Source organism: Gordonia alkanivorans NBRC 16433 (assembly GCF_000225505.1).
Lineage (GTDB): Bacteria > Actinomycetota > Actinomycetes > Mycobacteriales > Mycobacteriaceae > Gordonia > Gordonia alkanivorans.
Map to the genome: position 1 here is coordinate 1 of NZ_BACI01000002.1, position 56926 is coordinate 56926.

The window sequence follows — 56926 nt, forward strand, 5'->3', positions numbered from 1 at the left end:
TCGTCGGCGCTGTCTCCCAGAGCTTCGACGAGTTGGCGGGTGCAGCCAGGGGAGCTGCGGGCAATTACGAGATGACAGATGATGATCTGAAGTCCAAGATCGATGCCTCCTTCAAACCATGATCCCTTCGCGCGCCCGATTGACGGGTTGGAATTTCGGGCCCATCACGGCTGCTGCGGACACGGTGAGAACCAGGGGTGCCGCCATCGAGAAGGCCGGTCGCGACATCGAAAGCTCGTGCGAGGCGCTACCAGCCGTCCGCGCCTGGGACGGCCCGGGCCACGCCGCAGCGACAGCTGCGTTCGGGCGTGCACGAGGCCAAACGGGAGAGATCGGGAAGCTGGCTGACCGTCTCGTCGATTCCTTGACTCAGGGGTATTGGACGTTGACCTCTGCTGAGGACAAGCTCATGGGCAAGGTTGCCGAGGTCGAGGGCAGCAAACTTTTCCTGGTTCATGACCATTGGGCCATCACACTTCGTCCGATGCCGATGACTCGCGTACGTGCAAAGGAACTCTTCGCGGAAAGGGACAATCTGCAGGAGCAGTTGAACCCTCTGGTGACGGCGATGGGTCAGGCGGATGATTCGGTGTCCGAAAGTCTGCAGAGTGCCGCTCACAGTGCGGGTTTCGAGATGCGATCATCTTCGATACCTCAGGTGGCCCCCTGGCTCATGGAGCCTGAAGACGACGTTCCTGACCCGGCTACGCTACCCGGGAAGCTTTATCAGCGTTCCGTATCCGAAGCAGATGCATCGGTGACGGTGGCCGAGACAACCACGGGTGTGGATTCGGACGGCCAAGAATTCACGACGCTGATCATGCAAGACGGAAGCCGAGTGGTCAGGACCGAAATCGGTCAGTCCCGCGGGGTGCTTTGGACGGAGGAACGGTACGACCCGAGAGGAGAACTCGTGTGGAGTACCAGTGCGACGGATTGGCTCAATGGCCGGACCATGGTGTCGACAAGGTATGCCGACAAAACGTTGGTCTCGGTGCTCTACGGCGAAGACGGACGGGCCATCAGTGGTGAGGTCCTGGCGAACGGAGTATCCGAGGAAGCGCAACCGCTGGATAGTAGTTTCTTTTCACACCCGGCGTTGACAACAGTTGGCGGAGTCTTGGCAGGGGCCGACGAACATAGCGACAACGCGCTAAAGAAGGAGCTCCCTACTCTGTCGAAGAACCAGTTCCAGAACATCAAAGCGGGTGCGAAGTTCGGGGGCTATGGCTTAGGAGTCGGCCTCGCGCTCTATGACGTGGCGACTGTGGACGAACCAGATCAGAAGTGCCAGGCGGCGATCTCGGGGTTGGCTAGCGCCGTCGGTGGCACTGCGCTAGGAGCTGCGGGCGGCATGGTGCCCATCCCCGTCGTCGATGTAGCGGCGGCTGGACTCGGCACTGTCGCAGGGTCTTGGTTGTTCGGATTTCTTGGCTCGGAATTGGGAAGGGCTGTCTGTTATGACTGATGATCAGGCCGTGCCGGAATGGGACAGGATTCGCAGACAAACCCGATGGACATGCGTCGCCCTGATCATCTTTGGAGCTCTCGGACTTTTCTGGCTGTGGCACCTGACGAGATCGCTGGCTGACGGTCGCTATTCGGACGCAGCGTTCTATATTTGCGCGTCTGCTACTTGCGCAGCAGTGCTCTGTGCGTCAGGGCTCGTGCTGAAGAACCGTGCTCGGTCCACCGCAGCTCCAGGGGCGGCTGATTCGATACCGGGCGGGATCAGGTTCGCGACATCGCGTCGACTTCGGATGGCGTATCGAGGGTCTTTGACGCTGATCGCGGTTTCGTCCGGCCTGTTCGCTGTCGGTATGTGGCTGGGGCAGTTCGATTTTCCGATGAGCCCGGGGCAAGCGCTGATCTTCCCCTGGGTCACAGCCGCGATTGCCGCCTACTCCGTGATTGCCCTCGCCTGGTTCGCGATGGGACTGCTGCGATATCCGTGCATCGAGGTTTCGACTGCCGGTTTGGACGTCACTGGGTTTCGGTTGAAGCAAACGGTCAAGTGGGACGATGTTGCGGACATCGTTCCGCGTGCGGACGGCAAGAACCCGGAGATCGACATCTTCCTGAAGGATCGGGCACGGGCCGGCGTGGAGATCTTCTACCGGGGCCCTTTTTCTCCTGGGTATATGCAAGCTCAGCGATCCGTTCGAGTCACCGCAGATCTCTTCGCCGTCGGAGCCGTGCCAATCCTCGACTTCATCGACTACTACGCCTTCAACCCCGAGGCTCGCGCAGAGCTGGTCGATGGTCGGGCCCTGCGCCGGTTGGCGTCGATGGGCCAACCGGCAGTCGAGGGCTGAGACGGTCAGGAAATATTGCCTGCTGATCGGCCGTTGCATAGCGATACACTGACCACACAACTGCGCGTTTCCTTCAGTGAATCCTCACTGCGAAGTGACGGACGCCCGCAGGCCACAACCGCAGACCACCAGGAGTGATTTCATACGTGAGTGACGACAACCCCGACCCGAGCGGGCAATCCAGCCGAACGCAGCCGCGCCGGTCTGGGGTCACATCCACCGTCGAAGTCTCTCCCGGAGTGGTGTTCGGGCTGCTCGGCGCCAGTGACGTCAACCTTCGGACGCTCGAGCAGCTGCTTCCCGCCGACATCCACGTGCGCGGCAACCAGGTGACGTTGACCGGCGAGCCCGCCGATGTCGCCGCCTCCGAACGCGTCATCGCCGAACTCACCGACCTCGTCGGACGTGGCACCCCGCTGACCCCGGACCTCGTCCGGCACAGCGTGTCGATGCTCTCCGACGGCGGCCAGGAATCGCCCGCCGAGGTGCTGTCGCTGGACATCCTCTCGCGCCGCGGCAAGACGATCCGGCCCAAGACGCTGAACCAGAAACACTACGTCGACGCCATCGACGACAACACCATCGTGTTCGGGCTGGGTCCGGCCGGCACCGGCAAGACCTATCTCGCGATGGCCAAGGCCGTGCAGGCCCTGCAGTCGAAGTCGGTCAACCGCATCATCCTCACCCGCCCGGCCGTCGAGGCCGGCGAACGCCTGGGCTTCCTGCCGGGCACGCTGAGCGAGAAGATCGACCCGTATCTGCGTCCGTTGTACGACGCCCTGCACGACATGATGGACCCCGAGGCGATCCCGAAGCTGATGGCAGCCGGGGTCATCGAGGTGGCTCCGCTGGCCTACATGCGCGGCCGCACGCTCAACGACGCCTTCATCATCCTCGACGAGGCGCAGAACACGACGAGCGAGCAGATGAAGATGTTCCTGACGCGCCTGGGCTTCGGCTCCAAGGTGGTCGTCACCGGTGACGTGACCCAGGTCGACCTCCCGGGCGGTGCGAAGAGCGGCCTGATGGCGGCGACCGCGATCCTCGAGGGCATCGACGACATCCACTTCTCCCGGCTCACCAGCCAGGACGTCGTCCGGCACCGCCTGGTCGCCGACATCGTCGACGCCTACGGTCGCGCGGAGGAGAATCAGCGCACCGGTGCACGCATCGACGCCGCGATCGGCGGCAACCGCGCGGCGCGTCGTGCGGCTTCTCAGGGGCGTCGCTCATGAGCATCGAACTGGCCAACGAGTCCGGGGTCGAGGTCCCGGCCGAGCTGATCATCGACGCCGCGCGGTTCGCGGTGAACGCGATGGACGTGAACCCCGGCGCGCTGCTGTCGGTCCTCTGCGTCGACGAGGACACCATGGCCGACATGCACGTGCAGTGGATGGATCTTCCCGGACCCACCGATGTGATGAGCTTCCCGATGGACGAGCTCGTCCCGGGCGGCCGTCCCGACGCCACCGATCTCGGTCCGGCGATCCTCGGCGACATCGTGCTGTGTCCCGAGTTCGCCCGGAAGCAGGCTCGCGAAGCGCGGCGCTCCTTCGAGCACGAACTCGCGATGCTCACCATCCACGGCGTGCTCCATCTCCTCGGCTACGACCACGCCGAGCCCGAGGAAGAGCGCGAGATGTTCGGGCTGCAGAACGAGATCCTCGACGCCTTCTACGCCGACCGGCACCGGCGCGCGCAGGATCAGCGCCAGACCGACCGTGATTCGCGGCTGCTGTCCAACATCGGATTCACCGGAACCGAAGCGGGGTCCGGGGACGCGGGGACGACCGGACGGTCCGAGGAGGACTGAGCGTGCCCTCCGACTATTGGTTCATCGTGGCCGCAGTCGTACTGATCGGGCTCGGCGGTTTGTTCGCCGCAGTCGACACCGCGGTCTCGACTGTCTCCAACGCCCGCGTCGACGACATGGTCCGGGAAGGTCGGGCCGGCGCACGCCGCCTCGCGATCATCCTCGACTCCCGCGCCACCTACCTCGGGCTCGTGGTCCTGCTGCGAGTGGCCTGCGAGGCCGCGGCCGCCGCACTGATCGCCGTGGCGGCGACCCGATGGCTCGGCGTCGGTTGGGGTCTCGTCGTGGCGATCACCGCCATGACGGTCATCTCCTATGTCGCCATGGGCGTCGGGCCGCGCACCCTCGGCCGCCAGCACGCGTACACGATCGCGCTGTCGACGTCGTACCTGTTGTCGGCGCTGGGCATCCTGCTGAAGCCGGTGACCCGCCTGCTGATCCTCATCGGTAACGCCCTGACCCCGGGCCGCGGCTTCCGAAACGGCCCGTTCGCCACCGAGATCGAGCTGCGCGAGGTCGTCGACCTCGCCGAGGCGCGGGGTGTGGTGGCCGCCGACGAGCGCCGGATGATCCACTCGGTCTTCGATCTCGGCGACACCAGCGCACGCGAGGTCATGGTGCCGCGGCCGGAGATGGTCTGGATCGAGGCCGACAAGAACGTCCTGCAGGCCACCAATCTCGCGACACGGTCGGGGCATTCGCGTATCCCGGTCATCGGCGAGAACACCGACGACGTGCTGGGGATCGTCTACCTCAAGGACATGGTCCAGCGGACGGTCGCCACGCGGACCGACCCGACCACGCTGCGCGTCTCCGACATCATGCGCGACGCGGAGTTCATCCCGGATTCCAAGCCGCTCGACAAGGTTCTCGCCGACATGCAGCTCACGCGCAACCACATGGCGATCCTCGTCGACGAGTACGGCGGCATCGCCGGGCTGGTGACGATCGAGGACGTCCTCGAGGAGATCGTCGGCGAGATCACCGACGAATACGACACCGACGAACTCGCACCCGTCGAGGATCTCGGCGACGGATCGTACCGTGTGTCGGCGCGCCTTCCTGTCGAGGATCTCGGCGAGCTGTTCGACGTCGAGATCGAGGAGGAAGAGGTCGAGACGGTCGGCGGACTCGTCGCGCTCGAACTCGGCCGGGTCCCGCTGCCCGGGGCCCGGGTCAAGTCACACGGCCTGCAGCTCGTGGCCGAGGGCGGTCCCAATCGCAAGGGACGCCAACGCATCATCACGGTCCTCGTCACGCGCGTCCCCGGGTCCGGTGCCGACGGCCAGGATTCGCAGCGCCACGAATCCTCCGGTGGTCGAGGGCATTCCGGCCGGCAGGGTCGCCATGACCGCACCGCGGCCCGCGAACACGAGGACGAGGCCCACCGCAACAACCACGAGCAACCGACAGCAAGGATGAATCAGTGACCGAGACCCTCGCCGACGAGGATCAGAAGCTCGTGGTGCTCGCACGCGGAGCACTCGCGCGTGCCGAGGCGCGTTCCGGAGCAGCCGTTCGTGACGGCGACGGTCGCACCTATGCGGGCGCCGAGGTCCGCACCAAGACCCTCACGCTCAGCGGCCTGCAGGTCGCGGTCGCCTCGGCGATCTCGAGTGGGGCCACCGCCTTCGAAGCGGCGGTGCTCGTCAACGGCGACTCCGACGATCCCGGTCTCGCGACCCTGCACGAACTGAGCCCGCAGGCCTACACGTACGTCACCGATGCCGCCGGCCGGCCGCAGCAGCGACTCGGCGGCGCCGATGTCTGAGTCCGCCCCCGAGTTCCGTTCCGGCTTCGTCTGTTTCGTCGGCCGCCCCAACACCGGCAAGTCGACGCTCACCAACGCGTTGGTGGGGGAGAAGATCGCGATCACCTCCAACCGGCCGCAGACCACACGCCACACCATCCGCGGCATCGTCAACCGGCCCGACGCGCAGCTCATCCTCGTCGACACCCCGGGACTGCACCGGCCGCGCACCCTGCTCGGCAAGCGGCTCAACGAGCTGGTCCGCGACACGTACTCCGAGGTCGACGTGATCGGCGTCTGCATCCCGGCCGACGAGGCGATCGGCCCCGGCGACCGCTGGATCATCTCGCAGGTCCGCGAGATGGCTCCGCGCACCACGCTTCTCGGCGTCGTCACCAAGATCGACCGGGTCGGCCCCGAACAGGTCGCCAAACAGCTCATGGCGCTCTCCGAACTCCTCGGCCCCGACGCCGAGGTGGTGCCCGTGTCGGCCAAGTCGGGCAAGCAACTCGACGTCCTGAGCGACCTGCTCGTCAGCCTCATGGAAGAGGGCCCGGCGTTCTATCCCGACGGTGAGCTCACCGACGAACCCGAGCAGGTCCTCATGGCCGAGTTCATCCGCGAGGCCGCGCTCGAGGGCGTCCACGACGAGCTGCCGCATTCGCTCGCCGTGGTGATCGAGGAGGTCATCGACCGCGAGGACCGGCGACCGGACCAGCCGCCGATGGTCGACGTCCACGCGGTGCTCTTCGTCGAGCGGGACAGCCAGAAGGGCATCATCATCGGGCGCAAGGGAGCGCGCCTGAAAGAGGTCGGTACAGTTGCGCGCGCACAGATCGAGCGGTTGCTGGGGACCAAGGTCTACCTGGATCTGCACGTGAAGGTCGCGAAGGACTGGCAACGCGACCCCAAGCAGCTCCGCCGACTGGGCTTCTAGACGAGAAGATTGACGGCACCGTCCTCGCGGACAAGGGCCGCGGGGGAGGTACGTCGATGGGAACGCACGAGTCGCAGGAGACCTCCGACACAGGTCGCGGAGCGCACGAGGCGCCGGAGGTCGAGGAACCGACCGGACGGACCATCGCCGGGGTGCTCGGATCGCCCCGGTTCTGGCTCGCTCCGCTGATCCTCGTCGCGGTGCTGTTCTCGCTCATGGCCGCGCTGTACATGTCGGCCGTCGTCGACCCGCAGCGCCACCTCCACGACTTCCCGATCGCCCTCGTCAACGAGGACTCCGGCGGCGAGGTGACCGGCGCCGACGGCAAGGCCACCGAGCAGAACTTCGGCGATCAGGTCGCCGACGGCATCATCTCCTCGGCCGCCGACAACGGCATCGTCGTCCGGCGCACCGATCGGTCGACCGCTCTCGGCGAACTGAACAGCGGCAAGGTGTACGGCGTCGTCATCATCGGTTCGAACTTCACCAATCGTGCAGTCGCGCTGGGACGTTCGACGGTGCTCCCGGCGCAGCCGACGCGCCCCGCCATCGACATCTTCATCAACCGCGGGTCCGGCGCCTTCGCGTCGTCGATCACCACGACGTTCGCCGAGCAGGTGACCACGCGGGTCAACGCCGAGGTCGGGCAGCAGCTGACCGCGCAGGTGCGCGAGCAGCTCGACCGCAACGACGTCACGTTCACCGGTGCCGCTCAGCTCGCGCTGGCGAGTCCGGTCTCGGTCTCGGTGTCGGAGCCGACGCCGCTGCCGCAGGGCGCCGGAAACGGATTGTCGGCGTTCTACCTCACGCTGCTCCTGGTGCTGGCCGGCTTCACCGGCGCGATGATGGTGAGCATCGTCGTCGACGGCATGCTCGGTCAGACGCCCATCGAGTACGGCCCGTTCTACCAACTCCGCGAACGTCTCGCGATCAGCCGCTGGGCGACGCTCGCCGCCAAGTGGACCATCATGTTCCTCGTCTCGGTGGTGCTCTCGACCCTGTTCATCGCGGTGGGCTCGTGGGTGGGTACGTCACTGCCGAACGCCTTCGTGCTGTGGCTGATCTCGATCCTCGCGATCTTCGCGGTCGGGGTGAGCGCGAGCGCGATGATGGCCGTGTTCGGCAACGCCGGCCTGCTGTTCAACCTCGTGTTCTTCGTCGTGTTCGGCCTGCCGTCGTCGGGCGGAACACTGCCGCTCGAGGCGAGTCCGCGGTTCTTCGAGTGGATCGCGGCGATCGAGCCGATGCACGTCATCTACCTCGGCGTTCGGTCGGTCCTGTACTTCGACGCCGACCTGTCCGCCGGGCTCGCGCGGTCGGTCGTCCAGTGCTTCATCGGCCTGCTCCTCGGCGTGCTGCTGGGTCTGCTCGGCACCAAGTACTACGACCGCAAGGGTTGGCACCGCTACCCGGGTGGCATGACGCTCCCGCCGAAGCTCGACAAGATCGTCAACGCGGGCTGACCGGGTTCTACGCCCCGCCCCCTTGCGCGGAAACCTGGCACGGTGGATGCATGGGTACGTCGGTGGAGATGTCGATCGCGGAGATGTCGGCCGCTTTGCACGACCTGCGGGACGAGCTCGACCGTGCGGAGGAGCTCGCGGGGCCGCTGATCTCCGCGGTGGCCGAACAGCATCGGCAGAGCGCGCGCAACCTCGTGCACTACGTCACGGTGCGACGGCGGGATCTGCGTCCGCTGCAGTCGTCGATGGCCGCCCACGGGTTGTCGAGTCTCGGCCGGATGGAATCGATCGTCTACTCCTGGATCGAGACGGTCATCGAGACCGTCGACGCCCTCGCCGCAGGCAGACGTAGACACCCGATCTGGGGTGATCTCTCCGACGGGGTACGGGTTCTCGGCGCCAACCGCGACCAGTTGTTGGGCAGCGTGCACCCGGGTGGGGCCGACGACGTGACCGCCGACCGGCCCGGCGACGAGCACGGTAGACGAGCCAGCCGGGTGATGGTCACGATGCCGACCCAGGCCGCCGACGACCCGGATCTGGTGCGACGCATGGGCGAGGCCGGGATGGATGTGGCACGGGTGAACTGCGCCCACGACGGACCCGCCGGATGGGCGCGGATGATCGAGTCGGTGCGCGGACTCCCCGGGCGCGTGCGTGTCGCGATGGATCTGGCCGGGCCCAAACTCCGCACCGGACCGCTCGAGCCGGGACCGAAGGTCGTGAAGGTGAAACCCGTCCGAGCCGACGACGGGACCGTCGAACGCCGATCACGGGTGCGGATGAGTACGACCCCGCCCGATCCCGATCACGCCCTGCCCGACGGCATCGACGCGATCATCCCGGTCGACGACCTCGGCGCGGTGTGCCAGGGCGACCGACTCCGGCTTCGCGACGCACGCGGTCGCCGTCGACGCCTGGACGTCGTCGCGGTGTCCGAGGCCGGGATCGACGGCGAATGCGATCGCACCGTCTACTACCGGACCGGGGCGTCGATCACGGGAAAACGGCTCCGCGGAAAGGCTCTCGTCGTCGGGGATTTGCCGGAGAAGCGCCAGCATCTGCTGATCCGCACCGGCGACGAGATCCGACTCCAGCGTGACCTCGCGCCCTCACCCGCGACCAGAGTCGGACCACATCGGATCGGATGCGAACTCGGGAACGCCTTCGACGATGTCGAACCGGGGCACCGAGTGCTGTTCGACGACGGGAAGATCGCCGGACGCGTGCGCGAGAGGTTCGACGACGAGATCGTCGTCGACATCGAACGCGCCGGCCCGAAGGGCACCAAACTGCGAGCCGAGAAGGGCGTCAACCTCCCGGACACCACTCTCCACATCCCCGCGCTGACACCGGAGGACCGCGCAGCTCTCGAGTTCGTGGCGACGCACGCGGACATGGTCAACTTCTCGTTCGTCCGGTCGCCGGAGGATGTCGCCGACCTCATCGCCGAACTCGAGCGCCTCGACGCCCGGAACGTCGGGATCGTGCTCAAGGTCGAGACCCGCGCCGCGTTCGAATCGCTGCCGCAGATGCTCTTCGAGGCGATGCGATGGGATGCGGTCGGCGTGATGATCGCGCGAGGGGACCTCGCCGTGGAGGTCGGGTTCGGCCGGCTGGCCGAGGTGCAGGAGGAGATCCTGTGGCTCTGCGAGGCCGCGCACATTCCGGTCATCTGGGCCACGCAGGTTCTCGACGGCCTGGCGAAGAAGGGTGTTCCGTCTCGTGCTGAGGTCACCGACGCCGCGATGAGCCGCCGTGCCGAGGGGGTCATGTTGAACAAAGGTCCGTACATCGTCGAGGCCATCGAGGCGCTCACCTCGATCCTCGACCGGATGGGCGGCCACGTCGAGAAGAAACGGTCGCTGCTGCGTCCGCTCACCTCGTTCGACATCAGCCCGCGCTGACCCACTGCTGCTCGAGTAGACCCGAGCTTGCGAAGGGCGTATCGGAAGGGCATGTCGGGGTCGGCGGTGTCGGTGGACGGTGGGACAATCGGCGGGTGAGGTTCTACCGGGATGAGGCCGTCGTGCTCCGCCAGCACAAGCTGGGCGAAGCCGACCGCATCATCACCCTGCTGACCGCGGAGCACGGGCTCGTGCGCGCGGTCGCCAAGGGGGTGCGCCGGACACGGTCGAAGTTCGGCGCCCGTCTCGAACCCTTCGCCCACATCGACGTGCATCTGTACCCGGGTCGCAGCCTCGACGTCGTCACCCAGGTGCACAGCCTGCACGCCCTCACCGACGCGATCGTCGCCGATTACGGGCGCTACACGACGGCCTGCGCGGTCCTCGAGACCGCCGAGCGGCTGGCGGGTGAGGAACGCGCACCCACCCGCCAGCTGCACCGCCTCACGGTGGGTGCGTTGCAGGCGCTGGCCGAGGACCGTCGGCCGCGGGAACTGATCCTCGACGCCTACCTGCTGCGCGCCATGTACAGCGCCGGCTGGATGCCCGCGCTGGAGGAATGTGCGCGCTGCGCCAACCCCGGTCCGCACCGGGCCTTCCACGTCGCCGCCGGCGGGGCGGTGTGCCTGCACTGCCGGCCACCCGGCTCGGCCACCCCGTCGCCCGGCGTGCTCGACCTCATGGACGCGCTGTTCCGCGGTCAGTGGGAACACGTGGAGGAATCGTCGAACTCCCTGCGCCGCCAGGCCAGCGGCCTCACCGCCGCGCATCTGCAATGGCATCTCGAACGTCAGCTTCGAACCCTGCCGCTCATCGAACGCACGGCGCCTCATAGGCTGATGGAAACGGGTGTCGAACCAGTGGTGGACGACGGGGTGAGGAGAGTCGACGATGGCGTTGCGGCCGGGTAGTTCGTCGAAGGGACGCAAGCCGACGAGCCCACGTACGGAGGTTCGTGCCCCGGATCCCCATCCCAGCGGTGCTCGGCCCCCGGCCATTCCCGCCCAGTTCGTGCCCAAACACGTGGCTCTGGTGATGGACGGCAACGGGCGCTGGGCCACCGACCGCGGACTGCCGCGAACCGAAGGACACAAGCGCGGTGAGGCCGTCCTGATGGACACCGTCTGCGGCTGCATCGAATTGGGCGTCGGATGGCTGTCGGCCTACGCCTTCTCGACCGAGAACTGGTCGCGCAGCCCCGAAGAGGTGCGTTTTCTGATGGGCTTCAACCGCGACGTCATCCGCCGGCGCCGCGACGAGATGCACGAGATGGGCGTTCGTGTCCGCTGGGCGGGTCGCCGACCCCGACTGTGGCGCAGCGTCATCCGCGAACTCGAGATCGCCGAGGAACTGACCAAGGACAACACCGTGATGACGCTGACGATGTGCGTCAACTACGGTGGCCGCGCCGAGATCGCCGACGCCGCCCGTGAGATCGCCCGTCGCGCCGCACGTGGCGAGATCGATCCCGAGCGCATCACCGAGTCGACCTTCGCGCGTTACCTCGACGAGCCCGACATGCCCGACGTCGACCTGTTCCTGCGTCCGTCGGGTGAACAGCGCATCTCGAACTTCCTGCTGTGGCAGTCGGCCTACGCCGAGATGGTCTACCAGGAGAAGCTGTTCCCCGACTTCGACCGCCGCGACCTGTGGGACGCGTGCCTCGAGTACGCCTCCCGCGACCGTCGCTTCGGTGGGGTGAACCCGTCGTGACCGATGCCGCCGCACTGCTCGAACGTACCGCCGTCATCGTGGCCGAGCTCGGTCCCGTCGACCGACCCGACGCGGAATCGGTTGTGGTGCAGGTCGGTCCGACGCGTGCATCGATCCGGGTGCTGACGCTGTCGGACGGCCTCGACGTCCTCGCCGTGACCCAGATGGTGGCCATGGACCTGCCCAACACCCCGACCCTGCGCGACGACGTGGAGGCCTTCGGCGCTCAGTTGAGCTTCGGGAGTCTGCGTCGGTCCGATCCGGCCGGTGTCACGACAGACGTGTTGCAGTACTACACATTTCCAGCGGGCCGACTCGACGACCTGCCGCTGCTGACGGTCCTGCACATCGTACTCGCCGCCGGGGTCGACGCCGCCGAGCGACTGGTGGCGACGTAGCACTTCCGGACTGAGGTCGCTCCACGCTGCGTCAGTTGCGCTGGCACCCTTGGCAGTTCGCGCACAGGCCGAAGACCTCGACCGTGTGATTGATGTCGGTGAAGCCGTGTTCGGCGGCGATGGTCGCGGCCCACTTCTCGACCGGGTCGGCCTGCACCTCGACGGTGGTTCCGCAGTTGCGGCACACCAGGTGATGGTGGTGTCCCGACGAGCAGTGGCGGTACCGGGTTTCGCCGGACCCGTCCCACAGGACGTCGATCTGACCGGCCTGGCTCAGGGCCTGCAGGTTGCGATACACGGTGGTCAGGCCGATGGACTCGCCTCGGCCCTTGAGGATCTCGTGGAGTTCCTGGGCCGAGCAGAAGTCGTCGGTGCCGGCGAGGGCGTCGGCGATGGCCGCGCGCTGGCGCGTCGAACGGACTCCGGTGACCGGCTGCGGGCCGGATGCCTCGACGCCGGTCATTCGGACACCACCGACGGGCCGCGGTTGGTCTCGTTCGCGTGGACCAGTGCGTCGACGACGATGTGGGCGACGTGGTCGTCGAGCAGTTCGTAGGTGATCTCGCGACCGTTGCGATGGCCGCGGACGACGCCGGCGTCCTTGAGGACGCGAAGGTGCTGGCTGACGAGCGGCTGGCTCAGACCGAGGTGGCCGACGAGTTCGTGCACACACTGGACGCGCTCACGCAGAGAGAGCACGATCGCGACGCGGGTGGGGGAGGCGAGAGCCCGCAACAGATCGGCGGCGGCTTCCCGTGCGGCGGCGTCGGAGTCGTCGGCCGGTCCGGACGCGCCGAACTGCCCGGATCCCTTGATGGGTTCAGCCGACATGTCACTCCTCCCGGAACGCTCGCGTCACAGCACTGCCGCCATTCTAACGGAAATGGTTTTCAATCAGTGACGGCGGAGTCAGCCTTCGGTCCGTTGCCGCCGTTCGACCGACGGAACGCCGTCGGGACCGTTCGTCGCGAGCGCGTAGGCGGCCACCGCGTGGGCGACCGCGGCGGCGTTGACGGCCAGCAGATCGGTGTTGATGTTGTCGATCGTGTCGCGGGGGCTGTGATAGTTCGGATCGAAGGCCACCCCGGCCTCTCCGCCCCACATCTCGGCTTCCTTCTCGCTCTTCTTCCGCTCGGCCCCGGTTGCCACGCCGCCGGCCGGAATACCGACCGCGATGAACGGACCGTAGTCGGATCGACCGTCGAAATCGGCCGCGCCCAGCTGGATTCCCCGGTCGGCGTAGAACTTCGCGAAGACGCGTTCGATGCCGTCGGAACCGGCCGGACCCGCCGCGGCGCCCTTGCGTTCGGAGTCGTCGCCGTCGTAGGTGAAGTACCCGCCGTTGGGGGAGGCGAGCATGTCGAAGTTCAGATACAGCGCGAGGGCGCGTCGTCCGGCGGCGTCGAGACCGCCGACGTACTCGCGGGAGCCGACCAGACCGTCCTCCTCGCCGCCCCAGAACGCGAAGCGCATCCGGTGGGGGACCCGGGGTGACGACCCGAGGCGCAACGCCGTCTCGAGGACCGCCGAACTGCCGCTCGCGTTGTCGTTCATGCCTGGTCCTTCGACGACGCTGTCGAGGTGGGCGCCCGCCATCACGACGTCGTCGGGCGTCCCGGTGCGGGTCTCGGCGATGATGTTGCGGGTCGTGATCGGGGTGGTCTCCGCGTCGACCTCCAGCCGCAGTTGCTCGGCCTCGCGCACCTGGTCGGCGTCGTCGCGTGCCACTGCGAGAACGGGTATGTCCGGCACGTCTTCGGTGCCGAGGGTCAACCCGAACGGCGGCCCGTCCTCGTTGTTCACGATGACGACTCCGACCGCTCCCGCCGACTGAGCGTGGCGGGCCTTGTCCGTGAAGGTGCAGTCACCACGGGTGATCACCGCGAAGGCCCCGCGCACGTCGGCCGGGAAGTCGGCGGGTGCGCACCCCGCAGCGGCGACGGTCACCGGTTTCGCGGTGACCGGCTCGCGGGTCCCGACCGAGTACTCGAGCACGTGTCCCTTCACGTCGCGGCCGTCGGCGGAGAACTTCACCGACTCGAGGTCGTAGCGCTTGTAGCTGAACTCCGGCGTCGTGACCTCGAACCCGGCGCCGCGCAGTAGTCCGGCTACGTAGTCGACCGAGGCGTCGTAGCCGGGGGTACCCGACGCGCGGGTCCCGCCGTGGTTGTCCGCGATCTGCTGGAAGGCTCGGACGTGCCCCATGACGCGGTCGAGGGTGACCGCGTCGGCCAGACCGGCCGGGGTGACGTCGGTGACCGGTGGCCCGACGGACGGCGTCGAGACCGGGGCCGAGGACGCACTGCGCCTGGGACTCTCCGGTCCGGCGCCGCCGCAGCCGGCGATGGTGACGGCCACGACGATCACCGCCACCAGACGAAGCCCGGCGGACCGACCGGGCCGGTTCCGGTGTCGAGGCGGTGACTTGCTGTGCGCGCTGGGCGCGCACTGATCCGGCCGGGTCACCTTCTGAGCTTCACACCCGGGTTCTCAGGCGTCCCCGGCGCCCTGTCGCATGGCGGTCAGCGCGTCGCGGAGCCGTTTGACGTCTTTCGGAGTACTGCCGGTCATCCCGAAATCGACGCCGGTCAGGCCGCGCGTGGCAGCGGCTACGATCTTTCGGCCCTGGGGGGTGATCGTCACGCAGGTGGCACGACGGTCGGTGGGGTGGGGGCTGCGCTCGAGGAGCTTGCGAGCCTCCAGTCGGTCGGTCGCCAGCGTCGCGGTGGTTGCGTGCACCATGAGGTTGCGCGCCAGGCTGGAGATCAGACGGGTGCCGTGTTCGGATAGTTGCAGTGTCATCAGGAGCAGATAGTCGGTCATGTTGAGACCGTGCTTCTTCAGCTCGGTTTCGACCTCGTCGGCGACGATGCGCTGGTAACGCAGCAAGGAAGTCAGCGTCAGGAAGCGCTGCTCGTCCCCGTCGAGCTTCTGCTGTTCCCAATAGTGGCGTGCCCAATCCACCGGGTCGGTGATCGTGTCCGGCGTCTTCTGCGTGCTCGTCACTGCTCTGCCTCCTGTGGCCTGGTCTCCGCTGTCGGCCGAAAATGAAAGTCTACGCCTTGAGTATCGGAACAGCACAGTGGACGGGTCTGTGTGATCGCGGGAGACGCGACACTCTCGGAGACCCGACCTCCGCGAGGATCGTACGTCGCAGGACCGCGGAATGTCGGGGCCGGCCCGGTCTGCCGGTCACGCCTGGGTGCGATGATCACGATGGGACACGCTGCCGGGCGCCGAGTTCGGTGACGTCGGATGCTTCCCCGGCGGAGAGTCTGCGCATCGCCCGCTTGTCCAGCTTGCCCACCGCCGTGCGCGGCAGCGAGTCGGTGAGATACACCTTTCGCGGGATCTTGTAGCCGGCCAACCGGGTTCGGGCGTGGCGCTCGATCTCCGCCATGCTCAGGGGGTCGCTGGGATCGGCCGGGACGATAAGGGCTGCAAGACTTTCGCCCATCTCCTCATCGGGAACCCCGAAACATGCGACGTCGGCGACGGCCGGATGGTCGGCCAGTACCTGCTCGACTTCGGCAGGGTAGATGTTGACACCCCCGGACACCACCGTGTCCGAGAGTCGGTCGGTGATCCAGACGTAGCCGTCGGCGTCCATGTGCCCGGTCTCGCCGAGGGTGAAGCGCTCCCCGCTGCGCGTTCCGTCGGTGTAGTTGATGCCGTGACCGCTGGTGTCCAGAAACCACAGTGGCCCTTCGGTTCCCGGCGGTGCGGGCCGGCCGTCGGTGCCGGCGACGAACGCTTCGAACGGTGGAACCGCACGGCCCACGGACCCGGGACGTTCGAGCCACTCGGTAGCGCTGATCATGCAGGTGGTGCCGACTTCGCTGGCACCGTAACTCTCCCAGACGATGTCACCGAACCATTCGATAACGGCGCGCTTCACCGGGAGGGGGCACTTCGCGCCGACCTGCAGGACGTGTCGGAGCGAGGCGAGGTCCGCGGCGGCACGACGCTCATCCGGGAGGGCGAGTAGGCGCTGGAAGTGTGTCGGAACCATGATGGTCGAGCCGATCCGGTCGCGTTCGAGGGCGGTCAGTACCGACTCGGCCCGGAACTTGCCGGTGACGGTGACAGGTGTGCCACCCGCGAACAGGCGTGTGCCGGTCAGCGGGCCGGAGTGGTACAGCGGGCCGACCACGAGGTGTCTTCCGAATTGCACCATGTGGTTCCGGCCGAGTCCATCGAGGTGTTCGGCGATGTTGTCGCCGCCGACCCAGGACGTGAACGGCAGTTCGACGCCCTTCGGGCGACCGGTGGTTCCCGACGTGTAGACCAGCGTCCGTCTCGGTGGCATGTCGGTCGGCGGCTCGTCCATACCGTCGCACCAGTCGGACCACGGCCTCACCCCGGCCGGGTGGTCGGCGTCGCCGCCCCACGCGACCACCGTGCGGATCCCGGCGAGACGGGCCGCTTCGGCCGCAACGTGGACTGTCTGCTGGTCGCACAGGATCACTTCCGCCTGTGAATCCTCCAGTATGTGCGCCGTCTCCGTGGCCGTCAGGTGTGAATTCACCGCCACCGCAGACGCGCCACCGAGGATGCACGAGACGTGGGCCAGGAGGGTCTGTGCCGAGTTCGATGCGATGACCGCGACCCGACGCAGCGGACCCAGTTCCGCGCGCGCCAGTGCATTCACCGCCGGCCGCAGCCGCCGGTCGACCTCTGCCCAGGTCAGGGACTCGTCGTCGTCGCGTAGGGCGATCTCGGTGGGTCGTTTCCGGGCGAGCCGACCCGCGAAGGTCACGGCGTCACCGCGGGCGGTCCGGCCACCGATGGCTGGGTTCGGCTACGCGGCGTCATCGCGCTGCACGAACTCGATGGTGTTGCCATCGGGGTCGGTCACGAAGGCGATCCATGTGCCCGACTCGACCTCGAAGGGCTCCTTGAGGACCGACGCGATTCCCGACTCCCGGCAGTCGGCGAGCAGTTCGGCGAGATCGTCCACCGAGATGGTGAGGTAGCGAATCCCGGTGCTCGCGCCGATGCCGCCGACAGCCGCGGTCGAGGCGGGTGCGGTGTCGTACACCAGCATCTTGAGGAGGGCGTCGCCGAGTTGGAAACGGGTGATCGAGACGCCGCCCATGCGAATCCGATCGAGCTCGGGGAGGCCGAGTACGTCGCGGTAGAAGCAGGTCATCTCATCGATGTTCATGGTCACGATGCCGAGATCGACGACTGGTTTGGACAAGGCGGCGGCCATGAATTCCTCTGCTTCCATGAGGTCTGGACTGATCAGTCATACTCCAGTCTACAATAGTAGAGGTATAGAGTACTAGTGGATGCTCGGGAAGCCGTCGGCGGGAGCATCGACCCGCACCCCAAATCGCACGACGGTGTCGTCGAGTCCGTTGTGGCAAGGAGATGTTGATGATGAGAACACGCTTCACCGAGACCTTCGGGATCGATCATCCGATCGTGTGCGGCGGGATGACCGCCGTCGGAAGGGCGGGCCTCATTGCGGCCGTCGCCGATGCCGGTGCTCTCGGCTTCCTGACGGCGCTGACGCAGCCGACCCCCGAGGATCTCGCCATCGAGATCGGCCGGGTTCGCGAGTTGACCGACAAGCCCTTCGGCGTGAACCTCACCATCCTGCCCACGGTGAATCCGGTCCCGTACGACGAGTACCGCGACGCCATCATCGACGGCGGGGTCAAGATCGTGGAGACGGCCGGGGCCAATCCCGAACCGCACATGCCAGCCTTCAAGGCCGCCGGCGTCAAGGTGATCCACAAGGCTGTTGCCGTCCGGCATGCGCTGAAAGCCGAACGTCTCGGGGTCGATGCGATCAGCATCGACGGCTTCGAGTGCGCCGGACACCCCGGCGAGGACGATGTTCCGGGACTGATACTCATCAACGCGGCCGCACGGAAGCTCTCCATTCCGATCATCGCATCCGGCGGCTTCGCCGACGGTGCCGGCCTGGTCGCGGCGCTCGCGCTGGGTGCGGACGCCGTCAACATGGGCACGCGGTTCGTCGCAACCACCGAATCGCCGGTGCATGACAATGTCAAGCAGCAGATCGTCGCCAACGACGAGCGTTCAACCGTCGTCGTTTTCAGGGAGTTCCGCAACACTGCGCGGGTCGCGCGCAACGCGGTCTCGGAAGAGATCGCCGAGATCTCGGCGCGTCCGGGGGCGACGTTCGCCGACGTCGCGCACCTCGCGTCCGGTGAGCGTGGTCGCCGCGAGGTGCTCGACGCCGGGAACATGGATGGCGGGATGTGGTGGGCCGGACAGGCTCAGGGGCTCATCGACGAGGTGCTGTCCTGTCGTGAGGTCGTCGACTCGATCGTGTCGGAGGCCGAGTCGATCATCGGTGACCGTCTGCCGAAGCTGCTGGGATGACCCGGTGGGTCCCGAGGTGATCATGCTGGAGACTTGCTGATCGGCCGTCGGACCGCTCATCACATGACCGCCGCCGGAAGGCTCTTCGCCGGCGGCGGTCACCTGATGTCGTCAGGCTCTCACTTCACGCCTGCGAGGCCGCCGGTGAGCACCTCCTTGTCGTGGCGTCCTCGCATCCGGAAGCCGACAGAGCTCGCGTCGGGACGCCACAGGTCGACGGTGAGCGTGTCGCCGGGCCAGACCGGTCCGGCGAACCGTGCCGACATCGACGTCAGGGTTGCGTCGGGCCCGGCCACGTCCAGAACCGCGCGGCCGGCGAAGCCAAAGGTGCACAGGCCGTGCAAGATCGGCTGGTCCATGCCGGCGCGGGCCGCGAACGCCGGATCCGAGTGCAATGGGTTGTAGTCGCCGGAGAGTCGATAGATCAGCGCCTGATCAGGTCGCGTCTCGTAGGTGAGCGTGGTGATGAGGTCGGGATCGGTGGGGGCCTCGGTGGTCGCCGAGTTCGACCCGGCGAGACCGCGTTCGCCGCCCCAGCCTCCGACGTCGCGAATGAACAGACCGGCTGAGCTGCGCCACAGCGCACGGCCGTCGGTGCCGGTTCCGGTGGTCTGGGCGACAATGAGTGCCGCTTTGCCCTTGTCCCACATCTCGGTGATCTCGGTGACGGCCTGCGCTTCGCCTTCGACGGGGATCTCGTCGAGGATCTCCACTCGCTGTTCGGCGTGCAGCAGTTTCGTCCAGTCGAACCGACCGGCCTTCTTGAGCACGCTGAAGTCGACTCCGAGGGTCACCGGCATGGTCGGCACCATCTGCTGCTCGACACCCTTGGTGTTGTTGGTGGTGAACTGCAGGTCGTCGGTACCGGCGCCCACACCCAGCGCGTACAGCATGCAATCGCGCGAGGTCCACCGGACGGTTCTGGGCTCGCTCGTGGCTCCCAGCGCGTTCGGATCGAAGGGTTGCGACTGCGACATGGCGTCTCCTGATTCGCGGTTGTGGTCGAGATGGTCGTGTAGTAAATACTCTAGTACTATACAGTTTAGTCGGCCAGGTTTTCCTGACCTGGCATCCATCCCTCGAAAGGCGCGAGATGACGCAGACGATTCCGGCGGTCGACTACCTGGTGCTGGGAGACCAACCGCATCTGGTCGCGAACGCATGTGTGCAGTGCGGAGCCCTCTACTTCGACCGTCGCAACGCGTGCGCCAAGTGCTTTGCCACGGACTTCGAGTCCCGGCCGCTCGCCACCGAAGGCGTCCTTCGCGCGTACACGATCGTCCAGCGCGGTGCGAAGAACGGTCCGTTCACCTCTGCGGTGGTCGAGCTGACCGGCGGGGGTGTCGTCAAGGCGAATCTGCTGGGCGTCACCGAGGCCGACGGCATCCGGCCGGAGATGAAGGTCCGGTTGGCGACTTTCGAGGCAGGTACCGATGACGACGGAACCGTCGCCGTCGCTTTCGGATTTGAACCGATCGGAGCATGAGCATGAGTGACAACGTCTGGATCATCGGCACGTCGATGACGAAGTTCGGTCGATTCGCCGACCAGGATCTGCTCGACCTGGCGGCCACCGCGTCGCTCGACGCGCTGGCTGACTCCGGTCAGACCATGGCCGACATGGGAATGCTGGCCCTGGGCAACGTCTACGAGGCGAACTCCCACAACGGCCAGCGTCTGCAGAAGCAGATCGGTCAGACCGGCATCCCCGTCTACAACGTCGTCAACGCGTGTGCCACCGGGGCGACCGCGGTCCGCGTGGCGATGATGGGCATCAAGGCCGGCGAGTGCGACATGGCGCTGGCCGTCGGTGTCGAGAAGATGGGCAAGATGGGCATGCTCGGCGGTGCTGCCCGCAAGGCGGGGGAGAAGAAGATCTTCACTCCCAAGGGCCGCTACGGAGCAGTGGTGAAGACCGAGGGCCTCCTCGGTACCGGTCTGATGCCGGGTGTCTTCGCGCAGGCGGGCACCGAGTACGCGCTCGCCCACGGCGTCACCGCCGAACAGTTCGCGAAGGTCGCGGTGAAGAACCACCTCCACTCGACCCTGAACCCGTTGGCGCAGTACCGAAAAGAGTTCACCCTCGACGAAGTCATGGGCGCCGAGGTCATCAGCCATCCCAACACGCTGCCGATGTGTTGCCCGACCGGTGACGGTGCCGCTGCGGTCGTGTTGGTCTCCGATGCCAAGCTCAAGACCCTCGACCCCGACGTCCGACGCCGCGCGGTCAAGATCAGTGCCTCCGTGATGACCTCGGATCCGTGGGTCGACGGCGGCCAGGTGCAGCCCGACGTCAACACCCTGACCAGGCTCGCGGCCGACCAGGCCTACGAGATCGCCGGCATCGGCCCCGATGATCTCGATCTCGTCGAGCTACACGACTGCTTCGCCACCGCAGAGCTGATCCACTACGACAACCTCCGACTGTGTGAACCGGGTGGCGCGGGCGACTTCATCGACTCCGGCGCCCCGATGCGGGATGGCCGGATACCGGTGAACGTGTCCGGCGGTCTGTTGTCCAAGGGGCACCCCATCGGGGCCACCGGCATCGCGAATCTGTACGAGGTCGCAACCCATCTGCGCGGTGAGGCCGGCGACCGCCAGATCGAGGGCGCCAAGGTCGGCCTGACCCACGTCATCGGCCTGGCATCGGCATGCGCCATCCACGTGCTGGAAGCCCCGGCGGCATGACTCCCGCGACCGTGACCGTCGAAGCCGAGAAGGAGCGCTGATGTCCGGACCGCTCACCGGTGTACGGGTGCTCGAGATCGCCAGTGCGGCACCAGCTCCGTTCGCCTGCATGATGCTGGCCGACCTGGGTGCCGACGTGGTCACTGTGGACCGGCCGGCCAAACCCGGCCGCACCCCGCGGCGGCCCAACGATCCGCTGGTGCGGTCGCGCCGCTCAGTCGTCGCCGACCTCAAGAACCCGGCAGGTGTCGCGACCGTGCGTCGCCTGGCCGCGAACGCCGATGTCCTGGTGGAGGGTTTCCGTCCGGGCGTGATGGAACGCCTGGGACTCGGGCCCGACGATCTCGCCGTCGTCAATCCCGGTCTGATCTTCGCCCGGATGACCGGTTACGGCCAGGAGGGCCCGCTGTCTGCTCGTGCCGGCCATGACATCAACTACATCGCGGTCGCCGGGGCGCTCGAGCCGATCGGGCGAGCCGGTGAACGGCCGCTGCCCCCGCTCAATCTCATCGGCGACTTCGGCGGTGGCGGAATGCTCTTGGCGGTCGGCATTCTCGCCGCACTCCACGAGCGGTCGACTTCCGGTCGGGGACAGGTGGTGGATGCGGCGATGGTCGACGGCGCGGCGTTGCTCACCTCGTTCGTCCACGGGGTGCGGGCGGACGGCCACTGGTCCGACGAGCGGGGTACCAATCTCCTCGACGGAGGTGCCCCGTTCTACGACACCTACCTGACCGCGGACGGCCGCTACATGGCGGTCGGCGCCCTGGAGCGTCGCTTCTATCAGCAACTGCTCACGGGGCTGGATCTCGACGACGATCCGGGCTTGCCGGGCCAGATGGACCGCGACGGCTGGCCGGAGCTGCGCTCTCGGTTCGCTGCCGCATTCGCGACGCGCACCCGCCGGGAATGGACCGAGATCTTCGCCGACCTCGACGCCTGCGTGTCTCCGGTACTCGCGCCGGGAGAGGCGCCCGACGGTGAACATGCCGTTGCACGAACGGGATTCATCGATGTCGGCGGGGTTCGCCAACCTGCCCCGGCACCGCGATTCTCGCGGACGCCTGCCGCGACACCGTCCGCGCCCCGCCTGCCCGGCGAGGACACCGAACAAGTGTTGGCGGACTGGGATGCCGGGGGTCTCGCCGGGGGAATCCTCACCGAGAACGAGGTTGCTGCACCATGACCACCGCAGAGTTGCTGACGGTCCCGAACACCGTCGACGAGGCCCGTACCGGCTTCCGTTCCTGGCTCGACGACAACCGGGAATCCCTGGCGGAGTTCCGCGAAACCGGCGGCGAGCTCACCGAGGTCTTCGAACGGCTCGGCCGACTGCAGCGGATGCTGTACGACGCGGGCTGGATCCGCCTGGGCTGGCTTGAGTCGGCCGGTGGTCTCGGTGGCCGGCCGATCCTGCGCGCCATCATCAGCGAGGAGCTCGCAGCCGCGGGCTACCCGCCGCCGTTCTCCTTCGCCACCCAGGAGGTGCTCGGACCCGCCGTCGCCGAGTTCGCATCCACCGAGCTGGCGGCGACGGTCCTCCCGCGATTGCTGCGCGGAGAAGAGACGTGGTGCCAGGGCTTCTCGGAGCCCGGAGCGGGAAGCGACCTCGCGTCGTTACGCCTCAAGGCCGTCCGGGCCGATGGCGGCTGGCGGGTGTCGGGCGAGAAGATCTGGACGAGCTGGGCACAGCTCGCCGACCGCTGTCTGCTGTTGGCACGGACCGGCTCCCTGGACTCGGGCCACCGGGGCATCTCGGCGTTCCTGCTGGACATGGACACGCCGGGAATCACGGTGAGCCAGTTGCGGAGTATGAACGGTGACGACGAGTTCTGTTCACTGTTCTTCGACAACGTCTTCATCCCCGACGAGCGGGTGCTCGGGAAGGTCGACTGCGGCTGGGCCGTCGCCATGCACGTGCTCGCCGGCGAGCGGGGTGCCGCGGCCTGGCAGCGCCAGATCTGGTTACGCTCCCGACTCGACGCCCTCGCCACCGATCCGTCGGCGAACGTCGACGACGCCGTTCTCGGCGAATCGCTGGAACTGCTCGCCGCACTGAGACTCCTGTCGCGACGCACCGTGCGCCGGCTGTCGGCCGGCGAACCGGTGGGATCTACGACGTCGCTGGACAAGCTGGCCATGTCGACGGCCGAGAAATACCTCTTCGACATCGCGCTGGCCGGAAAGACCGAGGACATCGTCTTCGGCGGTCCAGCGGGCGAGAGTCCGGACATCGAGGTCGATGGGGCCATCTGGCGCAACGACTATCTCTACAGCCGGGCGTCGTCGATCTACGGAGGCGCGGCCGAGATCCAGCGCAACATCATTGCCGAACGCCTACTGGGCTTGCCCCGTTGAGGTTGGAGATTCCATGGACGACGACGACATCAGCCAGATCCGAGAAGCGCTGCTGCAGACGGTCGATGCCGACCCCGCCGCAGCACGCGAAGCGGTCACCGAGTTCGGCTGGGACGAACTGCTCGCCGATCAGGAGGACATCGCGGTAGCTACCTTGCTACCGATCTGGGGCCGGTCGCTGGCCCACGGAAGTCTGCTGACCCCGGTGATGCTCTGTGCCGGAGGTGTCGACTCCCCGACCACGACCCGGATCGTGCTGCCGCGCATCAGCTCGTCCGTCGTGCCGGGCCGATACGACGGTGAACGTGTCGTGGTGGATGGTGTGCTCTCCGCCGGAGACGGGCCCATCCTGGTGCCTGCGGCGTCCGACGGCGACATCGTGTTCGCGGTGTGCGAGACACCAGAGCTGCCGACGGGCGATCCCCTCGACCCGACCGCCGGCTGGACCCGCCTCACCGGGACATTCACTGTGACCGAGCAACTTTCGCCGAGTGGGCACACCCCATCGCAGGCGTGGCCGCTCATGGTGGCGGCGGGCCGGCGTGCCCTGACCTACGAGCTGCTCGGAGCAAGCCGCGCGATGCTCGACATGACGGTGGAACACGTCACGTCGCGGCAGCAGTTCGGTCAGGCGCTCGGTTCCTTCCAAGCGGTCAAACACCAACTCGCCGACGTGCACCTCTGGATCGAGGTCGCACAACTGGCCGCCGACGCGGCGTGGGAAGACCGCGGCGAGGCGTCGGCGGCACTGGCCAAGGCGGCCGGCACGCGTGCCTCCGCCACCGCACGCAAGGTCTGTCAGCAGCTCCTCGGCGGCATGGGTTTCACATGGGAACACGATTTCCATCGCTACCTGCGTCGAGCTCTCACGCTCGAACCGCTCCTCGGTGGAAGTGTCGATCTGCACCGTGAACTCGGTGCCGCCCTCCGCGTCGGCTCGGTCAGTCCCGCGCTGGCGCCCCTGTGACCCCTGATCCCCGAAAACTGAAAGCTGGCAACACGATTGCCGGCTTCCCCGATTGTGAGGAGAACCCATGACCGAAGCATGGATCATCGATGGCGTCCGCACGCCGCGCGGTAAGGGCAAGCCGTCGGGCGCGTTGCACGGCGTGCACCCCCAGGAGCTCCTCGGCGGGCTGCTCCGCGCACTGACCGACCGAGGACTGAACGCCGATGACGTCGCCGACGTCATCATGGGCAACGGCGAACATGCCGGAGACCACGCCAACGACGTCGCACGCTCGGCGGTCCTCACCGCCGGTTGGCCGGTGAGTGTGCCGGGCGTGACGATCAACCGGTTCTGCGGTGGTGGGCAGCAGGCGGTGATGGCTGCGGCCACCGGTGTGCTCGCCGGGTGGCAGAACGTTGCCGTCGCCGGCGGCGTCGAGTCCATGTCGCGGCACAGCTACGGTCAGCCGCTCGATGCGAACAACCCGGTTCTCCGCGAGCGCTACCCGCTCGTCCCGCAGGGGATCTCGGCGGACCTCATCGCCACGCTCGAGGGATTCAGCCGCGCCGACGTCGACGCTTTCGCGGCGCGCAGCCAGGAACTCGCGGCGACCGCGATCAAGGAGAACCGCTTCGCTCGGAGTCTGGTGCCCGTGACCGATGCCGCCGGCACCGTGCTGCTCGACGCCGATGAGCATGTCCGTCCGGGCACGACCGCGGAGTCGCTGGCGTCGCTGCCGGCCTCGTTCGCGCGTTCGGGTGCGAAACCCCGCGACGACCGCAGCCGCTCCTTCGACGACATGTGCCGCGAGGTGTACCCGGAAGTCGGCGAGATCCAGCACGTCCACCACGCCGGCAACTCCTCCGGAGTCGTCGACGGTGCTGCGGCAGTGGTGGTGGCCTCCGACGACTACGCCAAGGCACACGGCCTGACCCCGCGGGCCCGCATCGTCACCGGTGCTGTCCTCGGAGCCGAGCCCGTCATCATGCTCACTGCTCCAGGACCGGCGTCGAAGCAGTGCCTCCGCCAGGCCGGGATGAGCGTGGGCGACATCGACCTGTGGGAGATCAACGAGGCGTTCGCCGCCGTTCCTCTCAAGGTCATCAGGGATCTGGCGATCGACCCCGACCGGGTCAATGTCAACGGTGGCGCCATCGCGCTGGGGCACCCGATCGGGGCCACCGGGGCGATGCTCCTCCAGACCGTCGTCGACGAGCTCGAACGACGCGACCTCACAACAGGTTTGGTGACGATGTGCACCGGCGGGGGCATGGCGACCGCGACCATCGTCGAACGAATCTGAGACGTGCCATACCACCCGCGAGGAGAGTCATGAGTTACCGGACAGTCACCGTCGAGCGGCACGGACATGTCGCCGAGCTGCGTCTAGACCGACCCGACCGCCTCAACGCCTTCGACGACGAACTGGTCAACGAGTTGCCCGGTGTGCTGACCGACCTCGCCCGTGACACCGAGGTCCGCGCGGTGGCGTGGACCTCGACCGGACGGCATTTCTCCGCCGGCGGCGACATGGAGACGATTCTGGCCGGATACGCCGATCTGAACGTGCTGCTGCGCGGCGTCGACGACGGGCGACGGCTGTTCCGCGCCTTCGCGGACTTCCCGAAGCCGCTGGTGACGGCCGTGCAGGGCAGCAGCTTCGGGGTCGCGACCAGTCTGGTCTTCACCTCGGACGCCGTGGTCGTCGCGCCGAAGACGAAGCTGTCCGACCCACATGTCCACATGGGGCTGGTGGCCGGTGACGGGGGAGCGGTGACATGGCCGCTGAGTGCGGGCCTGGCCCGGGCGAAGCGGAAGCTGCTCTGGGGCGAGCCCCTCACGGGACCGGAGGCGGTCGAGCTGGGCCTCGCCACCGACCTCGTCGAGTCCGACGAGCAGCTGCGTCCCCGGGCGTTGGAACTGGCCGGTCAGGTCGGGAGTCTGCCGCCGATCGCCACCCAGCTGACCAAGCGGGCGTTGAACAGGGTCCTGTCCCAGCAGACCGATCAGGTGCTGGACGCGGGCTTCTATCTCGAGGCGTTGTCGAACCGCAGCGATGACGTCGTCGAAGCGGTGAACTCCTTCAAGGAGAAGCGCCCCGGGAACTGGTCGGGAACCTGACTCCGGGCAGAAACGGGCGCGCCGAGCCCAATAGATCTAGTAATAAATACTCTAGTAATCTACTATTGAGTTAGCGCCGGAATGGTGCGGGAGAGTGAGGGAGCATGAGCGCCGAGACCGTTCGGGACCTGGTGTGGGGCGAGGAGGTCGTCGAGGCTGCCTACGCCGGTCATCCGGGGCGTATCTATGCGAAGGCTCCCGGTTCTCTGGTGGACCTTCTGCGTACCGCCGGCCCGTGGAATGAACGCGACTTCCTGGTGCAGCGTGACATGCGAATCGGTCACACCGCGTTCCACGCGGCGATCCCGGCGGCGGCCGCATACCTTGCCGCCCTGGGTGTCTCGCGGGGCGACCGGGTGATGCTACACAGCTACAACCGTCCGGAGTTCGCGCTGGCCACCTGCGCGGTGTGGTGGCTCGGCGCGGTGCCGGTGTACGCCAACCGCTGGTGGAGTGCCGATGAGTCCCGGCATGCCATCGAGGTGTCCGCACCGGTCCTCGTGCTCACCGACACTCCTGAGCTCTTCGGCGACGTCGGTATCGTCGTGCGATCCATCGCCGACCTCACCGCCTGCTGGACGAACCCGGTGCCGCACGAGCCCACCGACGGTGTCGACCTCGACGACCCCGCCCTGATCCTGTTCACGTCGGGTAGCTCCGGTGCCCCGAAAGCCGTTGCGCTGTCGTCGCGGTCGGTGATCACCAACCAGCAGAACCTGCTGGTGCGTTCCCGTCGCCTGCCGCACAACCTCGCGCCGGACACACCGCAGCAGGTTGCTCTGGTGTGCACCCCGCTGTTCCACATCGGCGGGGTGTCCAACATCCTGACCAACCTCCTCATCGGCGGCCGAATGGTCATGACGGCCGGCAAGTTCGACGCCGGTGAGATCCTCCGACTCATCGAAGCCGAGCGGGTGCAGACCTGGGGCGGCGTCCCGACCATGGCCATCCGGCTTCTCGAGCATCCCGACTTCGACGCCCACGACCTGTCGAGCCTGCGCTCGTTCCCGCTCGGCGGCGCACCGCTGCCCCCGGCTCTGCTGGACCGGATGACCACCAAGCTGCCGCAGCTCAAGCGGCGTGGTCTGGCCAACACCTGGGGCATGACCGAGACCGGCGGCTTCATGACGGTCGCCGGCAACGCCGACCTCACCGAACGGCCCGGTACGGTCGGCCGACCGTACCCCGTCGTCGAGGTCCGCATCGACGCCCCCGACGATCGGGGCATCGGGGAGGTGCTCGTGCGTGCTCCCACGGTGATGCTCGGCTACGTCGGTCTCGACGACGGCACCGTCGACACCGAGGGTTGGCTGCACACCGGCGATCTCGGTCACCTCGATCCCGACGGCTATCTCTACCTCGACGGCCGCAGCAAGGACATCGTCATCCGGGGCGGCGAGAACATCGCCTGCGCCCACATCGAGAAGGCGATCCTCGGACATCCCTCGATCGTCGAGGCCGCCGTCTTCGGTGTGCCGCACGACGATCTCGGCGAGGAACTGGCCGCGGTGGTGACCCACCGGGCCGCAGAGCCGGTCAGCGTCGACGACCTGGTCGCGCACTGTCGTACCACGCTCGCGTACTTCGAGGTCCCCACCCACTGGCGGATCGACGACACGCCGCTCCCCACCCTCGCCGGGGAGAAGCTGAACAAGAAGGCCATCAAGGCAGACTTCATCGCCGCCGGCCTGGAAGGATGACCGATGTTCCTCAGCCCGGCTGACGAGTACTTCACCCACCAAACCGCACTGACCCACGCCATGGTGGCGACCAGTGACCCGTCGTGGCGCGAGCGCTACTGGGTCAGCTTCCAGGACACCGAATCAGGCGACACGGTCCTCACCCTCGGGCTGGGGCGGTACCCGAACCAGGATGTCATGGAGGCGTTCGCCTGCTTCTCCAGCGGCGAGCGGCAGACCAACCTACGGCTGTCCCGGACCCTGCTGCCCGACAGCCACGGCATGACCGTCGGACCCCTGTCCTGCGAGATCGTCGAACCCCTTGCGCAACTTCGGTTCACCCTGGACGACAATGATTCCGGCTTGCGTTTCGACATCACCTTCGAGGCGACCTTCGAGCCCATGCTCGAGGGAAGGTTCTTCCAGATCAGTCGCGCGCGTGCGACCTACGACGCCATCCGCTACGTCCAGCACGGCCGGGCGCGCGGCTGGATCGTCACCCCCGACGGCCGCCGTATCGAGGTGACGCCCGACCGCTGGTGGGCCGAACGCGACCACTCCTGGGGGACCCGACCGCTGCCTCGTGCCGAAGGGCAACCGCCGGGGGAGCGGCCGGAGTGGAAGATGCTGATGTTCGCACCGCTGCAACTGCCGGACCTCGCCGTGCACATGTACCTGCAGGAGTCGCGTCCGGGGGAACCGGTTCATTTGTCGGCGAGTGCGATTCGCCCACCCGGCGACAACCGGGAACTACCGCCGATCGTCGCCGTCGACCACGACCTCAAGTGGGCGGAAGACGCCGCGGCGCCGACCCTGCTCGGCGGACGCGTTGTCCTGACCCTGCTCGGTGGCGAGACCACCGAGCTCGAGATCACCGCGTGCAAGGGGCGGGCTCACCTGCGCGGCGGCGGCTATGAGGGCTGGAACGGCTGGCGGCAGGGTCAGTGGCGCGGAGAACTCACCGCCGAGCACGACGAGTGGGACCTCACCGACCGCGACAACTTCTACCGTTACGCGAAAGCGGGATCGGATCACCTCGTCGAGGTGCGTCACGGCGACGACGTCGGTTACGGCGTCATCGAATACATGGTGCTGCCCGGGTACGGCCGCTACGAGGAGGCACTGCCTCCGCCGCGCGCATCACGGTCGGATTCGCGATGACCGGACTGCGTCCGGGGCTGCTCGAACTCCTCGACGGCACCGGGTTCACCGACGCCGACGACCCGGTCCGCCTCGGCGGTGGCAGTTCTCAGGAGAACTGGGCCTTCGAGGCGATCGCCGCAGATGGTCGCCGTCGCCCGCTGTTGCTGCGACGTGCGCCGCAGAGCGGAGTCGTCGACACCGAACGCGACGTCGAGTACGACCTGCTCCGCCGACTGGCGGGCACCGGGCTGCCCGTCGCCGCCGTCCACGCGCTCGATCCCGACGGCTCACTGATGGGACGTCCGGCGATGGTCGTGGACCGTCTCGTCGGCCGCGCCGACCGCGCGGTGCTGCGCGACCGTGATCCGTTGCGGCTCGGATCTTCCGGACGACTCGCTCTCGCCGAAGCGCTGGCAGATCTGTTGGGTAGGGTGCACCGGCTGGACCCGGTAGCGCTGGGCATACCCGGCATCCTGGAATCGCCCGACGATCCCGGGCGCACTGAACTCGATCGGTGGGAGGCCGAGCTCGACGGCGTCGAACTCGGACCACACCCGGCACTCCGCGAGACGATCGCCTGGCTGCGCGCACACCTGCCGGCTCCGTCGCCGATTCGACTGGTCCACGGCGACTTCCGGCCCGCCAACGTCCTCATCCACGGGTGCGCCATCAGTGGGCTCCTCGACTGGGAACTGGCCCACCTGGGCGACCCGCACGACGACCTCGGCTGGTACACGTGCTCGGTCTACCGGAACGAGCACTTCGTCGACGACCGCTGGGGACTCGACGATTTCCTACAGCGGTGGTCGCAGACCTCCGGGCTGGAGGTGGACCGCGAACGGCTGCACTTCTGGCAGGTCATGACCGCGCTCCGGTTGGCCGTCATCGCACTGACCGGTGTGAAGGCATTCTGCGACGGTGCGACCGACCGTCCGGCCGGACCCACTCGCCGGATCGAGCTGATCGCGCTGCGCGAGACCGGACTGCTCGACGGTTCCGGACATCGGTCAGGAGGACGGTCATGAGACCGCGACCATCAGAGATCATCGCCGGCATCCGTACGGTTCTGAAAGATACGGCCGCCCCCTCGTGCAGCGGCGAACATGCGCGCGCACGTCTCGACGAGATCCGCGCGGTACTGGCGCAGGTCGACTGGGACAACGCAGGATTCGAGCTCGCCCAGCGAACAGATCGACTCGAGGTCGCGTTGCGAGAGGCACGGCGGTGGCTCGACGACGAGCTGCCGCCGAAACCCGAGCAGCGGGAGTACGCCGCGATCGAGCAGCACTACGAGCGGCTCGCGGCGCTCGCGGCGGCGGCCTTGACCACGCTCCGTGAGGCCAGGGATCGCGGCCCGGAAGCCGACGCCGCGACGGAGGCATATCAGGGGTTGTTGCGTTCCCTGTGAGGACTACGGTCCGCCGCCCGAGGGCGTCGGTGTGGTGTCGTCACATCCATATAGTCTAGAACTAAACTATTCGATGATAGTGTAAATCTGAGGTTTCGGTGAAGGTGGTGAGCTCATGACTCCGACCATTGATGAGTTCGTCGGTGAGGCAAGGCAATTCCTCGGGGCGGTGACCAGGAAGCAGGGCGGGTCGACACCCGACGCGGCGGCCAAGTCGCGATATGCACTGTTCTCCGGTTCGACCGACGCCGAGTTGACCGCGGCGGTCGACTATCAGCGAGCGGCGTTCGACGCAGGGTTCGGCTGGATCACCGGTCCGTCGGACCTCGGTGGTTCCGGACTGTCGGGTGCCTACGAGAGGGCCTTCGCGGCCGTCGAACGCGAGTTCCCGATCCCTTCGAAGGGGCCGCTGTCGGTGAGCCTGGGCATGGTTGCCCCGACCCTCGCGCAGTTCGGTTCTCCGGAGGCGACGGTTAAGTGGCTCACAGGGTTACGGCGTGCCGACATCATCGGCTGCCAGCTGTTCAGTGAGCTCGCCGCCGGGTCAGATCTGGCTGCGGTGCGCACCAGGGCGGTGCAGGACGAGGGCAGCGGGGAGTGGACGCTCAACGGGCAGAAGGTCTGGACTTCGGGGGCGCACTACTCCGACATCGGGATCGCGCTCACCTGCACGAGCGACGGTCCACGGCACAAGAACATGACCGCCTTCGTCGTGGACATGCGGACCCCCGGCGTCGACGTGCGACCGCTGCGTCAGATCACCGGTGCGGCCGACTTCAACGAGGTGTTCCTGACCGACGTGACGCTGCCCGACTGGTGCCGTCTCGGCGAGGTCGGACAGGGCTGGTCGGTCGCCATCGCGATGCTCATGCACGAACGGAACGCCATCGGGGGATCGTCGAGCGGCGGCAGCGGCTTGTTCCGGATGGACGACCTCGCGGCCTGGATTCGGGATCTCGGTCGCCACAAGGACCCCGCGGTGATCGAGGCCTTCGCCAGGGTCTACTCGGGCGTCACCTCCGCCAAGGCGATGCGCCGCCGAGCCGACGCCAATCTCAAGGCCAACGGCGTTCCGGGTCCGGAGATGTCGCTCGGCAAGCTCGCGCTGACGGCAAATCTGCAGGCGCTCAGCGACCTCGTGACAACCGTGCTGGGTCCGCGCCTGATCGCGGACATCGGCGTACCGCGCACCTATGCCTGGTCGGAGTTCGTGCTCAGCGTGCCGGGGATGCGCATCGGCGGCGGTACCGATGAGATCCACCGCAATACGGTGGCCGAACGCTTTCTCGGTCTTCCCAAGGACAAACCGGCTCGAACCTAGTTGCCGGCAACCGATTTCGTCGCCCCGCATACGGGCGACGACTCACAAGTAAGGAAATTCGATGGGACACCTCGACGGAAAGACAGTCATCGTCACCGGCGCCGGCCGCGGCATCGGACGTGAGCATGCTCTGCTGTTCGCGGCGGAGGGCGCCAACGTGGTCGTCAACGACCTCGGTGGTTCGCAGGACGGCAGCGGCGCCGCAACCGGTCCGGCCCAGGACGTGGTCGACGAGATCGCCGCGGCGGGCGGTCGCGCCGTCGCCAACGGTGACGACGTCGCCGACTCGGCGGGCGCCAACCGGATCGTGGCCACCGCGATCGACACCTTCGGCGGCGTCGACGGACTGGTGAACAACGCGGGAATCCTGCGGGACCGCGTGCTGGTGAACATCGACGACGATGACTGGGATCTCGTACTGCGGGTGAACCTCCGCGGTACCTTCCTCATGACCCGCGAGGTCTCACGCTTCTGGCGCGAGCGGAGCAAAGCCGGCGAGCAGGTTGCCGGATCGGTGGTCAACACCAGCAGCGAATCGGGCGTCTTCGGCAACCCGGGGCAGACCAACTACTCCGCTGCCAAGGCCGCGGTCGCGAGTCTCACCCAGGTCGCCAGCAAGGAACTGGCACGCTACGGCGTGCGGGTGAATGCGATTCTGCCGCAGGCACGGACGCGGCTCACCGAGGGTGCATTCGGCGACGCTCTGGCCGGCAAGGAAGGCGAGTTCGATCGCTTCGACCCGGCCAACGTGTCACCCTTCGTCGGGTACCTGCTCGCGGCGGAGTGCCCGCTCACCGGCGAGGTCTTCCTGGTCGGCGGTTCGCGCGTGCAGCGGATCAAGCCGTGGGCCAAGGATTCGGAGTGGAAGCTCATGACCGACGGTCGGTGGACTCTCGACGCGCTGGCCAAAGCCGTCGCCGACGCCGGCATCCCCAGCGGCGGCAGCACCTGGACCGCCAACCCGGAAAAGGCGGCTGCGAAATGACCACCACCGAAACAACTCCGGCGACAACTGCGGTGTCGACGACGTCTGATGCGGTGGACAAGACCACCGAGGCCAAGATGCCCGAGGCGGTCATCACCGACGAGATGATCGCGTCGATGGAAGCCCGTGCGGGTGTCGACCTCCGGATCGACCACTCGATCAACAACGAAGAAGCCACCCGCATCGCGGTGATCAAGTTCGCCGGCGGGATCGGTGACATCAACCCGTTGTGGACCGACGCCGAGCACGCCGAACGATCCGATTACGGTGCGCCGGTGGCGCCTCCGTCCTTCGTCATCGGGTGCTTCTCCGGCATCCAGTTCGGCTGGCCCGGACTCGGCGCTTTCCACAACGCCACCCAGGCACGTTTCCACCAGCCGGTCTACTGGGGCGACACGATCACCGCGACCTGCCGATACGATGGCTTCACCGGCCCGCGTCCGAGCAAGTTCGCCGGCCGGATGGTGACCGATCACTTCGTCAACACCTACCGCAACCAGCACGGTGAGCTCGTCGCCGAGATCGACTGGCAGGTGGTTAATTTCGAGCGCGGTTCGGCGAAGTCGCGCTCGAAGTCGGCAGTGAAGGACTCGGGCAGGCCGGAACTGGTCCTACCGCATCCGTGGCAGGAGGAGGAGATCCGCGAGGTCGAGGAGCGGGTTCTCGACGAGCAGCCGCGCGGCGCTGAACCGCGCTACTGGGAGGACGTGCAGGTCGGCGACGCGATCCAGACCCTCACCAAGGGACCGATCGGCCTGACCGACGAGGTCGCCTTCATCGCCGGCGGCGGCACCCCGATCCCGCGACTCAAGGCGCACGCCGCCGCACTGGTCGACTACCAGGCGCACCCGGCGTGGTCGTTCCGCGACCAGGTCATGGGATCCAGCGAGCCGATCTACGCGGTCCACTACAACAAGGCGGCCGCCAATGCGATGGGCGTGGCCTTCCAGTACGACGTCGGCTTCCAGCGGCAGTGCTGGCAGACGCAACTGCTCACCAACTGGTGCGGTGACGACGGCTGGGTGCGCGATTGCAGTTCCGAGTACCGGGGCTTCGTTTACCTGTCCGACGTGGTCACCCTCGGCGGCGAGGTCACCGGCAAGTCGGTGGGCCAGGACGGCGAACATCTGGTGGAACTGCGCACCTTCGCACGCAACCAGCGCGGCGCCGATGTCATGCCCGGAACGGCGACGATCGCGCTGCCGACCCGCGACGCGACGTCGCCGGTCGCGCGTCGAGCCCGAACGGACTAGGGGATCGCGATGGCAATCGATGCACAGGAACGTGCGGCTCTGGCCGAGGCGGTGCGCGACGCCTCCTCGGCCGGGCCGCGCGAGTTCCTCGACGATCACGGCCGACCCCAACGGGACGGGCAACTGTGGAAGGTCCTGACCGAGCAGATGGGACTCGGCGGACTGCTCGTCCCCGAGGCTGACGGGGGCGCGGGTGCAGGGGTCGCGGAGCTGGCAGTCGTTCTCGAAAATCTCGGCGCCACACTGGCCGTGGTGCCGGCGCTGTCATCCATCGGCATCGCCGGAACGCTGCTCCGCGTCGCCGGGACCACGCAGGCCCGCGCGATGTCCGTCCGGCTCTCCGAAGACGGGCTGGCCGCGACCGTCTGCTGGCCGGACCCGGCGTCGATGCCACCCGCCGGTGTCTCGGCGACTGCTTGTCGCGCCACCGACAGTGAATCTGTCATCGTCAGCGGACGCGCCGAGTTCGTCCTCGACGGTGCGGACGCAGACGTTGTGCTGGTGCCGGTCACCATCGACGGAACCGACGCGATCGTGGCCGTCGACACGGCGGCGCCCGGCCTCACCCGAACCGCGATGACAGGTCTCGACCTCACCCGGGGAATGGCTGTCGTGGAATTCCTCGATGCACCGGGAACCCTTGTCGCCGACAATGTCTCCCTGGAGACAGCGGCGGATCTGGCGCTTGTGCTCATCGCCGCCGAACAGGTGGGCATCGCCCAGCAATGTCTCCAGGTGGCGGTCGCGTGGGCCAAGGACCGCGTGCAGTTCGACCGTCCCATCGGTCAGTTCCAGGCGATCAAACATCAGCTCGTGGATCTGCTCATGGCCACCGAACTCGCGCGTTCGGCCCTCGATGTGGCGGTCGCGGCTGCCGACGCCTATCTCGCCGCACCATCGGACGCAGTCGCGCGAGAGCTGTCGGTCGCCGCGAGCGCGGCCAAAGCCCGATGTGGTGACGCGGCGATGGTCGTCGCCGACGAGTGCCTGCACATCCTCGGCGGCATCGGGTTCACCTGGGAACACGACGCACATCTGTACCTACGGCGGGCCAAGGCGCTGGAAGTCCTGATGGGCACGCCCGCCGATCACCGGTCGCGATATGCCGTTCTACTGCTGGAGGATTCCGCCCGATGACTGATCCCACTGTCCTGCTCGAGGTCGATGACGCCGGGGTGGCCACCTTGACCTGGAACCGTCCGGACCGCAAGAACGGTCTCAACAAGGACATGGTTGACGAGGCGATCGTCGCCCTGGAACAGGTGTGGGCCGATGACCGCTGCCGCGTGCTGGTGATCACGGGCGCCGGTTCGGCGTTCTGCTCCGGTATGGATCTCGCCGAGAAGATCCTTCCCGACGAGATGACGTTCATGCGTCGGGTCGGTCACCTGTGCACGCTGATCCACGACCTACCGATCCCGGTGATCGCGAAGGTGCGTGGTGGTGCAGTCGGGTACGGCGCGAACCTCGCTCTGTGCGCGGATCTGGTGGTGGCCGGTGAGGACGCGGTCTTCGGCGAGATCTTCGCCGAGCGCGGCCTGTCGATCGACGGCGGGGGCTCGTGGTCGGTTCCCCGGCTCGTCGGGCTCGGCCGCGCAAAGGAGATCATGTTCCTCGCCTCTCGTGTGACCGGGCCCGAAGCGAGGGAGATGGGGCTGGTGAACCGCTGCGTTCCCAATGCCGACGTCGACGCCGTGGTCGGCGACTGGGCGAGGCGACTGGCCGACGGTCCCCGCCGGGCGCTGTCGGTGATCAAGCAGCAACTCAACGCGTCGTTCGAACGGTCCTTCGCCGACGCGATCGAGTCCGAGGCGGTGGGGCAGGCGTACTCGTTCCGCTCGAAGGAATCACGCGAGGGAGCTCGGGCCTTCTTCGAGAAGCGCATCCCGGACTTCCGTTCTTGCTGACGCACGGGCGACGATCCACCGCTGTGGCCGGCTCCGCAATGGAACGATGTGGGACCGATGTGTCGTGATTCACGTGCGCGCAGCGCGTGTGACCCAGCTCATAGGTAGTGACTTAGGTACTTCTGCGAATGGAAACGAGCGTCTCCCGCGACCAAGCTTGTAGGTGGCAACAAGGAGGCCTCAGGAATGAACGCAACGCAGCTAGACGTACTGGAGCGGGTCGCCATCGACGAGTTGGCGGATCGGGTGTGTGGCTCGAACGGCGCGGTGGCCCCGCCCGCCCGGCGGGAATCCATTGGCACCGACATCGGCACGATGCGCCGGCTCGTCGAACTGGGACTGGTCACCGACACTGCGGACGCTGCCTGCGGACGCCGGCACCGGATGACGCCGGCCGGGGTCGAGGCCCTGGCCTATCTTTCCTCGGTGGCCGAGTGATAAACGGCCCAGCAGTCAACCGTCGACGCCGGCGCTGACCCACCGGGCAATCTGGGTTCGGGACCGAAAACCCAGCTTGGTCAGGATGTGGTCGACGTGGGCATCGACGGTACGGGGCGAGATCGTGAGCTTGGTGGCGATCTCCCTGTTCGTCAAACCCTCCGCCACCAATGCGGCGACCTGGTTCTCGCGGCGGGTCAAGACCGACCGAGACGACGCCGTCGAGCGGGTCACGGGAGCGGCACCGGCTCTGCGGGCCAGTCGCACCGCGTCATCGAGCGGCAGGGCCCGGCCTCGGGCGACGGCAGACTCGAAGGTCTCGTCACCGAGGACCCCGCGTAACCGGTTCTCGATGGTGCTCGTGACCGTGCTGAGCGCTGCCTGCGCCAGCTTCATCTGGCTGTGACGGTGCCACACCGTGCGAGCCGCCCCAAGCAGCGTGGCCGCACGTTCGGGCTCGTCCTCGGCCGCGCAGCAACCGATCACCTCGATGCAGACCGCGACCATGCCGGGATAATCGAAGGCCTCGTACAACTCGATCGCCGTGAGCATGAACGATTCTGCGGCGACGATGTCGCCCTGATGCCAGCGGAGAATTCCCAGCGGCCCCAGTGCGAGTGCTTTGACCAGATGCGCACCGTGGCGATCGGCGAACTCCAGGCCCCGGATGGCGTACTGCTCGGCCTCGTCGTCCTCGAGGATGAGCGCGTAAAGCGCCGACAGCGGCATGCAGTCGGCGACCACGCCGTCATCCGCCCGGCCCCCACCCGGTTCGACCGCCCGCTCGGCGAGCTCGAAAGCCCGGACATTGTCGTGACGCAGCGACGCCCCCAGAGCGGCCGCGAAACACGCGATGCCGGCGAACCGGCCTATCCCGAGACTTTCGGTCAGGTCGTGATGCTCGTGAAGGTAGGACTCCGCCAGCTCGACTTCGCCGACCAGGAAGCCCAGGACGCTCCCTACGACGAGCGCCTCGGCCCGCGGCTCGGCGGGCTCCACGACCTCCTCGATCGTCCGGCAGGTCCACTGGAAGCCCTCGAGTAGCGTGCCCGACTGCGACCAGTAGGGACGAAGTGCGCGCACCATCGCGGCGGCCGTCGCGGCTTCGGCTGTCTCGCTGAGGCTGAAGCTCAGGGCCTCCCGGAGATTCGCGTGTTCGGCGCGGGTGCTGCGGAACCACTCGATGTCGTCCGGGCTGCAGTAATCGGTGTACGACCGTTCGGCCAGGCGCAGGAAGTAGTCGCGATGCCGGACCCTGATCGCGGGCGCATCGCCGGAGGACTCCAGCTTGTCGAGCGCGTACTGGCGCATCGGCCCGAGCAGCCGGTAGCGTTCTCGTGTGGCATGGTCGTCGACTCGAACGATCATGGATTTGTCGAGCAACCCGATCAACTCGCGAAGCACCCCGGAGCCGGAGCCGGACGGCAGGCAGACTCCGTCGGCGGTTTCCGCGGTGAAGCCGCCGACGAAAACGGAAAGCTGTTCCCACACCTGGCGTTCTCGCTCGGAGCACAGCTGATAGCTCCAGTCGGCAATGGATTCCACGGTGCGGTGCCGCGGCGTGCGACCCGGTTCGGCCGACGTCAGCAGCGTGCTGTCGCCGAGTCGCGCGGCGATCTCGGCGGGACCGAAGATCCTGATGTTCGCCGCCGCGAGTTCGATGGCCAGCGGCAGTCCCTCGAGCTGGCGGCAGATGTCCTCGATGGCGGCACGGTTGTCGTTCGTGATCCGGAAATCGGGCTGGGCGGCGGAGGCGCGTTCCTCGAAGAGCAACATGGCCTCGCCCAGCCCGCCGGACGATTCGACGGTCAGCGGACTCACCGGAAAGAGTTGTGCGCCTTCGACTCCCAACACGTGCCGACTCGTCGCCAGAATCTTGACGGACGGTGCGGCAGACAGAATCCGACGAACCAGGCCGGAGCAGGCGTCGATGAGGTGCTCACAGTTGTCGAGGACCAGCAGGAGTCTCTTAGTCCGCAGGTGCTCGGCGAGGAGCCCGAAGGCGTCGGCGGAATCGGTGCGAAGCCCGAACATTCCGCAGATGGTCTGGGTCAGCAGGCCGCTGTGGCGGAGGTCGGCCAGCTCGACGACCCAGACGCCGTCCGGGAAATCGCGGCGCACGCTCGCTGCGACTGCCACTCCAAGACGCGACTTGCCGACTCCGCCGACGCCGGTGAGCGTCAACAGGCGTGTGGTTCCGAGGAGCTTCCTCGCTCGGGTCAGATCGTCACGCCGACCGACAAAGCTGGTCAGTTCCACCGGCAGGTTGCCGGTCGGCCGCGAAGTCATCGGCCCAGTATCTCACTTCGCCCGATCGTCCGAGTGGAGCGTCGCGCGCCGAAAACCGGTCCGAGATCCGCGCGCAGCACGGATCGTCCGGGTCGTGGACCCGGTGGGCAGCATGCAGACTTTGTTCGCACGGTGAATAGTTTACAAATCAGATAAATGCGGCCGCGGCGCCGTCGGTCGTCCGGTTGCTGAGCCGACCCGATTCCGGCGGTTGATCGACGCCGTCGACATCGACGTCTACGACCACGGATCGAAGTGTTCTCCGAGGAGGCGTAAACACCACTGCATTCGGGAACAGAGCATGTGCTCGGTAGTCTGTAAGGGTTGCCGTGCGCGCGCCTGACCCCACCCGGTCGCACCGCGCACGAGCAGGACAGTTCAAAAGCCGAATACCTCAACCCGTGGAGAGCAGTTAACCGTGGCCGCCCAGTCCAAAGTGGAATCCGTCGTCAACCTCGCCAAGCGCAGGGGTCTGGTCTACCAGTGCGGTGAGATCTACGGCGGCACCAAGTCGGCCTGGGATTACGGCCCGCTCGGCGTCGAACTCAAGGACAACATCAAGCGGCAGTGGTGGCGGAACATGGTCATCAGCCGTGAGGACGTCGTCGGTCTCGACTCGTCGGTCATCCTGCCGCGCCAGGTCTGGGAGGCGTCGGGCCACGTCGAGGTGTTCACCGATCCGCTCGTCGAGTCGCTGCACACCCACAAGCGCTACCGCGCCGATCACCTGATCGAGGCCTACGAGGCCAAGCACGGCCACCCGCCGGAGAACGGCCTGGCCGACATCAACGACCCGGAGACCGGCCAGCCCGGCAACTGGACCGAGCCCAAGGCGTTCAGCGGTCTGATGAAGACCTTCCTCGGCCCCGTCGACGACGAAGAGGGGCTGCATTACCTCCGTCCGGAGACCGCGCAGGGCATCTTCGTGAACTTCAAGAACGTGATGACCACCGCGCGCAAGAAGCCGCCGTTCGGCATCGCGCAGATCGGCAAGAGTTTCCGCAACGAGATCACGCCGGGCAACTTCATCTTCCGCACGCGCGAGTTCGAGCAGATGGAGATGGAGTTCTTCGTCAAGCCGGGCGAAGACGAAGAGTGGCACCAGTACTGGATCGATCAGCGCTTCAACTGGTACACGAACCTGGGTATCGATCCGGAGAACCTGCGACTCTACGACCACCCCAAGGAGAAGCTGTCGCACTACTCCAAGCGGACCGTCGACGTCGAGTACAAGTTCGGTTTCGCCGGCAACCCGTGGGGCGAGCTCGAAGGCGTCGCGAACCGCACCGACTACGACCTCTCGACCCACAGCAAGCACTCCGGTGAGGACCTGTCGTTCTTCGACCAGGCCACCGGCGAGCGCTACACGCCGTACGTCATCGAGCCGGCAGCCGGTCTGACCCGTTCGCTGATGGCGTTCCTGTGCGACGCCTACACCGAGGAGGAGGTGCCGAACGCCAAGGGCGGCACCGACACCCGAACGGTGCTGCGCCTCGACCGTCGCCTCGCCCCGATCAAGGTCGCGGTCCTGCCGCTGTCGCGCAACGAGAAGCTGTCGCCGAAGGCGCGCGATCTCGCCGCCGAACTGCGCAAGCACTGGAACGTCGAGTTCGACGACGCGCAGGGAATCGGCAAGCGTTACCGCCGTCAGGACGAGATCGGCACGCCGTTCTGCGTGACCGTCGACTTCGACACCCTCGACGACCAGGCCGTGACCGTGCGTGAGCGCGACACCATGAGCCAGGAGCGCGTGGCCCTCGACAAGGTCGCCGAATATCTCGGCGGCAAGCTGCTCGGCGCCTGATCGCCCGCCGCCACACCCGGGTACCGGGTGTGGCGGAACGGTCACGATTCCGCCTGACCTGCTGATGTCTGTCACACTTGATGGCGAGTTGTCGCGCGGAGGAGGGCATGGGGCCGTCATGTGCGCGACGAGAGAGTGAGTGGAGTCGTGTCTGTCAGCGGGAAAGTCGTTCATTACGACGCAAATCGGGGATTCGGGTTCTTGGCGCCGGAGTCGGGCGGTGCCGATGTGTTCCTCCACATCAACGACATCGACATCGACGAGAGCTCGCTGAAGCCGGGTGCCAAGGTGTCGTTCGACATCGAGGAGACCGATCGCGGTTCCAAGGCGATCAACGTCGCCGTGACCGAGGCGGCTCCGGCCGACGATTCGGCAGGTGCGCGTGCGCATCGTCGCGACGAGCACCACGGTCGTGGGGATCGCGGCGATCGGGGCCACCGTCGTGACGATCGTGACGACCGCGGCAGCCGACGCCCGCGCGGCGGCCGCGGTTCGCTCGATGCAGGCGCCTTCACCGAGGAGCTGACCGAGTTGCTCCTCGACGCCGACGACGACCTCACCGCACGCCAGATCGTGGCCATCCGCCAGCGGGTCACCGATTTCGCGGTCGGCCGGGGCTGGGTGCTTGACTAGCACCCAATCCGGTTCCGGCGCTGCCGGCCATGTCCTCCCGGCCGTGGCCGCCTACGGCGACGAGGCCGTCGAACGTTATGTCCCCGAGGGTGCCAAGGTCGCGAGTCTTCCGGGCACCCGAACGGATCATCGCAGCGATTTCGCGCGCGACCGTGCGCGCGTGCTGCACTCTGCCGCGTTGCGTCGGCTGGCCGACAAGACACAGGTCGTCGGACCACGCGAAGGCGACACCCCGCGTACCCGGCTGACTCATTCTCTCGAGGTGGGTCAGATCGGGCGGGGCATCGCCATCGGCCTGGGTGCCGAACCCGACCTCGTCGAACTCGCCGGCCTCGCCCACGACATCGGGCATCCGCCGTACGGGCACAACGGGGAACGGGCGCTCGACGAGGTGGCCGTCGACTGTGGCGGCTTCGAAGGCAACGCGCAGAACCTCCGCATCCTCACGCGGCTGGAACCGAAGCTGCTCGACGCCGACGGCGTCAGTGCGGGCCTCAATCTGACGCGCGCGTCGCTCGACGCGACGCTGAAGTACCCGTGGACGCGGCGTAGTCCCGGCGGAAAGTTCGGCGCCTACGACGACGATGCCGCGACGCTGGACTGGGTTCGCCGGGACGCCCCGGGGGGCCGGAAGTGCATCGAGGCGCAGATCATGGACTGGTCCGACGACGTCGCGTACTCCGTGCACGACCTCGAGGACGGCGTCATCGGCGGTCGTATCGACCTCCGCAGCCTCGGCGACCCGCAGGACCGTCGGGAGATGGCCGAGATCGGCGCCAAGGAATTCCCGGGCCTCGACCCGGAGGCACTCGTCGACGCGGCCCAGCGACTCTACGAGATGGACATCGTGCGGGCGGTCGGCGTCTTCGACGGCACGCTCGACTCCTACGTCGCCCTCAAGCGACTGACCAGTGAGCTCATCGGGCGGTTCGCGTCGGCGGCCATCACCGGCACCCGTGCGGTGGTCGGGGACCGGCCGGTGTCGCGCTACGACGCCGACCTCGAGGTGCCGCCGCTCATCGCCGCCGAGGTCCCGATGCTCAAGACCATGGCGCTGCGGTTCATCTTCTCCAACGAACGCCACAAGTCGACCCAGCAGCGTCAGCGGGAACGCATCCACCGCGTCGCGAACTGGTTCGCCGAAGCCGCTCCCGGCGGACTCGACCCGATCTTCGTGCCCTGGTGGAACGCCGCAACCGACGACGCCGCCCGGATGCGGGTGATCGTCGACCAGATCGCGTCGATGACCGAGGGCCGCCTGGAACGCACCGACAAGCAGAACTCCGGGGCTCAGGCGCACCTGGGGTGAGGTCGGTCGGCCGGGTGCTGTCGGCGTGTGTGAAGCGCCCGGTCATCCCCGCGTCGGGAGGTCACTACACTGGACCCGTGGCAGGCCGAATCCCCGATCGTGACATCACGGCGATCCGTGAGCAGACGAGGATCGAGGACATCGTCGGCGACTACGTCGCACTGCGCCGCGCCGGCGCCGACAGCCTCAAGGGACTGTGCCCGTTCCACGACGAGAAGTCGCCGTCGTTCCACGTCCGTCCCAACCACGGTCACTTCCACTGCTTCGGCTGCGGTGAGGGCGGCGACGTCTACAGCTTCCTGCAGAAGCAGGAGCACGTCAGCTTCGTCGAGGCCGTGGAGCAGCTCGCCGACCGGCTCGGCTACCAGATCAACTACGAGGGTGGCGGCACCGCGATCAAGCGGGACCGTGGCACGCGCGCCCGACTCGTCGCCGCCAACGCCGCTGCTGCGAAGTTCTACCAGGCCGCCTTGCAGACCCCGGAGGCGCAGGCGGCGCGGGACTACCTGTCCGAGCGCGACTTCGACGCCGCGGCCGCCGTCCAGTTCGGCTGCGGATACGCGCCCGCCGGCTGGGACACGATGACCAAGGCCCTGCTGTCGCAGGGTTTCGAGTTCAGTGAGCTCGAGGCGGCCGGCCTGTCCAAGCAGGGCCGCAAGGGCCCCATCGACCGATTCCACCGTCGACTCCTCTGGCCCATCCGCAATCTCGGCGGCGACATCATCGGCTTCGGTGCCCGCAAGCTCTACGACGACGACAACCTCGGAAAGTACATGAACACGCCGGAGACCATGCTGTACAAGAAGTCTCAGGTGTTGTTCGGGCTCGACCACGCGAAGAAGAGTATCGCCAAGGGGCATCAGGTCGTCGTGGTCGAGGGTTACACCGACGTCATGGCCATGCATCTCGCCGGCGTCACCACCGCCGTCGCCTCGTGTGGCACGGCCTTCGGTGAAGACCATCTCGCGCTGATCCGTCGCCTGATGATGGACGACTCGTACTTCCGCGGTGAGGTGATCTACACCTTCGACGGCGACGACGCCGGAAAGGCCGCGGCCCTCAAGGCTTTCGAGGGGGAGCAGTCCATCTCCGGCCAGACGTTCGTGGCCATCGCGCCCGACGGCATGGACCCGTGTGAACTCCGTCAGGCCCGGGGCGACACCGCGGTCCGCGACCTCATCGCTCGCCGGGTGCCGATGTTCGAGTTCGCGATCAAGACACTGCTCACCGAACACGACCTGGACACCGCCGAGGGTCGCGTGCATGCCCTGCGTGACACGGTCCCCGTCGTTGCCCGCATCAAGGACATCGCGCTGCGCGACGAGTACGCCCGACAGCTCGCCGGCTGGGTCGGCTGGGAGGAAGTCAGCCAGGTTCTCGGTCGCGTGCGCGAAGAGGGCGCGAAGATCCGGAAGGCAAAAGGCGGCGGGGATTCCGGGCGCAGTGGCCGGCGCGGTGCTCCGGCACGCAACCGGCCGGAGGCGGAGGCGGCGCCGACGTCCGCACGCCCCCAGCCGAACGACCCGCGGCTGTGGCCGCAGCGCGAAGCCCTCAAGGCTGCGCTGCAGTACCCGGCGATCGCCGGCACTGTCTTCGACTCGCTGCCGGTCGAGTGCTTCGACGAACCGGCGTATGCCATTGTGCGGCAGGCGATGATCAGCATCGGCGGCACGTCGTCGGGTCTGGGTGGGGCCGCCTGGGTCGACGCCGTCCGCAACGCCGTCGACGACCCGGTCATCGACCCGCTGGTCACCGAACTCGCCGTCGAGTCGATGCCCGTCGACGAGGACAACATCGCTCGCTACATCACCAGCGTCCTCGCCCGCCTGCAGGAGGTGTGGGTCGGCTCGCAGATCGCGGACATCAAGTCGCGGCTGCGCCGGATGGCTCCGAGCGACGACCCCGACGGGTACAACGCGGTCTTCGGTGACCTCGTGGCGCTGGAGGCCTACCGCCGCAGCCTTCTCGAGCAGGCTCTCGACCCGACGGTCGACGTCGGCTGAGCAGCGACCGCGATGAGTTCTCGTCGTTCGCCTGGTCTGACCATCGACCACGTCTGAACGGAGAACATCTCATGGCGACGACGATCTACTCGGCAGCGGCATCGCTCGACGGCTTCATCGCCGGTCCTGGTGGCGACATGTCCTGGCTGACGCGATTCTTCGGCGAGGACGCACCCGAGGGCAGCGACAGCACGGCAGCGCTCCGTCTCCGGGAGGGAACCGGGTCCCTGCTGGTGGGAAATCGGAGCTTCCGCGGTGACGATCCCAACAAGGGCACCGACCGCGAGGGCGCGTTCGAGGGTGAATTCAGCGGACCGACAGTCGTTCTCACGCACAACCCGCCCGCCGAGCCGGTGGAGGGCGTCACCTTCGTCTCCGACCTGAACCGCGCCGTCGAGGAGGCCAAGCGTCTGGCGGGCGACGGGTACGTCACCGTCATCGGCGCCGACGTCGCGCGTCAGATGATCGACGCCGGACTGCTCGACGAGGTCCTGCTGTTCCACGTCCCGGTCTTCCTGGGCGAGGGGGTCCGGGTCTTCGATCGACCCGGCGGCGGGGAGGTGCGCCTGAAGCGTGTCCCCGGCGAGACCGAGTTCTGGTGCCGCGTCGAGAGGTGAGCGGGATCGGGTGACGGGCGGTGTGAGAGCCTGGATTCATGACGACGGTGTCGATCGGCGATCTCACGGTGAACTATGCGGAACAGGGGAGCGACGAAAGCTCTTCAACGCCAACTGTTCTGGTGCACGGACTGGGTGAGGACAGTCGAAGCTGGGCGCACACGCAGCGCGAGCTCGCCGATCTGCACACCTACGCCTATGACCTCCGCGGCTTCGGCTCGACGACGGTCGGCGAGGCTGACGGGACCCTGGACCAGCTCGGTCGGGATCTCGTCGGGTTCCTCGAGACGGTGACCGGACCCGCGATCGTGGTCGGGTTCTCCGCCGGCGGGACGATCGTGCTCTGGGCCGCTGCCGAGCGGCCGGACCTGGTGAGCCGGGCCATCGTCCTCGGTACGTCCTCGGTGGTGGGACGAGCCGCGGCCGAGTTCTACAAGCAGCGCGCCGATCAGGCCGCCGACACCTCGAGTGACGAGTTCCGCACCGCGATGCGCGACGACACCGTCGCCGGCCTGGTGTCCGCTCACGATCGCGTCGACGAGATCACGGCCGGGAGGCTCGAGGCGGTCGGGGACGGTGCCGGCTACGCGAACGCGGCCCGCGCGATGGCGGGAGTGCGCGAGCAGCCCCTGACGCCGAGGCTGTCCGAGATCCGGCAGCATGTCGACGTCATCGCCGCAGACCGAGACGCGCTGTGTCCGGAGAAAGCGGCGAAGATGATCGTCGACGGCCTGTCGGACGTGACCTATCGGGTGATCCCGGATTCCGGGCACCTGATGAACGTCGACAACCCGGACACCGTGACCGCGGCGCTGCGCGAGGCGATCGCCGGCGACTGATCGTCGTCTGGTGGTGGGGAGTGCGGGACTTGAACCCGCGACCAATCGATTATGAGTCGACGGCTCTAACCAACTGAGCTAACTCCCCGTGCGGGCACCCGGCCCGCGGGAGGAGATTACCGCACCGGGGATCGGGGACTGCAGCCAACTGCGGCGGAAAACGGTCGACAGTCGACGGCGCTACACTGGCCGGAATCGGACACGGCGCGACGGGAGAGTGTGCGGATGACGGTCGGGGAGGAGTCCCACGGTGGCGGCGAGCTGCCGGAGAGCCTTGTCGACGTGGCCGGCCGCCGCATCCGGGACGCCATCCTCAGTGGCGACCTGGCGCCGGGACAGAAGATCGTCGAGGAGACGCTGTGCGCCGACCTCGGGATCAGCCGGGCCCCTGTGCGTGAGGCGTTGAGGCTGCTCGCGCAGCAGGGGCTCGTCGAGCATCAGCCGCGTCGTGGGGTCCGGGTCGCGGAGTGGTCGCCTCGGGACATCCTGCAGCTGTTCGAGCTGCGTCAGGTGCTCGAGCGGTACGCCGTCGAGGCCGCCCTGCCGTTGACCGATCCGGAGTCGCAGCTCGCACCTCTTCGTGCGGCGATCGACGCGATGCGCCGTGCCACAGACGATCTCGCGCGCGACGACGCCCACCGTCGTTTTCACGCCGCGGTCGTCGGACTCGCCGGGAACCGGCAGCTCGACATCACCCTCGAGCCGATCCTGCTGAAGCTCCAGCTGCCGATGGCGGTCAACCTCCGGACCGAGACCGCCGACCACCACGGACCCGACGACGGGTTCAACCGGCACCAGGCGATCCTCGACGCGCTCGAACGTAACGACGCCACGGCGGCGATCAGCGCCCTGCATGATCACGGCCACCTCCACTATCTGGATTTGGTGTCGGCGACCGCAGAGCACAAACACCCTCACTGACCTGCTAACACAATCGGCACACGCACGTTCCGCAGATGTCATCATTCTGTCGACAATCGACGGTTTGACTCTTTCGAGCGGGCCCACCACAGGTCCCACGGTTGCCGAGATCCTCGACTCGCACCTGCACGGCAGCGGGTCTCCGTCCCGCACCGCGCGCGTTGTCCTCGACGCCATCGAGGCGCGGGGTGACGACGGAATCTGGCTGTCGACGGTGCCGCGCGACGAGGTTCTCGCCGCGGCCGCGGAACTCGAGAACCGACCCGGCGCGCGCGATCTACCGCTGTACGGGGTCCCGTTCGGCGTCAAGGACTCCATCGACGTGGCCGGCGTTCCGACGACGCTCTCGTGCCCCGGTTACGCCTACGTCCCTGACACCACCGCGCCCGTTGTGCAGCGTCTGCTCGACGCCGGAGCCCTCTGCATCGGCAAGACCAACCTCGATCAGTTCGCCACCGGCCTCAACGGCACACGAACCCCGTACACGATGCCGCGCGGGGTATACGGCAACGAGATGATCTCCGGCGGCTCGAGTTCCGGCTCGGCGCTCGCGGTAGCACTCGGCGAGGTGCCCTTCGCGGTCGCCACCGACACGGCCGGCTCGGGGCGCGTGCCCGCTGCACTCAACGGCATCATCGGATACAAGCCGTCGCGCGGACTGATCAGCACCGTGGGGCTGGTTCCGGCGTGCAAATCCCTGGACTGCATCACGGCGATGACCGCGACCGTCGACGACATGGACCGCGTCATCAGGGTGATGATGGGCCGCGACGACGCCGATCCGTGGTCGCGCGACCGGGGGCCCGGATTCGACGGGTCGACGATCACGATCGGTCTCCCGCCGGTGGAGGAGTTGGAGTTCTTCGGCGACGACGCCATGCGGGAGGCGCATCTGGCGTTCCGAAACCGGCTGGCGCATCTGGCGTTACCGGGCGGTGTCGAGATCGTCGACGTCTCCCTGGCGCCGTTCCTGGCAGCAGGGGAGCTCCTGTACTCGGGTCCGTGGGTCGCCGAGCGGCTCGTCGTGTTCGGGGACTTCCTCGCCGCGAAGCCCGACGAGATCCACCCGGTGGTCGGCGACATCCTCCGCAGCGGTGAGAAGTACACCGCCGTCGACGCTTTCGCCGCGCTGCAGAGGTTGCAGGAGCTGAAGGCCGAGGTCGGACGCATCTGGCTGGGGATCGACGTCCTCGTGGTGCCGACGATCGGGCGGACCTTCACCGTCGACGAGGTTCTGGCGCAGCCGATCGCGACCAACACCATGCTCGGCCACTACACGCATTTCGGAAACCTCCTCGACCTCACCGGGATCGCGGTTCCCCAGGGCGTGACCTCCGATGGGCGGCCGCACAGCGCGATGCTCCTCGGGGCCGCGCTCACCGACGACACCGTGCTCCACCTGGCGGCCGCACTGCTCGACGAGCCGCGTGACCGGTCCATGTCATCCAGCGCTGCCCGTACCCCGACCACGCTGCCAGCGTCCTGAAACCCGACAACCACCCGCCCGGGAGGCCACCCGATGTCCGAGACCGTCACCCTCGAGGCACTACCCGGTCCGATCGAACTCGATCTGGACCGCACCGCACTGATCATCATCGACATGCAGCGGGACTTCTTGTTGCCGGGTGGTTTCGGTGAAACACTCGGCAACGACGTCGCGCAGTTGCAGCGCGTCGTCGAACCCCTTGCGGCGCTGCTCGATGCGGCGCGGGCAGCCGGGATGCTCGTCATCCACACCAGGGAAGGGCATCTGCCGGACCTGTCGGATTGTCCACCGGCCAAGCTCAACCGCGGCGCGCCGTCGAAGCGGATCGGCGACCCGGGTGCGTTCGGGCGCATCCTCATCCGCGGCGAGTACGGGCACGACATCGTCGACGAACTCGCGCCGCTCGACACCGAGGTTGTCATCGACAAACCCGGCAAGGGTGCGTTCTATGCGACGGAACTGTCGAAGGTGCTGGCCGACAACCAGATCGCCCAGCTGCTCGTGACCGGCGTGACCACCGAGGTGTGCGTCCACACCACCACGCGTGAGGCCAACGACCGCGGCTTCGAATGCGTCGTCGTATCCGATTGCGTCGGTTCGTATTTCCCCGAGTTCCAGCGTGTGGGTCTGGAGATGATCGCCGCGCAGGGCGGCATCTTCGGCTGGACCGCTCCCGGCGCCGCGATCATCCCGCTGCTGAAAGAGCGGGCGCCCGCGGAACCCGCCGTCTGACATCGACCACTCATCCAGTCGAGACATCGGCGTCTCGTTTTCCCCACCAACCCCCAGTAGTCCGGAGGAATTCATGAGCGCCACCACCGATCCAGCTCCGACCACCGACCCGCCGTCACCGACTCCGACGACGAAGGTCGCCTGGTGGACGCGCGGAGACACCAACGCCTTCTTCGGTCTCGGCTTCAACATCCTGGTCAACGTCCTCACGTTGACCGGCTTGATGATCGGCGTGATCGGCCTCAGTCCCGACAACGTCCTCGGCACGGTTCTGCCCGCGCTGGGCGTCGCCCTGATCCTCGGCAACCTGTACTACACGTTCCTGGCACGACGCCTCGCCGCGCGGGAGGGACGCGACGATGTGACGGCCCTGCCGTACGGGCCGAGCGTGCCGCACATGTTCATCGTGGTGTTCGTCGTGATGCTGCCGGTGTATCTGAACACCAAGGACGCCATCCAGGCCTGGCAGGCCGGTCTGGCGTGGGCGTTCATGATCGGCGTCATGGTGATGATCGGCGCGTTCGTCGGACCCTATGTACGCAAGCTGACGCCGCGTGCAGCGATGCTCGGCACCCTGGCCGGTATCTCGATCACCTTCATCTCGATGCGTCCGGCAGGGCAGATCTGGGAGGCCGCGTGGATCGGTCTGCCGGTGCTCGCGATCATCCTCATCGGCTTCTTCACCGATGTGAAGCTGCCGGGCAACGTGCCCGTCGGACTTGCCGCGCTGCTCGTCGGTACGGCGATCGGGTGGGCCGGCGGATTCATGTCGGTGCCGGACCTCACCGCGGCAGTCGAGGACATCGCGGTCGGCATCCCGGATCAGCGCTTCGACCTGCTGTTCAACGGTCTCGGTGATCTCGCGCCACTTCTTGGCACCGCGATCCCGCTGGGCGTCTACAACTTCACGGAGGCGATGAGCAACGTGGAGTCCGCTGCGGCGGCGGGGGACAACTACAACCTGCGCAGCGTGCTGCTCGCCGACGGTGCCGGGGCGTGCATCGGTGCGGCGTTCGGTTCGCCGTTCCCGCCGGCCGTGTACATCGGCCATCCCGGCTGGAAGGACGCCGGCGGCCGCGCGAGCTACTCGCTGGCCAGTGGCGTCGCGATCGGTGTGCTGTGTTTCCTCGGTCTGTTCGGGGTGCTGAACTACCTGCTGCCTGTGCCCGCGATCGTGCCGATCCTGCTCTTCATCGGTCTGCTGATAGGCGCGCAGGCGTTCCAGGCCGTGCCGCGTCTGCACGCGGTCGCGGTGGTCGCGGCGCTGCTGCCGAACCTCGCCGAGTGGGGGCGGGGACTCATCGACAACGCGTTGTCGGCAGCGGGTACGACCGTCGACGAGGTGGGCATGGAGGCGCTCAACGGTGCAGGCGTGATCTACGAGGGACTCAAGACGCTGGGCGAGGGCGCGGTCCTCGTCGGCCTCATCCTCGGCACGATCGTCACCTTCATCCTGGAGAAGAAGTTCCACTTCGCGGCCATCGCCGCGGCGGTGGGGGCGTTGCTGTCCTTCATCGGGCTCATCCACGCACCCGAGGTGTCGTGGGCGGCCGCGCCGGAGGTGTCGCTCGGCTACCTGTTCTTCGGCGTCGTGTGCCTGGCCTACTGGTTACTGCCCGGAGCGCGGACTCCGGTGGAGGTCGACGAATCCGACGTCGTGGCCGGTCACTGAGCTCGTAGGATCTGCGGCAGTTGGTTCCGGATATCGGAACCAACTGCCGCAGCTGTCTCCTCGTTGACCTGCCGTTTTGTTGTCCGGCGGCGGCATGCGCTAGAGTCTGTCCTCGGTTCAAGTGATGCGCTCACGGCGCTGAACGAGAGCCAGAGCAATCCCCCATAGCTCAATTGGCAGAGCATTCGACTGTTAATCGAACGGTTACTGGTTCGAGTCCAGTTGGGGGAGCAGAACAAGAAGCCCGCCCCTGCGAAAGCAGGCGGCGGGCTTTTTCTGTGGGCTCTCTTGTAGTTTCATGCCGTCGGGTTCCGCACCGCGGTGCAGGTTGCAGGTTGGGTAACTGGTTCGGCTCGCAGTCCAGGTACCCAGTGCGCGATCAGACTAGTCTCAACGGTGTGGCAACGCGTGGGTTCTGGATTGGCGAGATCCGCGCCTCAGATGGTGTCGCTAGAAAGCTACGAACAAAGCACAACCTGTCAGTTGAGGAAGTCCGGGCGGCGTGTGTCCCGAACCAATACGACCGTGCGGGCTGGGAAGTTGACGAGGTGCACGGGGAGAGGCTGCTGGTGGAGACTCATGATGCGGTGGGGTGGATCAGGGTCATACTCCAGCCAATCGATGTCGAAGATGGGATCTGGCAACTACGGACTGCCTGGAGGAGGATGTGAACATGGAGCAGGTAGGCGACGAGTACGACGATGACTTCGAGATGACGGACGAGGAGTTCGACCGTCGGATGGAGGCTGCGGAACCTGTCCGGTTGGTGCCGGGTCCTCGTGAAGTCCGCATCGAGGCTAAATTCCTTGCATCAGGTTGGGGCGGAACGCCGTACCCGCACGCTACCCAAATTGCGGTGCATGAACCTCAATTGGAAGTGACACTGATTCCACAACGATGACGTACTGGCCGGGAACCTTCGCCTCGAAGCCGATCTTGTGAAAGAAGAAACCGGCTCTGGTTCCTGCGGTTGCCACTTCGGGGACGGGGAGCCTGCTAGAGCCGCTCTTTCCGTCAGGTGTGGTGATGGAGACTTCGACGAACTGCGGATTGTGAAGGTCTCCCTCCTCTGCCTGGATAAGCACAATCAGAAGGGTCTCGATTAGATAGCCCCCTGGCGGTTGCCAAAAATCTGTAAGGACGCCCCCGAGTACATATAGCTTGCCGTCAGCGACAGTAGCGGCCTCCGCCAACATCGCACCGGTAACGATCATTCCTCGAGCCTATGGCATATCGGTTGTCCCGGGGTCCATCGCTAGGCATTGTGCCGATAGAACTGCTGCTGCTGCCGGCTCGTTCGCGCTGACCGCCTCAGGCACTCGTCCCGCGCCGCCCGTCGTACTCCGCCTGCGCGTCACGCACCGTCGGCATGTGGCCCTGCAGCAGATCGATCAACCCCTGCAGTTGGTCGGCGACCTGCCTGCCGAGGGGAGTCAGGTCGTATTCGACCTTCGGCGGGATCGCCTCCAGGACCGTCCGCACGATCATGCCGTCGCGTTCGAGGTTCTGAAGCGTCTGCGACAGCATTCGCTCGCTCACACCGTCAACGCGGCGTCGAAGGGCGCTGAATCGATAGTTGCTCTCGCGCAACGCGATCAGGACCAGCGTGCCCCAGCGGCCGGTGACCGTCTGCAGCGTCGACCTCGACGAGCAGTCGCGTGCGAAGACGTCGGCTTCGAGGGTCGGGTCGTGGTCGGACATGACCTCAGGTTAGCGAAGGTCACAGCGATCAGCTAACTGTTCGTATTGCACTTACGAAAAGTAAGTGCGTACAGTCGAGCCCAGTCACGACGAGAGGAAAGACAACATGACCACAGCAGTGACAGGCGCCACCGGACAGCTCGGCGGGCTGGCGATCGGCGAGCTGCTCGCGCGGGGAGTCCCGGCCGCGGACATCGTGGCGATCGTTCGGGACGAGTCGAAGGCTGCCGATCTGGCGTCGAAGGGCCCTCAGATCCGGGTTGCCTCCTATGACGATCCGGAGGCGCTGCGGCGCGCACTCGACGGTGTCGACAAGCTGCTCCTGATCTCGGGTTCGGAGGTCGGACGTCGAGTTCCGCAGCACACCAACGTGATCGAGGCGGCGGAAGCGGCCGGTGTCGGATTGATCGCGTACACGAGCCTCCTCAACGCCGCTACGAGCGGGCTCGGGTTGGCGCCCGAACACGTGGCCACCGAGAAGCGACTCGGCGAGTCGTCGATCCCCGCGGTGTTCCTCCGCAACGGCTGGTACTGGGAGAACTACCTGCAGGCCATCAGCCAGGCGGTCTCGTCCGGCGCATTGTTCGGTGCAGCGGGCGAGGGCAAGGTCGCCGGTGCCGCCCGCGCCGACTACGCGGCTGCGGCTGCCGCAGTCCTCACCTCCGATGCCGATCAGGGTGGCAAGGTCTACGAACTCGGCGGCGATGAGCGACTCACCTACGCCGACCTCGCGAAGGTCATCGGCGAGGTGGCCGGCAAGACCGTTGAGTATCGTGACCTGCCGGAGGCCGACTACGCGAAGGTGCTCGCCGACAACGGCACCCCGGAGCAGTTCGCCGCCGTGCTGGCGGGTTCCGATGCCGGCATCGCCCGCGGCGAACTCGACACCACCTCAGGCGACCTCCAGACGCTGATCGGCCGGTCGTCGACGCCGTTCGCCCAGATCGTGAAGGCCGCCATCGCCTGACGCTGCGCTGCACCGATGAGTTTCGCTGCGGTTTCGAGTCTGTCCTGGTTGGATTGCCCGACGACAACAGGAATGGATGCCATGGCTCAGCTACTCAGGGTGCAGAACTTCGCGGTCTCGCAGGACGGGATCGGTGCCGGTGAAAATCAGACCTTCGAGCGGCCGTTCGGCGACACCGTCGAACCCTGGGAGATGATGTCCTGGGCAGGGGCCACCGCGAGCTGGCCCAACCGCACCGATCCCGGTGGCACCCGCGGACTCGACGACTACTTCACGCGCGACTTCACCCACAACATCGGTGCGGAGATCATGGGCCGCAACAAGTTCGGGCACCAGCGAGGTCCGTGGGTCGACCATGAATGGCAGGGGTGGTGGGGCGACGAGCCGCCGTTCCACACCCCGGTCTTCGTCCTCACCCACCACCTCCGCCCGTCGTTCACGCTGGGTGAGACCACGTTCCACTTCCTCGACGCCACGCCGGCCGAGGCCGCGGCGAAGGCCAAGGCCGCGGCCGACGGCAAGGACGTACGGATCGGCGGGGGAGTCAGCACCGTCCGGGAGTTCCTCGACGCCGATCTCATCGACACGCTGCACGTCGCGGTCGCACCCGTCACCTACGGGAACGGACTGCGACTGTGGGACTCGCCCGCCGAGTTGGAGGACCGGTTCGAGCACGAGGTGATCCCGAGTCCCAGCGGGGTCACCCATCACTTGTTCTGGCGGAAGTAATGTTTCGCCAACCCCCGGAATGTGCGCTTCGACCGGCGTAGTTGTAGAGGTCATGACGGAACTCGCCGACAAGGCCAAGACTCTGCTCGAACTCCACAAGCCCGGAGACCCGGTGATCCTGCCGACGGTGTGGGATGCGTGGTCGGCGAATCTGGCGGTGTCCGCCGGGTTCGCCGCACTCACCGTCGGCAGTCACCCGGTGTCGGACTCGATCGGCAAACCCGACAACGAGGGCATCACCTTTGGAGAGCTCACGACTCGGATCAAACAGATCACCGCCGCGGTCGACGTCCCGATCTCCGTCGACATCGAATCCGGTTACGGCGAGGACCCGAAGACCCTGATCGACGGCCTCATCGACGCCGGCGCCGTCGGTCTCAACATCGAGGACACCGTCCACAGCGAGGGCGGGCGACTCCGCGAGGCGCAGGAGCACGCCGACTTCGTGGGCGGACTGCGTGCGGCGTCGGACGCCACCGATGTCCACGTCGTCGTCAATGCCCGCACCGACCTGTTCCTCAAGCAGGTCGGCGACGAATCCGACCGCGTCGACCGCGCCATCGCGCGGATGAAGCTCTGCGCGGAGGCCGGTGCCGACGTGCTCTATCCCGTCGGTTTCCACGACGACGCCACCCAGAAGCGGCTCGCCGACGAACTTCCGCTGCCGGTCAACGCCATCGGGCACCCGACCAAGAACAACAAGGCGGCACTCGCCGCGCTCGGCGTCGGACGCGTGAGCTTCGGTCCGCTGTTCCAGATGGTGCTCGCCGAACGCGCCGCCGAGGTTCTCGCTCCCTGGAAGTAGGCACGACCGGCGCGAATCGGGCACGAACTGTCGGAGGCCCGGTTTACCGTCGGAATATGGCACTCACCAAGAGCGAACGAGAAGCGTTTCTGGCAGAACCACACGTCGCGGCCCTGTCCGTGGAAGCCGAACCCGAGAGGGCTCCGCTGACGGTGCCGATCTGGTACCACTACGAACCCGGCGGACGACCATGGCTGCTCACCGGCACCGAGTCGCGGAAGCTGAACCTCATCCGGGCGGCGGGGCGGTTCACCCTCATGGTCGACGAGGTGTCGCCGCGCCTCATGTACGTCTCGGTGTCCGGGAATGCCATCGACATGGTCGCCGGAACCCGGGACGACCTGCGCGAGATGGCATCTCGTTACCTTCCGCCGCAGGCCGTCGAACCGTACATCGAGATGGCCGAGAAGGAACACGGTCCGCAGACCAAGGTGTACCTCGACCCTCAGCAGTGGGTGTCGCTGGACCTCGGCAGCCTCGGCGATCTGCCGGCGGTATGACGCCGGACACAGCGCCCACAGCGGCATCGCTACATTGAACCCATGCCGAAGCCCCGTCAGACCTCCGACGCCCCCGACGCCACCACGGTGACGCCCGACGTCGAAGACGGCGTGACCCCGCTCGACGGCGACCACTTCCTGCAGGCCAACCGCACGAACCGGGAGAAGTACCGAGCCGAGGCGGAGGCCAAGGCGGCGAAAGCGGCCCGCAGGGCGGCCCGTCGCGGGGAGGCGGTCGATGCCGACGCCGCGCTCGAGGGCACGATCGACTCCGACGAGACGATCGCGAAGGACCGCTCACCACGCAAGCTCGACCCGGCCGCGGCGTCGGGCAAGAGCGACCGCTGGACCGGTTGGGCGACGAGTCTCGGCAAGAAGACCTGGGCGGTCGTCGCGCTGGTGGCGGTCGCCGTCATCCTCGCGGCGTCGACCGCGGTGTTGGCTGTCGCCTACGTCGATGCCGACCGTCGGGCAGACACTGCGGCCGGGGCGATCGACTCGACGATCCTCGACACCGCACGCAAGTACGCCGCCGAGATCACCACCTACAACTCGGCCGACTACTCCGACCTCGACCGCAGAATCCGCGAGATCTCCACTCCCGCGTTCACCCAGACCTACATCGAGTCCTCGCAGGACGCCCGAAAGGGCTCCACCGAGGCAGCGGCCGTGTCGACCGCGAAGGCCGACAACGCCGGAATCATGTCGCTCGACGACGAGAAAGCCGTCGTGCTCGTGACACTCGACCAGGCCGTCAAGTCGCCGCAGACCGCACAGGAGTTCCCCGACGGGTTCCCGTACCAGACACGCGTCAAGGTGACCCTGGTGCAGCAGGACGGTCGCTGGCTGATGGACGACTTCGCGGTGCTGTAGGGGTTGCGTTCCCGCCCAACAGGATCCGCGCCGACAGCGCCTCGATGCGTTCGGGGGAGGGTTGTGGCCGCAGCCGCGACAGGTCGGTGACGACGTTGAGTGCCGCGTGCACCAGGAATCGCGCGTGGGTGATCGGT

Annotated in this window: 57 protein-coding genes and 2 tRNA genes (1 of these 59 cut by a window edge); 47 read left to right on the plus strand and 12 right to left on the minus strand. The window is 67.1% G+C overall.

What is annotated here, in order from left to right; translation table 11 throughout:
• Window positions 1–409: 409 nt before the first annotated feature.
• From GOALK_RS00010 to GOALK_RS00065, 12 genes are all read left to right on the plus strand, one after another.
• On the plus strand, window positions 410–1468 hold the full coding sequence (locus GOALK_RS00010) for a hypothetical protein (RefSeq protein ID WP_232283126.1): 1059 nt from the start codon (window positions 410–412) through the stop codon (window positions 1466–1468).
• Between the two features lie 310 nt (window positions 1469–1778).
• The gene (locus tag GOALK_RS00015; protein ID WP_231498879.1) at window positions 1779–2315 is read left to right on the plus strand and encodes a hypothetical protein; all 537 of its coding nucleotides are present in this window, start codon (window positions 1779–1781) and stop codon (window positions 2313–2315) included.
• Between the two features lie 146 nt (window positions 2316–2461).
• Entirely contained in the window at window positions 2462–3550 is a 1089-nt protein-coding gene (locus GOALK_RS00020; RefSeq protein ID WP_040003882.1) for a PhoH family protein, read from the plus strand.
• Entirely contained in the window at window positions 3547–4128 is a 582-nt protein-coding gene (ybeY, locus tag GOALK_RS00025) for an rRNA maturation RNase YbeY (RefSeq protein WP_006356722.1), read from the plus strand. The genes GOALK_RS00020 and ybeY overlap by 4 nt, the downstream gene beginning before the upstream one ends.
• Window positions 4129–4130: 2 nt before the next feature.
• On the plus strand, window positions 4131–5558 hold the full coding sequence (locus GOALK_RS00030; RefSeq protein WP_006356723.1) for a hemolysin family protein: 1428 nt from the start codon (window positions 4131–4133) through the stop codon (window positions 5556–5558).
• Window positions 5555–5899 carry a cytidine deaminase-like protein gene (locus GOALK_RS00035; RefSeq protein WP_006356724.1) on the plus strand — a complete coding sequence of 115 codons (345 nt, stop codon included), beginning with the start codon at window positions 5555–5557 and terminating at the stop codon, window positions 5897–5899. The genes GOALK_RS00030 and GOALK_RS00035 overlap by 4 nt, the downstream gene beginning before the upstream one ends.
• The gene (era, locus tag GOALK_RS00040) at window positions 5892–6815 is read left to right on the plus strand and encodes a GTPase Era (RefSeq protein WP_006356725.1); all 924 of its coding nucleotides are present in this window, start codon (window positions 5892–5894) and stop codon (window positions 6813–6815) included. The genes GOALK_RS00035 and era overlap by 8 nt, the downstream gene beginning before the upstream one ends.
• A gap of 56 nt (window positions 6816–6871) precedes the next feature.
• Window positions 6872–8278 (plus strand): YhgE/Pip domain-containing protein, encoded by a 1407-nt coding sequence (locus tag GOALK_RS00045; RefSeq protein ID WP_006356726.1) that lies wholly within the window; start codon window positions 6872–6874, stop codon window positions 8276–8278.
• A 50-nt stretch (window positions 8279–8328) separates the two neighbouring features.
• The gene (locus tag GOALK_RS00050; protein WP_006356727.1) at window positions 8329–10185 is read left to right on the plus strand and encodes a pyruvate kinase; all 1857 of its coding nucleotides are present in this window, start codon (window positions 8329–8331) and stop codon (window positions 10183–10185) included.
• Window positions 10186–10280: 95 nt separating this feature from the next.
• On the plus strand, window positions 10281–11096 hold the full coding sequence (recO, locus tag GOALK_RS00055) for a DNA repair protein RecO (RefSeq protein WP_035751313.1): 816 nt from the start codon (window positions 10281–10283) through the stop codon (window positions 11094–11096).
• Window positions 11077–11898, plus strand: a complete 822-nt coding sequence (locus GOALK_RS00060; protein WP_006356729.1) for an isoprenyl transferase — start codon at window positions 11077–11079, stop codon at window positions 11896–11898. Before recO ends, GOALK_RS00060 begins: the two co-directional genes overlap by 20 nt.
• Complete coding sequence (locus GOALK_RS00065; RefSeq protein ID WP_006356730.1) at window positions 11895–12296, plus strand: hypothetical protein; 402 nt, start codon at window positions 11895–11897, stop codon at window positions 12294–12296. The genes GOALK_RS00060 and GOALK_RS00065 overlap by 4 nt, the downstream gene beginning before the upstream one ends.
• A 31-nt stretch (window positions 12297–12327) precedes the next feature.
• On the opposite strand, the gene GOALK_RS00070 is transcribed toward GOALK_RS00065, so the two are convergent.
• The 6 genes from GOALK_RS00070 to GOALK_RS23005 all read right to left on the minus strand — a co-directional run bounded on the left by GOALK_RS00070 (window position 12328) and on the right by GOALK_RS23005 (window position 17529).
• On the minus strand, window positions 12328–12759 hold the full coding sequence (locus tag GOALK_RS00070) for a Fur family transcriptional regulator (protein WP_005199285.1): 432 nt from the start codon (window positions 12757–12759) through the stop codon (window positions 12328–12330).
• Window positions 12756–13127 (minus strand): ArsR/SmtB family transcription factor, encoded by a 372-nt coding sequence (locus GOALK_RS00075; protein WP_006356731.1) that lies wholly within the window; start codon window positions 13125–13127, stop codon window positions 12756–12758. Before GOALK_RS00075 ends, GOALK_RS00070 begins: the two co-directional genes overlap by 4 nt.
• Window positions 13128–13205: 78 nt before the next feature.
• On the minus strand, window positions 13206–14663 hold the full coding sequence (locus tag GOALK_RS00080) for a M28 family peptidase (protein ID WP_373278698.1): 1458 nt from the start codon (window positions 14661–14663) through the stop codon (window positions 13206–13208).
• 123 nt (window positions 14664–14786) lie between these two features.
• Complete coding sequence (locus tag GOALK_RS00085) at window positions 14787–15302, minus strand: MarR family winged helix-turn-helix transcriptional regulator (protein ID WP_006356733.1); 516 nt, start codon at window positions 15300–15302, stop codon at window positions 14787–14789.
• A 205-nt stretch (window positions 15303–15507) separates the two neighbouring features.
• A complete protein-coding gene (locus GOALK_RS00090; RefSeq protein ID WP_006356734.1) occupies window positions 15508–17055 on the minus strand; it encodes an AMP-binding protein in 1548 nt (515 codons plus the stop codon).
• Window positions 17056–17097: 42 nt separating this feature from the next.
• Complete coding sequence (locus GOALK_RS23005) at window positions 17098–17529, minus strand: VOC family protein (protein ID WP_006356735.1); 432 nt, start codon at window positions 17527–17529, stop codon at window positions 17098–17100.
• Window positions 17530–17678: 149 nt separating this feature from the next.
• Between GOALK_RS23005 and GOALK_RS00100 the strand changes: the two genes are divergently transcribed.
• A complete protein-coding gene (locus tag GOALK_RS00100) occupies window positions 17679–18656 on the plus strand; it encodes an NAD(P)H-dependent flavin oxidoreductase (protein ID WP_006356736.1) in 978 nt (325 codons plus the stop codon).
• 119 nt (window positions 18657–18775) lie between these two features.
• On the opposite strand, the gene GOALK_RS00105 is transcribed toward GOALK_RS00100, so the two are convergent.
• A complete protein-coding gene (locus GOALK_RS00105) occupies window positions 18776–19633 on the minus strand; it encodes a MaoC/PaaZ C-terminal domain-containing protein (protein ID WP_006356737.1) in 858 nt (285 codons plus the stop codon).
• 116 nt (window positions 19634–19749) lie between these two features.
• On the opposite strand from GOALK_RS00105, the gene GOALK_RS00110 reads away from it, so the two are divergent.
• The 17 genes from GOALK_RS00110 (at window position 19750) to GOALK_RS00190 (ending at window position 36909) form a co-directional block, all read left to right on the plus strand.
• Complete coding sequence (locus tag GOALK_RS00110) at window positions 19750–20142, plus strand: Zn-ribbon domain-containing OB-fold protein (protein WP_006356738.1); 393 nt, start codon at window positions 19750–19752, stop codon at window positions 20140–20142.
• Window positions 20139–21347: a thiolase family protein gene (locus tag GOALK_RS00115; protein WP_040003884.1), complete on the plus strand. Its 1209-nt coding sequence runs from the start codon at window positions 20139–20141 to the stop codon at window positions 21345–21347. Before GOALK_RS00110 ends, GOALK_RS00115 begins: the two co-directional genes overlap by 4 nt.
• Before the next feature lie 40 nt (window positions 21348–21387).
• On the plus strand, window positions 21388–22533 hold the full coding sequence (locus GOALK_RS00120) for a CaiB/BaiF CoA transferase family protein (RefSeq protein ID WP_006356740.1): 1146 nt from the start codon (window positions 21388–21390) through the stop codon (window positions 22531–22533).
• Window positions 22530–23705: an acyl-CoA dehydrogenase family protein gene (locus GOALK_RS00125; RefSeq protein WP_006356741.1), complete on the plus strand. Its 1176-nt coding sequence runs from the start codon at window positions 22530–22532 to the stop codon at window positions 23703–23705. The genes GOALK_RS00120 and GOALK_RS00125 overlap by 4 nt, the downstream gene beginning before the upstream one ends.
• 13 nt (window positions 23706–23718) lie before the next feature.
• On the plus strand, window positions 23719–24672 hold the full coding sequence (locus GOALK_RS00130; protein ID WP_006356742.1) for an acyl-CoA dehydrogenase family protein: 954 nt from the start codon (window positions 23719–23721) through the stop codon (window positions 24670–24672).
• A gap of 67 nt (window positions 24673–24739) precedes the next feature.
• Entirely contained in the window at window positions 24740–25957 is a 1218-nt protein-coding gene (locus GOALK_RS00135) for an acetyl-CoA C-acetyltransferase (RefSeq protein ID WP_006356743.1), read from the plus strand.
• Window positions 25958–25986: 29 nt separating this feature from the next.
• A complete protein-coding gene (locus GOALK_RS00140; RefSeq protein WP_006356744.1) occupies window positions 25987–26775 on the plus strand; it encodes an enoyl-CoA hydratase/isomerase family protein in 789 nt (262 codons plus the stop codon).
• Between the two features lie 104 nt (window positions 26776–26879).
• Window positions 26880–28475: a class I adenylate-forming enzyme family protein gene (locus GOALK_RS00145; protein ID WP_006356745.1), complete on the plus strand. Its 1596-nt coding sequence runs from the start codon at window positions 26880–26882 to the stop codon at window positions 28473–28475.
• A 3-nt stretch (window positions 28476–28478) separates the two neighbouring features.
• Window positions 28479–29615 carry an Rv3169 family protein gene (locus GOALK_RS00150; RefSeq protein WP_006356746.1) on the plus strand — a complete coding sequence of 379 codons (1137 nt, stop codon included), beginning with the start codon at window positions 28479–28481 and terminating at the stop codon, window positions 29613–29615.
• Complete coding sequence (locus GOALK_RS00155) at window positions 29612–30622, plus strand: phosphotransferase family protein (protein WP_006356747.1); 1011 nt, start codon at window positions 29612–29614, stop codon at window positions 30620–30622. Before GOALK_RS00150 ends, GOALK_RS00155 begins: the two co-directional genes overlap by 4 nt.
• Complete coding sequence (locus GOALK_RS00160; protein WP_006356748.1) at window positions 30619–31005, plus strand: hypothetical protein; 387 nt, start codon at window positions 30619–30621, stop codon at window positions 31003–31005. Before GOALK_RS00155 ends, GOALK_RS00160 begins: the two co-directional genes overlap by 4 nt.
• 115 nt (window positions 31006–31120) lie before the next feature.
• Window positions 31121–32326 (plus strand): acyl-CoA dehydrogenase family protein, encoded by a 1206-nt coding sequence (locus tag GOALK_RS00165; RefSeq protein ID WP_006356749.1) that lies wholly within the window; start codon window positions 31121–31123, stop codon window positions 32324–32326.
• Window positions 32327–32387: 61 nt separating this feature from the next.
• Window positions 32388–33311: an SDR family oxidoreductase gene (locus tag GOALK_RS00170; protein ID WP_006356750.1), complete on the plus strand. Its 924-nt coding sequence runs from the start codon at window positions 32388–32390 to the stop codon at window positions 33309–33311.
• Complete coding sequence (locus GOALK_RS00175; protein ID WP_006356751.1) at window positions 33308–34564, plus strand: FAS1-like dehydratase domain-containing protein; 1257 nt, start codon at window positions 33308–33310, stop codon at window positions 34562–34564. Before GOALK_RS00170 ends, GOALK_RS00175 begins: the two co-directional genes overlap by 4 nt.
• Window positions 34565–34573: 9 nt before the next feature.
• Window positions 34574–35701 carry an acyl-CoA dehydrogenase family protein gene (locus GOALK_RS00180; protein WP_006356752.1) on the plus strand — a complete coding sequence of 376 codons (1128 nt, stop codon included), beginning with the start codon at window positions 34574–34576 and terminating at the stop codon, window positions 35699–35701.
• Window positions 35698–36471, plus strand: a complete 774-nt coding sequence (locus tag GOALK_RS00185; RefSeq protein ID WP_006356753.1) for an enoyl-CoA hydratase/isomerase family protein — start codon at window positions 35698–35700, stop codon at window positions 36469–36471. The genes GOALK_RS00180 and GOALK_RS00185 overlap by 4 nt, the downstream gene beginning before the upstream one ends.
• Before the next feature lie 186 nt (window positions 36472–36657).
• Window positions 36658–36909 carry a hypothetical protein gene (locus GOALK_RS00190; protein WP_006356754.1) on the plus strand — a complete coding sequence of 84 codons (252 nt, stop codon included), beginning with the start codon at window positions 36658–36660 and terminating at the stop codon, window positions 36907–36909.
• Between the two features lie 15 nt (window positions 36910–36924).
• Here GOALK_RS00190 and GOALK_RS00195 read toward each other — a convergent pair whose 3' ends face one another.
• Window positions 36925–39198, minus strand: a complete 2274-nt coding sequence (locus tag GOALK_RS00195; protein ID WP_006356755.1) for an ATP-binding protein — start codon at window positions 39196–39198, stop codon at window positions 36925–36927.
• A gap of 418 nt (window positions 39199–39616) precedes the next feature.
• Here GOALK_RS00195 and GOALK_RS00200 point away from each other — a divergent pair, with 418 nt between their 5' ends.
• From GOALK_RS00200 to GOALK_RS00225, 6 genes are all read left to right on the plus strand, one after another.
• Window positions 39617–41002 carry a glycine--tRNA ligase gene (locus tag GOALK_RS00200; protein ID WP_006356756.1) on the plus strand — a complete coding sequence of 462 codons (1386 nt, stop codon included), beginning with the start codon at window positions 39617–39619 and terminating at the stop codon, window positions 41000–41002.
• A gap of 147 nt (window positions 41003–41149) precedes the next feature.
• Window positions 41150–41635 carry a cold-shock protein gene (locus tag GOALK_RS00205; RefSeq protein WP_040003886.1) on the plus strand — a complete coding sequence of 162 codons (486 nt, stop codon included), beginning with the start codon at window positions 41150–41152 and terminating at the stop codon, window positions 41633–41635.
• Window positions 41628–42944: a deoxyguanosinetriphosphate triphosphohydrolase gene (locus tag GOALK_RS00210; RefSeq protein WP_006356758.1), complete on the plus strand. Its 1317-nt coding sequence runs from the start codon at window positions 41628–41630 to the stop codon at window positions 42942–42944. The genes GOALK_RS00205 and GOALK_RS00210 overlap by 8 nt, the downstream gene beginning before the upstream one ends.
• 77 nt (window positions 42945–43021) lie before the next feature.
• Window positions 43022–44947, plus strand: coding sequence for a DNA primase (gene dnaG / locus GOALK_RS00215; RefSeq protein ID WP_040003899.1), 1926 nt, complete (start codon window positions 43022–43024; stop codon window positions 44945–44947).
• A 71-nt stretch (window positions 44948–45018) separates the two neighbouring features.
• On the plus strand, window positions 45019–45564 hold the full coding sequence (locus GOALK_RS00220) for a dihydrofolate reductase family protein (protein WP_006356760.1): 546 nt from the start codon (window positions 45019–45021) through the stop codon (window positions 45562–45564).
• Between the two features lie 38 nt (window positions 45565–45602).
• The gene (locus GOALK_RS00225) at window positions 45603–46403 is read left to right on the plus strand and encodes an alpha/beta fold hydrolase (protein WP_006356761.1); all 801 of its coding nucleotides are present in this window, start codon (window positions 45603–45605) and stop codon (window positions 46401–46403) included.
• A gap of 11 nt (window positions 46404–46414) precedes the next feature.
• On the opposite strand, the gene GOALK_RS00230 is transcribed toward GOALK_RS00225, so the two are convergent.
• Window positions 46415–46491, minus strand: a tRNA-Ile gene (locus GOALK_RS00230).
• Window positions 46492–46628: 137 nt separating this feature from the next.
• On the opposite strand from GOALK_RS00230, the gene GOALK_RS00235 reads away from it, so the two are divergent.
• From GOALK_RS00235 to GOALK_RS23775, 6 genes are all read left to right on the plus strand, one after another.
• Window positions 46629–47324, plus strand: coding sequence for a GntR family transcriptional regulator (locus GOALK_RS00235; RefSeq protein ID WP_006356762.1), 696 nt, complete (start codon window positions 46629–46631; stop codon window positions 47322–47324).
• A gap of 64 nt (window positions 47325–47388) precedes the next feature.
• Window positions 47389–48810, plus strand: coding sequence for an allophanate hydrolase (locus GOALK_RS00240; protein ID WP_006356763.1), 1422 nt, complete (start codon window positions 47389–47391; stop codon window positions 48808–48810).
• A gap of 33 nt (window positions 48811–48843) precedes the next feature.
• Entirely contained in the window at window positions 48844–49542 is a 699-nt protein-coding gene (locus GOALK_RS00245; protein WP_006356764.1) for a cysteine hydrolase family protein, read from the plus strand.
• A 73-nt stretch (window positions 49543–49615) separates the two neighbouring features.
• Window positions 49616–51214: a SulP family inorganic anion transporter gene (locus GOALK_RS00250; RefSeq protein WP_006356765.1), complete on the plus strand. Its 1599-nt coding sequence runs from the start codon at window positions 49616–49618 to the stop codon at window positions 51212–51214.
• Window positions 51215–51372: 158 nt separating this feature from the next.
• Window positions 51373–51445: transfer RNA gene (locus GOALK_RS00255), tRNA-Asn, on the plus strand.
• Window positions 51446–51612: 167 nt separating this feature from the next.
• Window positions 51613–51885 carry a hypothetical protein gene (locus GOALK_RS23775; protein ID WP_127962788.1) on the plus strand — a complete coding sequence of 91 codons (273 nt, stop codon included), beginning with the start codon at window positions 51613–51615 and terminating at the stop codon, window positions 51883–51885.
• A 171-nt stretch (window positions 51886–52056) separates the two neighbouring features.
• Here GOALK_RS23775 and GOALK_RS00260 read toward each other — a convergent pair whose 3' ends face one another.
• Entirely contained in the window at window positions 52057–52428 is a 372-nt protein-coding gene (locus GOALK_RS00260; RefSeq protein WP_006356768.1) for a hypothetical protein, read from the minus strand.
• A 97-nt stretch (window positions 52429–52525) separates the two neighbouring features.
• On the minus strand, window positions 52526–52915 hold the full coding sequence (locus GOALK_RS00265) for a winged helix-turn-helix transcriptional regulator (protein WP_006356769.1): 390 nt from the start codon (window positions 52913–52915) through the stop codon (window positions 52526–52528).
• Between the two features lie 106 nt (window positions 52916–53021).
• On the opposite strand from GOALK_RS00265, the gene GOALK_RS00270 reads away from it, so the two are divergent.
• From GOALK_RS00270 to GOALK_RS00290, 5 genes are all read left to right on the plus strand, one after another.
• On the plus strand, window positions 53022–53882 hold the full coding sequence (locus tag GOALK_RS00270; protein WP_006356770.1) for an SDR family oxidoreductase: 861 nt from the start codon (window positions 53022–53024) through the stop codon (window positions 53880–53882).
• Between the two features lie 81 nt (window positions 53883–53963).
• The gene (locus GOALK_RS00275) at window positions 53964–54611 is read left to right on the plus strand and encodes a dihydrofolate reductase family protein (protein WP_006356771.1); all 648 of its coding nucleotides are present in this window, start codon (window positions 53964–53966) and stop codon (window positions 54609–54611) included.
• 52 nt (window positions 54612–54663) lie between these two features.
• Entirely contained in the window at window positions 54664–55416 is a 753-nt protein-coding gene (locus tag GOALK_RS00280; RefSeq protein WP_006356772.1) for an isocitrate lyase/PEP mutase family protein, read from the plus strand.
• Window positions 55417–55472: 56 nt separating this feature from the next.
• Window positions 55473–55916, plus strand: a complete 444-nt coding sequence (locus tag GOALK_RS00285) for a pyridoxamine 5'-phosphate oxidase family protein (RefSeq protein WP_006356773.1) — start codon at window positions 55473–55475, stop codon at window positions 55914–55916.
• Window positions 55917–55958: 42 nt separating this feature from the next.
• Window positions 55959–56789, plus strand: a complete 831-nt coding sequence (locus GOALK_RS00290; RefSeq protein WP_006356774.1) for a hypothetical protein — start codon at window positions 55959–55961, stop codon at window positions 56787–56789.
• Here the strand turns inward: GOALK_RS00290 and GOALK_RS00295 are convergent.
• Window positions 56728–56926, minus strand: partial view of a TetR/AcrR family transcriptional regulator gene (locus GOALK_RS00295; RefSeq protein ID WP_006356775.1) — the final stretch only. Its footprint extends 1076 nt past the window's final position; only the last 199 of its 1275 coding nucleotides appear in the window; its start codon lies off the right edge, out of view — the gene reads right to left on this strand; its stop codon occupies window positions 56728–56730. The genes GOALK_RS00290 and GOALK_RS00295 overlap by 62 nt on opposite strands.

Excerpts from the sequence above, each read along its gene's own strand:
- GOALK_RS00010 (WP_232283126.1), top strand. The coding sequence starts at position 410 with ATGGGCAAGGTTGCCGAGGTCGAGGGCAGCAAACTTTTCCTGGTTCAT.
- ybeY (WP_006356722.1), top strand. The coding sequence starts at position 3,547 with ATGAGCATCGAACTGGCCAACGAGTCCGGGGTCGAGGTCCCGGCCGAG.
- era (WP_006356725.1), top strand. The coding sequence starts at position 5,892 with ATGTCTGAGTCCGCCCCCGAGTTCCGTTCCGGCTTCGTCTGTTTCGTC.
- GOALK_RS00045 (WP_006356726.1), top strand. The coding sequence starts at position 6,872 with ATGGGAACGCACGAGTCGCAGGAGACCTCCGACACAGGTCGCGGAGCG.
- GOALK_RS00050 (WP_006356727.1), top strand. The coding sequence starts at position 8,329 with ATGGGTACGTCGGTGGAGATGTCGATCGCGGAGATGTCGGCCGCTTTG.
- GOALK_RS00060 (WP_006356729.1), top strand. The coding sequence starts at position 11,077 with ATGGCGTTGCGGCCGGGTAGTTCGTCGAAGGGACGCAAGCCGACGAGC.
- GOALK_RS00070 (WP_005199285.1), bottom strand. The coding sequence starts at position 12,759 with ATGACCGGCGTCGAGGCATCCGGCCCGCAGCCGGTCACCGGAGTCCGT.
- GOALK_RS00075 (WP_006356731.1), bottom strand. The coding sequence starts at position 13,127 with ATGTCGGCTGAACCCATCAAGGGATCCGGGCAGTTCGGCGCGTCCGGA.
- GOALK_RS23005 (WP_006356735.1), bottom strand. The coding sequence starts at position 17,529 with ATGGAAGCAGAGGAATTCATGGCCGCCGCCTTGTCCAAACCAGTCGTC.
- GOALK_RS00100 (WP_006356736.1), top strand. The coding sequence starts at position 17,679 with ATGATGAGAACACGCTTCACCGAGACCTTCGGGATCGATCATCCGATC.
- GOALK_RS00105 (WP_006356737.1), bottom strand. The coding sequence starts at position 19,633 with ATGTCGCAGTCGCAACCCTTCGATCCGAACGCGCTGGGAGCCACGAGC.
- GOALK_RS00110 (WP_006356738.1), top strand. The coding sequence starts at position 19,750 with ATGACGCAGACGATTCCGGCGGTCGACTACCTGGTGCTGGGAGACCAA.
- GOALK_RS00115 (WP_040003884.1), top strand. The coding sequence starts at position 20,139 with ATGAGCATGAGTGACAACGTCTGGATCATCGGCACGTCGATGACGAAG.
- GOALK_RS00120 (WP_006356740.1), top strand. The coding sequence starts at position 21,388 with ATGTCCGGACCGCTCACCGGTGTACGGGTGCTCGAGATCGCCAGTGCG.
- GOALK_RS00125 (WP_006356741.1), top strand. The coding sequence starts at position 22,530 with ATGACCACCGCAGAGTTGCTGACGGTCCCGAACACCGTCGACGAGGCC.
- GOALK_RS00130 (WP_006356742.1), top strand. The coding sequence starts at position 23,719 with ATGGACGACGACGACATCAGCCAGATCCGAGAAGCGCTGCTGCAGACG.
- GOALK_RS00135 (WP_006356743.1), top strand. The coding sequence starts at position 24,740 with ATGACCGAAGCATGGATCATCGATGGCGTCCGCACGCCGCGCGGTAAG.
- GOALK_RS00140 (WP_006356744.1), top strand. The coding sequence starts at position 25,987 with ATGAGTTACCGGACAGTCACCGTCGAGCGGCACGGACATGTCGCCGAG.
- GOALK_RS00145 (WP_006356745.1), top strand. The coding sequence starts at position 26,880 with ATGAGCGCCGAGACCGTTCGGGACCTGGTGTGGGGCGAGGAGGTCGTC.
- GOALK_RS00150 (WP_006356746.1), top strand. The coding sequence starts at position 28,479 with ATGTTCCTCAGCCCGGCTGACGAGTACTTCACCCACCAAACCGCACTG.
- GOALK_RS00155 (WP_006356747.1), top strand. The coding sequence starts at position 29,612 with ATGACCGGACTGCGTCCGGGGCTGCTCGAACTCCTCGACGGCACCGGG.
- GOALK_RS00160 (WP_006356748.1), top strand. The coding sequence starts at position 30,619 with ATGAGACCGCGACCATCAGAGATCATCGCCGGCATCCGTACGGTTCTG.
- GOALK_RS00165 (WP_006356749.1), top strand. The coding sequence starts at position 31,121 with ATGACTCCGACCATTGATGAGTTCGTCGGTGAGGCAAGGCAATTCCTC.
- GOALK_RS00170 (WP_006356750.1), top strand. The coding sequence starts at position 32,388 with ATGGGACACCTCGACGGAAAGACAGTCATCGTCACCGGCGCCGGCCGC.
- GOALK_RS00175 (WP_006356751.1), top strand. The coding sequence starts at position 33,308 with ATGACCACCACCGAAACAACTCCGGCGACAACTGCGGTGTCGACGACG.
- GOALK_RS00180 (WP_006356752.1), top strand. The coding sequence starts at position 34,574 with ATGGCAATCGATGCACAGGAACGTGCGGCTCTGGCCGAGGCGGTGCGC.
- GOALK_RS00185 (WP_006356753.1), top strand. The coding sequence starts at position 35,698 with ATGACTGATCCCACTGTCCTGCTCGAGGTCGATGACGCCGGGGTGGCC.
- GOALK_RS00190 (WP_006356754.1), top strand. The coding sequence starts at position 36,658 with ATGAACGCAACGCAGCTAGACGTACTGGAGCGGGTCGCCATCGACGAG.
- GOALK_RS00195 (WP_006356755.1), bottom strand. The coding sequence starts at position 39,198 with ATGACTTCGCGGCCGACCGGCAACCTGCCGGTGGAACTGACCAGCTTT.
- GOALK_RS00220 (WP_006356760.1), top strand. The coding sequence starts at position 45,019 with ATGGCGACGACGATCTACTCGGCAGCGGCATCGCTCGACGGCTTCATC.
- GOALK_RS00225 (WP_006356761.1), top strand. The coding sequence starts at position 45,603 with ATGACGACGGTGTCGATCGGCGATCTCACGGTGAACTATGCGGAACAG.
- GOALK_RS00235 (WP_006356762.1), top strand. The coding sequence starts at position 46,629 with ATGACGGTCGGGGAGGAGTCCCACGGTGGCGGCGAGCTGCCGGAGAGC.
- GOALK_RS00245 (WP_006356764.1), top strand. The coding sequence starts at position 48,844 with ATGTCCGAGACCGTCACCCTCGAGGCACTACCCGGTCCGATCGAACTC.
- GOALK_RS00250 (WP_006356765.1), top strand. The coding sequence starts at position 49,616 with ATGAGCGCCACCACCGATCCAGCTCCGACCACCGACCCGCCGTCACCG.
- GOALK_RS00260 (WP_006356768.1), bottom strand. The coding sequence starts at position 52,428 with ATGATCGTTACCGGTGCGATGTTGGCGGAGGCCGCTACTGTCGCTGAC.
- GOALK_RS00265 (WP_006356769.1), bottom strand. The coding sequence starts at position 52,915 with ATGTCCGACCACGACCCGACCCTCGAAGCCGACGTCTTCGCACGCGAC.
- GOALK_RS00270 (WP_006356770.1), top strand. The coding sequence starts at position 53,022 with ATGACCACAGCAGTGACAGGCGCCACCGGACAGCTCGGCGGGCTGGCG.
- GOALK_RS00275 (WP_006356771.1), top strand. The coding sequence starts at position 53,964 with ATGGCTCAGCTACTCAGGGTGCAGAACTTCGCGGTCTCGCAGGACGGG.
- GOALK_RS00280 (WP_006356772.1), top strand. The coding sequence starts at position 54,664 with ATGACGGAACTCGCCGACAAGGCCAAGACTCTGCTCGAACTCCACAAG.
- GOALK_RS00285 (WP_006356773.1), top strand. The coding sequence starts at position 55,473 with ATGGCACTCACCAAGAGCGAACGAGAAGCGTTTCTGGCAGAACCACAC.
- GOALK_RS00290 (WP_006356774.1), top strand. The coding sequence starts at position 55,959 with ATGCCGAAGCCCCGTCAGACCTCCGACGCCCCCGACGCCACCACGGTG.